The sequence below is a fragment of the Phycicoccus mangrovi genome (assembly GCF_018729305.1).
Lineage (GTDB): Bacteria > Actinomycetota > Actinomycetes > Actinomycetales > Dermatophilaceae > Phycicoccus > Phycicoccus jejuensis.
In genome coordinates, this window is sequence record NZ_JAHHWP010000010.1 from 1 (window position 1) to 54,775 (window position 54,775).

Below are 54,775 nucleotides of genomic sequence, written 5' to 3' on the forward strand. Positions count from 1 at the left end.
CCCCTCCGTCGCGGGTGACCCCACCCCCCCGCGCCACCCCCCGGACCGGTGCGGGGGTGCGCCGCGGTCGTATCGGGTCACCCGATACGCGTGGTGCGGGTGGGAGGAGCGTCAGCCGAGGTGGCCGCGGACGCTCGCGTGCCCCTTGAGGAGGTTGCGGGCGATGGTGCGCCGCTGGATCTCGTCGGTGCCCTCGTAGATCCGCAGCAGCCGCAGCTCGCGGTACCAGCGCTCGAGCGGCAGCTCGCGGGTGTAGCCCATGCCGCCGTGGACCTGGAGCATCCGGTCGACGATCTCGTTGGCGCGCACGCCGCCGAACAGCTTGGCCATCGACTGCGCCTGCCGGCTGTCGCGCCCCGCATCCACCTGCCACGCCGCCGACAGCACGAGCCAGCGCAGCGCCTCGATGTCGACCGCCGAGTCGGCGATCATCCACTGGATGGCCTGCCGCTCGGCGATGGGCTCCCCGAAGGTCACGCGGTTGCGCGCCCACTCCATCCCCATCTCGACCATCCGCTCGCACCCGCCGAGGGCCCGCGCCGGCAGCAGGTACCGGCCCTTGCCGATCCACTGCATCGCGAGCGCGAATCCCTTGCCGACCTCGCCGAGCACCGCCGCGGACGGAACGCGCACCCCGTCGAAGGTCAGCGCCGCCGGGCCCCACTCGCCCATCGTGTCGATGGGGTGCGAGGTCCATCCGCGCTCGCGGTCGACGAGGAAGCAGGTCACCGACTCACCGGTGCGGCCCTCGCGGTGGGCCTCGGCGTCGGTCACCGCGAAGACCATGACGAAGTCCGCCTCGTGCCCGCCCGTGATGAAGGTCTTCTCGCCGGTGATCACCCAGTCGTCGCCGTCGCGCTCGGCCCTGGTCCGGATGGCGCGCGCGTCCGAGCCGGCGCCCGGCTCCGTGATGGCGAAGCAGCTGCGCCGCGTGCCCTCGATCGTCGGGCGCAGGTAGGCCTCCTGCTGCTCGGGCGAGGCGTGGAAGAGGATGTTGTCGGCGTCGCCGGCGAACCGGAAGGGCACGAACGAGCGGCCGAGCTCGACCTCCACGAGGGCGGCCATGACCGCCGACAGGCCCATCCCGCCGTGCTCCTCGGGGGTAAGGACCCCGAAGAAGCCGGACTCCCGTGCCGTGGCCTGGAGCCGGGCGAGCTCCTCGGCCGGCAGGCCGCGCTCGTGGCGCCGCTCGCGGGCGAGGACGTCCTGCTCGAGCGGCATCACCTCCTTCTCGACGAAGGTCCGCACCCACTGCCGGATGTCGCGCTCGTCGTCGGTCAGGTCCAGGTCCATGCGGTGTGCTCCCGTCGCTCGGCGTGCCCCGGGACGTCGGTGGCCCGGGGCACCCCTCGATCATCACCCGGCCGGGCACCCGATCGGGCGCGAGCGCCCGGGCCGTCGACTTCCTGCTCCACCCGGTCCACGGAAAACCCGCACGTGCGGGGTTGTCGCTGTCAGGACGGCTGGCCGACCACGGAAAGCCCGCACGTGCGGGGTTATCGCTGCCAGAACCGCTGCCCGCCCACGAAAAGCCCGCACGTGCGGGGTTGTCGCTGTCAGGACCGCTGCCCGCCCACGAAAAGCCGGCACGTGCGGGGTTATCGCTGTCAGGACCGCTGGCCGACCACGGAAAGCCCGCACGTGCGGGGTGCGCCGACCGATGAGTTCCGCCGCCGGCGCCGGTCGGACCCTCCATGAGCGCTCACCGATCCCGACCGGCCCGCACCCTTGCCGCCCTCCCGCGTCCTCGGGACACTGGTCGGCACCGCCCCACCACCCTCCGGGGCGGGACCCCGGCGGAAGGAGCCGACCGTGCCTGACGCACCCATCCACCTCCTCGTGGGGACGAGCAAGGGCGCCTTCGTCCTCGACGGCGACGCCGACCGCGGCGGCTGGAGCGTCCGCGGGCCCTACTGCGACGGCTGGCCGATCAACCACGTCGTCGGCGACCCGGCGACCGGCACGATGTGGGCCGGGGGCGGTGGCGACTGGTCCGGCGCCGGGGTCTGGCGCTCCGAGGACGCCGGCCACACCTGGGAGCTGACCAAGCTGACGACCGGCCAGATGGACGCCTGGGCCGCGAACGACCCCGGCTTCGCGCAGATGATCGGGTGGACCGAGGAGCCGGCCCCCTTCGGCGACGGCTTCTCGCAGGTCTGGTCGCTCGCCCGCGTCGGGGAGCGCCTCTACGCCGGCACCAAGCCCGCCGTCCTCCTCGCGAGCGACGACGACGGCCGCACCTGGTACGAGGTCAAGGGCCTGAGCGACCACCCCTCGCGTCCCGACTGGAACCCCGGCGGCGCCGGTCTCGTCCTGCACTCGATCGTCGCGGACCCCCGTGACCCGGAGCGGATCTGGGTCGGCATCTCGTCGGCGGGCGTGTTCGCGACGACCGACGGCGGCGTCACGTGGGAGCGGCGCAACGACCTCGCCGACGCCGCGCACGACGAGCCCGCCGACCACCCGGCCGGGCCGTCGGACGGACAGGTCGGCCTCTGCGTCCACCACCTCGAGCACGCGGCCACCGACGGCGTGCTCTACCAGCAGAACCACTACGGCGTGTGGCGCTCCGACGACGACGGCGCGACCTGGCGGGCCGCCACCGAGGGCCTGCCGTCGACCTTCGGCTTCCCGCTCTGGGCGCACCCGCGCGACGCCGACACCGTGTGGACACTGCCGCTCAACGGCGACATGGAGGGCCGCTTCCCGCCCGATGCGGCTGCGGCCGTGTGGCGTTCGCGTGACGGCGGCCGTTCCTGGGAGGCCCGCCGCGACGGCCTGCCGCAGGAGTCGTGCTTCTTCACGGTGCTCCGCCAGGCGATGAGCGGCGACCGGCAGGAGCCCGCCGGCGTGTACTTCGGCACCAACAGCGGCTCGGTCTTCGCCAGCCGCGACGAGGGCGACAGCTGGGACGAGGTGGCCCGTCACCTGCCGACGGTGCTGGCCGTGGAGGTCCTCGAGCCGCGAGGATGAGCGCATGACGACGAGCACCGGCACGACGACGGTCCGCTTCACCGGCACGCCCGAGACGGTCGGCACGACCCGGCTCGTGCGCCTCCCGGATGACGCCAGCCGCGCGCTGCCGTCACGCGGTCAGGTGGCGGTGACGGGGACGCTCGACGGCGAGGCGTTCGAGACGGTGGTCGAGCCCGACGGCCGGCGTGGCCACTGGGTCCGGCTGCCCGACACCGCCGGTGACGCGCCGGTCGAGCTCGAGCTGGCCGTCGCCGAGGCGTGGCCCGAGCCCGAGGTGCCGGCCGACCTCGCCGGCGCGCTCGACGAGGCGCCGCAGCACATCCGCGACGTCTGGGAGGACATCACGCCGATGGCCCGCTGGGAGTGGGTGCGCTGGGTCGGCGCCACGCGCAGCGCCGAGACGCGCGCCAAGCGGGTCGGCGTGAGCATCGACAAGATCGACCACGGCAAGCGCCGGCCGTGCTGCTTCGACCTGTCGTCCTGCACCGACCCGGACGTCGCCCGCAGCGGCAAGCTCCCCGAGCCCTCCTGATGCCCACGCGGGCTCGCGGCGGTCAGGGGCGGAGCATCACCTTGAGGGCGCGCCGCTCGTCCATCGCGGCGTAGCCCTCGGGGCCCTGCTCCAGCGGGAGCACGGTGTCGAAGACACGGCCGGGGTCGACGCTGCCGTCGAGGACACCGGGCAGCAGCTCGTCGATGTACGCGCGGGTCGGCGCGACGCCACCGGTCAGGGTCACGTTGCGGCTGAACAGGACCCGACCGACCGGCCCGTCGGTGTACTGCGGCACACCGACGCGGCTGATGGTGCCGCCGGGCCGGACGACGCCGAGGGCCTGCTCGTAGGCGGGCATCATCCCGACGCACTCGAGGACGACCTCGCTGCCGCCGTCGGTGAGGTCGCGCACCGCCTCGATGCCCTCCTCGCCGCGGGCGGCGACGACGTCGGTGGCGCCGAAGTCGCGCCCGAGGTCGGTGCGGGTCGCGTGCCGGCCCATGAGGACGACGCGCTCAGCGCCCTGCTGGCGGGCCGCGAGGACGGCGAGCAGCCCGACCGCGCCGTCACCGATCACCGTGACCGTGCTGCCCTGCGAGACACCGCCGGTCAGCGCGGCGTGCCATCCGGTGCCGTAGACGTCCGAGAGCGTCAGCAGCGAGGCGAGCATCCGCTCGTCGGTGTCGGCGGTGATGCCGGGCACCGGGACGAGGGTGCCGTCGGCCAGCGGCACGAGGACGGCCTCGCCCTGTCCGCCGGACGAGCCGCTGCCCTCGGTGTCGCCCCACCAGCCGCCGCGGACGCACGAGGTCTGCAGCCCGGCGCGGCAGAACTCGCAGACGCCGCACGAGACGACGAAGGGGGCGATGACGAAGTCGCCGGGGCGCACGGTGGCGACCTCGGCCCCGACCTCCTCGACGACACCGACGAACTCGTGGCCGATGGGGTGACCGGCCTCGTCGCGCTCGGCGTTGTGGAAGGGGTGGAGGTCGCTGCCGCAGATGCAGGAGCGGACGACGCGGACGACCGCGTCGGTGGGGCGGCGCAGGGCGGGGTCGGGTGCGTCGACGACGCGGACGTCGCCGGCCCCGAAGAGGTGGATGGCTCGCATCCCTCCAGTGGACACCCTCGGAGGTCCCGGTGGTGCACCGGGGTGTGCGGCGGGCATCCGCCCGCCGCCTACGATCGGCGCATGAGCGCGGACCTCGTGGCCAAGGGCCTCGCCGGCGGGTACGCGCACCGGACCCTCTTCGAGTCCCTCGACCTCACCGTCGCGCCGGGCGACGTCGTCGGGGTCGTCGGCGCGAACGGGGCCGGCAAGTCGACACTCCTGCGCATCCTCGCGGGCGACCTCGCGCCGCTCGCCGGGTCCCTCAGTACCGCCCCGGCCGACGCGTTCGTCGGCTGGCTGCCGCAGGAGCACGAGCGCGTCCCGGGCGAGACCGTCGCCGGCTACGTGGCCCGCCGGACCGGTGCCGCCGCCGCGACCGCCCGGATGGAGGAGGCGGCCGCGGCGATGGCGGCCGACGACGCCCCCACCTCGGCCGGTGACGAGTTCGCGCACGCCCTCGACCACTGGCAGGCGACCGGTGCCCCGGACCTCGAGGAGCGCCTCGCCCCGGTCCTCGCCGACCTCGGTCTCGACCTGCCGACCGACACCCCGATGACGGCCCTGTCCGGCGGCCAGGCCGCCCGCGCCGCACTGGCCGCCCTCCTGCTCAGCCGGTTCGACGTCGTCCTCCTCGACGAGCCGACGAACGACCTCGACCTCGCGGGCCTGCAGCGGCTCGAGGACTTCGTCGGCGGCCTGCGCGCCGGGGTCGTCCTCGTCTCGCACGACCGCGAGTTCCTCTCCCGGGTCGTGACCCGCGTCGTCGAGCTCGACCTCGCGCAGAACGCCGTGGCGGTGTACGACGGTGGCTACGACGCCTACCTCGAGGAGCGAGCGGTCGCGCGCCGGCACGCCCGCGAGGCCTACGAGGAGTTCGCCGCCACCAAGGCCGACCTCGAGGGACGGGCCCGGACACAGCGTGAGTGGAGCTCGCAGGGCGTCCGCAACGCGATGCGCAAGAGCCCCGACAACGACAAGATCCGCCGCCGGGCGCAGACCGAGTCCTCCGAGAAGCAGGCCCGCAAGGTGCGCCAGATGGAGTCGCGCATCGCCCGGCTCGACGAGGTCGTCGAGCCCCGCAAGGAGTGGCGGCTGCAGTTCAGCATCGCGAGCGCGCCGCGGTCGAGCTCCGTCGTCGCGACCCTCGACGACGCCGCGATCCGGTTGGGGGACTTCGCCTTCGGCCCGGTGTCGGTCCAGGTGGCGGCGCGCGAGCGCATCGGCGTAACGGGGCCGAACGGCGCCGGCAAGACGACGCTGCTCGGCCTGCTCACCGGGCGGCTGGCCCCGGACACCGGCCGGGCGAGCCTCGGCGCCTCGGTGGCGCTCGGGGGCATCGACCAGGCGCGCACCGGGCTCGCGGACGACCGGCCGCTCGCCGACGCCTTCGAGGCGGCCGTCCCCGAGATGACCTCGGCCGAGGTCCGCACGCTGCTCGCGAAGTTCGGGCTGCGCGCCGACCAGGTCGCGAGCCTCGTCGGGCGCCTGTCACCCGGCGAGCGCACCCGGGCCGCGATGGCGCTGCTCCAGGCGCGCGGTGTCAACGTCCTCGTGCTCGACGAGCCGACCAACCACCTCGACCTGCCGGCGATCGAGCAGCTCGAGGAGGCGCTCGAGGCCTACGACGGGGCGCTGCTGCTCGTCACGCACGACCGACGGCTGCTCGACACCGTCCGCCTCGACCAGCGCTGGCACGTCGAGGACGGCCGGGTCACCGTCACGCACGTCGGTTGACGACGTCCCGCCCCCAGGCCGGCGGGGTCAGCGCTGGCAGCCCGGGCAGCGGAAGAGGTTGCGCCCCGCCATCGTCTCCTTGACGATCGTCTCGCCGCAGCGCGGGCACGGCTTCCCGTGGCGTCGGTAGACGGCGTAGTGCGGCCGCACCCGCCCGGTGCCTCCCTTCGCGATGAGCGCCTCGGCCCGCTCGACGTCGCTGTCGGACACGAGGATCCGGCCCGCGCACACCCCGAGCGGCATGAGCCGCACGAGGTCGTCCCAGATGGCCGTCACGACACCGGCCGGCACGTCGCGCGCCGGCGTGTGGGGGTCCAGCTCGTGGCGGTGCAGCAGCTCGGCCCGGTAGACGTTGCCGACGCCGGCGACGAGCGACTGGTCCATGAGGACGGCCCCGATGGCGCGCCGCGTCCGCGCGAGCCGGTCGCGCACGGCGTCGGGCAGCCGGTCGTCGCGCAGCGGGTCGGCCCCGAGACCGGCACGCACCTCGCGCCACTCGGCGGGGGTCACCAGCTCGCAGACGATCGGGCCGCGCAGGTCGCCGACGTGGGTGCGGTTGACCATCCGCATCCGGACCTGGCCCGCCACCGGGAGGTCCGTGGGCGGCTCGCCGCGGTCGACGCGCCGGTGCTGCCGCACCCCGAAGCGCCCGAACAGCCCGAGGTGCACGTGGACGACCTGCTCGTCCTCGACGTGGATGGCCAGGTGCTTGCCGTGGGCCTCGGCGGACTCGACGCAGGCGCCGTCGAGGGCGGCCGCCGACTCCGCGAACCGGCCCTGGGGCGAGGAGAACCGCACCGGCGTGCCGGCGAAGGCGTCCTGCACCCGCCCGGCCAGCGCGTGGATCGTGTGGCCTTCGGGCATCGCCCCATCCTCGCCGCGAGGGGACGACAGCGGGGCCGGCGGTCCCTAGGCTCGACAGCATGGACGAGCACGGCGGCGCGAGCGCGGAGGGCATCCCCCTCGACGCGCTCGACTTCTTCGAGGAGCTCGCGGCCGAGAACACGCGGACGTGGTGGCAGGCGCACCGCGCCCGGTGGGAGGAGTCGGTGCGCGAGCCGATGGAGTGGCTCACCGAGGCGCTGACCGACGAGTTCGGGGCGGCGCACCTCTACCGTCCGCAACGCGACGTGCGCTTCAGCCACGACAAGTCCCCCTACAAGGACCACCAGGGCGCGCTGGCGGCCACCGTGCCGGGCGTCGGCTGGTACGTCCAGGTGTCGGCGGCCGGCCTGATGACGGGCGGCGGCTTCTACCCGACCGGTCCGGACCAGACCGCCCGCTACCGAGCGGCCGTCGACGCCCCGGCGACCGGCCAGGCGCTGGAGGCGGTCGTCGACCGGCTCGTGGGCCGGGGCTGGGAGACCGGCGGCGAGGCGGTCAGGACCCGACCGCGCGGCGTCCCGGCCGACCACCCGCGCCTGGACCTCATGCGCCACAAGCACCTCGTGGTGTCGCGGCAGCACGGCGCCCCGGACTGGCTCGCGACCGACGCGGTGCTCGACCGCGTGCGCGCCGACTGGCGGGCCGTCCGGCCGCTCGTCGAGTGGATGACCGAGCACGTCGGCGCCTCGCAGGCCCCGCGCCGGCGCTGAGGCGTCCGGCCGGCGCCAGCGGTCAGGAGTCCTTGAGCGGGTCGGCGTGCCGGTGGAAGAGCTTCCAGGAGCCGTCCTCGCGCCGGTAGAGCTCGGTGACGCGCAGGTCCATCGGGACGGCCGCGTCCTGCCCGGCCACGGACACGACGGACCGCTGGACGCCGACCCACCAGGCGAGGTCCCCCTCCTCGCCGGAGTGCAGCGTCTCGAGGTCGTTGCGCTCGGCCCCGGCCAGGCGCGCGGCACCGTCGGCGTTGGCCGTGTTCACCGCGTCGGCGCCGGCGACGACGGTGCCGCCCGGGCCGAGGATCGTCGCGGGGTCGCAGTGGGTCGACACCTCGTGCAGCGGGCCGACGTCGCCGGCCACGAAGGCGTCCGAGGCCGTCTTGCGGCGGCCCAGGTACGCGGAGAAGATCTCGTCGGTCATCGGTGCTCCGTTCGTCCCTCGTCACGGTAGCCGCGGGCGCCGACGGTGAGCCGCCTGCGAGGTGGGAGGATCGAGAGCGATGACGCTCACCGACCGCCTCTCCGCCGACGGCCCGCTGGGCGACCTCGGCGCCGACGCCGCGCTCGACGTCTTCGTCGAGTGGGCCGGTGAACGGGGCTTCGCGCTCTACCCCGCGCAGGAGGAGGCGGTCCTCGCCCTCGCCGAGGACGCGCACGTCGTCCTCGCGACGCCGACCGGCTCCGGCAAGTCCCTCGTCGCCGTGGCGGCCCACGCCCTGGCCCTCGCCACCGGCCGCCGCTCCTGGTACACCGCGCCGATCAAGGCCCTGGTCTCCGAGAAGTTCTTCGCCCTCGTCGAGACCTTCGGCGCCGACAACGTCGGGATGCTCACCGGCGACGCGGCGGTCAACCCCGGCGCCCCGATCATCTGCGCGACGGCCGAGGTCCTCGCCAACCACGCCCTGCGCGAGCGCGACGCCTCGGACGTCGGCCTCGTCGTCATGGACGAGTTCCACTTCTACGGCGAGCCGGACCGCGGCTGGGCCTGGCAGGTGCCGCTGCTCCTCCTGCCCGACACCCAGATGCTGCTCATGTCGGCCACGCTCGGCGACACGACCGAGCTCGAGCGCGACCTCCAGCGCCGCACGAAGCGCGAGGTCGTCACCGTCACCGGGGTCCAGCGCCCCGTGCCGCTCGAGTACGAGTGGTCCCTCATGCCCGTCCACGACGCGCTCGCGCTGCTCCTGCGCGACGACAAGGCGCCCGTCTACGTCGTGTCCTTCACCCAGGCCGGCGCGGTCGAGCAGGCGCAGGCCCTCGCCTCGGTCGACGTCGTCTCGTCGGCCCGCAAGGCCGCGATCAAGGAGGCCGTCGGCGGCTTCCGGTTCGGGAAGGGCTTCGGCCAGACGCTGCGCCGGCTCGTCCTCCACGGCATCGGGGTCCACCACGCGGGGATGCTCCCGAAGTACCGGCGCCTCGTCGAGACCCTCGCGCAGGGCGGCCTGCTCGCCGTCATCTGCGGCACCGACACCCTCGGGGTCGGCATCAACGTCCCGATCCGCACGGTGCTGCTCACGTCGTTGACCAAGTACGACGGCCGCAAGCAGCGCCTGCTGCGGGCGCGCGAGTTCCACCAGATCGCCGGACGCGCGGGGCGGGCCGGCTTCGACACCGTCGGGTACGTCGTCGTCCAGGCGCCCGAGCACGTCATCGAGAACAGCAAGGCCCTCGCGAAGGCCGGCGGCGACCCGAAGAAGGAGCGCCGCATCGTCCGCAAGAAGCCGCCGGAGGGCGTGCTGACGTGGACCGAGGCCTCGTTCGACAAGCTCGTGACCGCCGCGCCCGAGCCGCTCCAGCCGAAGATGCGCGTCACGCACGCGATGGTCCTCAACGTCCTCGACCAGTGGGAGGGCCAGCAGGACGCCCTGCACACCCTCGTCCTCGACAACCACGAGAGCGAGGAGCGGCGCGAGCGGCTCGTCGAGCGCGCGGTGCAGGTGCTCGGCTCGCTCGTGCGGGCCGGGGTCGTCGAGCCCGACGACGGCTCGCGTGTCGACGCGTGGCTGCCGCCCGAGCCGGATGTCGCTGCCGCAGAGCCCGACCGGGTTCCTGCCACCACCCCCGAGCCGACCCCGCAGCCGCTCGACGCCGGGGGGATGGGCGCGCTCGGCGAGGCGCTGGCCGCCGCCGGTCTCGCCCCCGCCGCGACGGAGGACGCCACCCCGGCCGCGCCGGAGGAGAGCGAGGACGAGGCGTCGCGCGAGATCACCCCGCTCGAGCGCTTCCTGCGTCGCGAGGGTCGTTGCTACGACGAGGGACCGTTCCAGGTCGCGCTCGACCTGCACGACGGCTTCGCCCTCAACCAGCCCCTGTCGGCGTTCGCGCTCGCCGCGCTCGAGCTCCTCGACCCGGAGGCGCCCGGCTACGCCCTCGACGTCGTCAGCGTCATCGAGGCCACGCTCGACGACCCGCGCCAGTTGCTCCAGGCCCAGCAGTTCGAGGCGCGCGGCGAGGCCGTCGCCGCGATGAAGGCCGACGGCATGGAGTACGAGGAGCGGATGGACGCCCTCGAGGACGTCACCTGGCCCAAGCCGCTCGCCGAGATGCTCGAGCTGTCGCTGCGCACCTACCGCCAGAGCCACCCGTGGGTCGACCCGCGCGACCTCTCGCCGAAGTCGGTCGTCCGCGAGATGTTCGAGCGCGCGATGTCGTTCGGAGAGTTCGTCGCCCACCACAAGCTGGCGCGCGCCGAGGGCATCGTCCTGCGCTACCTCACCGACGCGTACCGGGCGCTGCGCTCGACCGTGCCGCACTCGGCGCGCACCGAGGAGCTCGACGACCTCGTCGAGTGGCTCGGCGAGGTCGTGCGCCACACCGACTCCAGCCTCCTCGACGAGTGGGAGTCGCTCGCGCACCCCGACGGCGACGAGCCGGGCACCGAGGTCCGCCCGTCGACGGAGGGGCGGGCGCTGTCCGACAACCCGCGCGCGCTGCGGGTCATGGTGCGCCAGAGCATGTTCCGGCGGGTCGAGCTGCTGGCCCTGCGTCGCTACGAGGCGCTCGCCGCGCTCGACGGCGGCCTGACCGCCGAGCAGTGGCAGGAGGCCGCGGCCGAGTACCTCGCGGAGTACGGAGAGGTCTCCACCGGCCCGGCCGCCCGCGGTCCCCAGTTGTTCCGGGTCGACGAGGGCGACGGCACCTGGGTCGTCGAGCAGGTGCTCGACGACGAGGACGGCGACCACGACTGGCGCATCGGCGCGGAGCTCGACCTCGCCGCGACCGACGAGGCCGGCGAGCCGGTGCTCGTCGTCGCCCGCTTCGCCCCCCTCACCTGACGACGACCCTGCACCCACCCCCTCTCTCCGCGAACGTGTGTGAAATCGCCGGGGGTCACCGGCGGTTTCACACGCGTTCGCGGAAGGGGCGGGGGTGAGGGGGCGTCAGACGACGGTGCGCAGGCCCCGCCCGGCCACCCCGACCGACACCTCCTGCCCCCACCCGACGAGCAGCCGGTCGGCCTCGAGCCCGTCGGCGAACACGACGAGCGAGTCCGACGACACCCGCAGCCGCAGTGCCTCGTCCGCACCCAGCACCCCGGCGGTCAACGTCGTCCCGGTCGTCGGGGACGGCCAGGCCTCCCGGACGAACCAGGCGAGCCCCCGCTCGTCCGGGGACGGCAGCACCGCGTCGGGCGCGCTCGCCCGGGCGATGGACGCGCACCAGCCGGTGGCGCCGGTCCCGGTCCCGACGATGACGCCGGACGACGACTGCGTCTCGGAGCGACCGCGCCACGCCAGGTCGTAGCGCGCCGACTGGTGGCCGGGCTGGCCGACGTACACCTCGTTGAGGCCGCGCAGCTCCTGCCCGTCGTCGGTGCGGGCCACCACCATCGTCCGCTCGACGATGCGTGCCCGCCCCGCGACGACGGCGGCGAACAGGGCTGCCGCAGAGCCCGGGTCGTGCGGCACGAGGACGCCGGGGTTGGCCCCGGGCAAGGGGTCGAACCCGACGACCGGCTGGTCGCGCAGGTACTTGGCGACGTTGGCGACGAGGCCGTCCTGGCCGACGACCGCGACGACGTCGCCGGGCTCGAAGAGGAAGCGCGGCAGCTCGTCCCGCTCGACCTCGGCCCGCCGCCACTCCGCCGGAATGGCCCCGAGCACCGCCGCGACCGCCGCGCCGGTGCGCTCGTGGCGCTCGCGGACGGGGTCGACCGACTGCCCGCGCGTCCGGAGGAAGAACTCCGCCTGGCCGAGGGTCCCGTGCCGCGCGAGGAGCTCGTCGTACTCGGTGCGCCGGCGGACGACGACCGCCCGGGGTGTGCTCATCGCGCGCCGTCCTCGGCGCCCGCGGTGAGCCGGGCCAGCACGCCGCTCAGGAGGTCGGGGGTGAGCACGAGCTGGTCGACGTGGGGCAGGTTGCCGGCGGCCTCGCGGGCGGCCAGGGCCAGGAGCACGGCGGGGCTCGCCTGCTCGTAGGCCGCGAGCCGGGCGCGCTCGGCCTCCGCCTCGGCGGCCCCGGTGAGCCGCAGCGCCTGCGCCGACGCCTCGGCCAGAGCGGTCGTGCGCTCGGCCTCGGCCCGGACCCCGACCGCCTGCGCGGCCGCCTTCTCCTCGGCCTCGCGCCGGTCGTTGGCGCCCTGCTGGGCGACGAGGCGCTCGCGCCGGGCCTCGAGGTCGATCCGGCTGGCCAGCTCGTTCTGCCCGATGGCGGCCTCGCGCTCGACGGCGACCGCCCGCCGCTCGAACGTCGCCCGGTCGGCCTCCTGCTGGATGACCTCGCGCGCCGGGGTCTGCAGCGCGCGCTCGACGTCGGGCTCGGGCCGCAGCAGCCCGAAGCGCACGCCGACGACCTCGACGCCGACGGCGGTCAGGCGCTCGTCGACCGCGAGCGCCGCGGTGACCCGAGTCGCGAGCTCGGCGGGGGGCGTCGCGAGGGCAGCGCGCAGGTCGAGGCCGGCGAGCGTCGAGGTGACGGCGGCGGCCGCCGCGCCGTGGATCATCCCGCCGACCGTCTCGAGCGGGGTGCGCAGCCAGACGCCCTTCGCGACGTCGACGGCGAAGTCGACGCGGGTCGCGGCGAGCACGGGGTCGGCGAACCGGTAGGTGACGACGCCGGCGGCGCTCAGCTGCTGGAGGTCGGCGCTGCGCACCGGCACGAGGACCGACTGCTCGCGGTCGTCGACCGGCACCTCGCTGATCGCGGCGGACATCGGCCGGAACCAGAACGAGGTACCGGGACCGCTGTGCCGGACCCGGCCCCCGGCCAGGTGATGGACGTGCATCGTCGTCGTGCTGCGCAGGTGGGCGACGAACGGGTATCGGGTGATGGTGGCCATCTCTGCCTCCTCGGCTGGACTTATCGTTGATATGACGATAAGCCCCCGCCGCTCATCTCGTCAAGATGACGACAAGACGGTAGGATCGGGGCATGGAGCACCCGCCCTTCGCCGTCACCGTCGACCTCGTCGTCCTCACGGTGCGCGCCGGCCGGCTGACCGTGCTGCTCGTCGAGCGGGGCGAGGCGCCGTACGCCGGTGAGCTCGCGCTGCCGGGCGGGTTCGTCCGGCTCGACGAGGACCTCCTGGCCGCCGCCCGGCGTGAGCTGCGCGAGGAGACCGGGGTGGGCGACGGCGTCCACCTCGAGCAGCTCGCGACCTACGGTGCGCCCGACCGCGACCCGCGGATGCGCACCGTCTCGGTCGCCTGGCTGGCGCTCGCGCCGGACCTGCCCGAACCCACCGCCGGCACCGACGCCGTAGCCGCACGCTTCGTCGCGGTCGACGACCTCGACCTCGCGGCGCTGGCCTTCGACCACGCGCGGATCCTCGCCGACGGCCTCGAGCGGGCCCGCGCGAAGCTCGAGTACTCGCCGCTCGCCACCGCCTTCTGCGACGAGGAGTTCACCGTCGCCCAGCTGCGCGCGGTCTACGAGGCCGTGTGGGGGCATCCGCTCGACCCGCGCAACTTCCACCGCAAGGTGACGCGCACCCCGGGGTTCCTCGCCGAGACCGAGCGCACCTCGACGGCCGACGGCGGCCGCCCGGCCCGCCTCTACCGCCGCGGCACCCTCGAGGTCCTCAGCCCGCCCCTGACCCGCGGCGACACCTGAACCCCGCTCCACCGCGAACGTGTGTGAAATCGCCGGGGGCCACCGGCGATTTCACACGCGTTCGCGGGAGGGAGGGGGAATCCCTCGCGGCGAGGTCGTGTTGACGCCCCTCGGGTGGGACCACCACCCCCGTGCACGAGCACGTCCGGCGCGCCGCTGCGCCCGTCCCCCTGCAGACCACCCTCGGAAGGAACCCCGTGGCTTCCTCGACCGCCACCGACGCCCGCCACCCGGACGACGCCCCACCGACCCGCGCGCACCGCCGCCCCCGGTTCCCGTTCTGGGCGCAGATCATCGCCGGCCTCGTCGTCGGCGCGCTGCTCGGCTGGGTCGCGCGCACCTGGTCGGTCGACGGGCTGGCGACGACGCTCGACGTCATCGGCAGCAGCTTCGTCAGCCTGCTGCGCACCATCGTCGTCCCGCTCGTCTTCCTCGCCATCGTCGTCAGCGTCGCCCGGCTGCGCGAGGTGACGAACGCCGCCCGCCTCGCCGGCCAGACGCTGCTCTGGTTCGCGATCACCGCCGCGGTCGCCGTCGTCATCGGCATCACGATCGGGCTGCTCACCGACCCCGGCCTGCGCACGAGCGTCGACCGCTCGGCCGCCGCGGCCCCCGGCACCACCGGCTCGTGGACCGACTTCCTCCAGGGCATCGTCCCCTCGAACATCCTCGGTCTCGAGGGCAGCACGGGTGACGACGGCTCGGTCAGCCTCGGCTTCAACGTCCTGCAGATCGTCGTCGTCGCGCTGCTCATCGGCGTCGCCGTCCTCAAGACCGGCAAGAAGGCGGAGCCCTTCGTCGCGTTCTCCGAGAGCTTCCTCGCCGTCGTCCAGACGGTGCTGTGGTGGATCATCCGCCTCTCGCCGCTCGGCACGCTCGGCCTCATCGGCAACGCCGTCGCCTCCTACGGCTGGGACCTCCTCGCGCCGCTCGCGGTCTTCACCATCGACGTCTACGTCGGCTGCGCCATCGTCCTGCTCGTCGTCTACCCGGTGGTCCTGCGCCTGCACGGCCTCTCGCCGCGCAAGTTCTTCTCCGGCGCCTGGCCGGCCCTCCAGCTGGCCTTCGTCTCGCGCTCCTCCGTCGGCACCATGCCCGTCACGCAGTACGTGACCACCCGCAACCTCGGGGTGCCGCGCGAGTACGCCTCCTTCGCCGTGCCGCTCGGCGCGACGACGAAGATGGACGGCTGCGCCGCGATCTACCCGGCCCTCGCCGCGATCTTCGTCGCGCAGTTCTTCGGGGTCGACCTGTCCGTCACCGACTACCTGCTCATCGCGTTCGTGTCCGTCGTCGGCTCGGCGGCCACCGCCGGCCTCACCGGCGCCGTCGTCATGCTGACCCTCACCCTGTCGACGCTCGGGCTGCCGCTGGAGGGCGTCGGCCTGCTGCTGGCCATCGACCCCGTGCTCGACATGATGCGGACGATGACCAACGTCGCCGGGCAGGCGCTCGTGCCGACGATCGTCGCCAGGCGCGAGGGCATCCTCGACGAGAGCGTCTACGACGGCGACCGCGCGAGCGACCCCGTCGGCGACCCGGCGCTCGTCGCCGCCTGACCGACGCGCACTGCACCGCACCGTTCCTCGGTCGCCCGCACTCCCCTCGGGGCGTGCGGGCGACCCGCGGCGTCCGGCCCTGTGAGACTGGACCCGACCCCCACGGAAAGGCCGCCCCGATGATCGAGATCCTCGACGACCGACAGGTCGAGCGCGCCCGGGCCACCGGCGCGCTCGTCGGCGCCATCCTGGCGACGATGCGGGAGCGTGCGACCGTCGGCACCAACCTCCTCGAGATCGACGCCTGGACCCGGGCGATGATCGAGGACGCCGGGGCGACCTCCTGCTACGTCGACTACGAGCCGTCCTTCGGCCGCGGCCCGTTCGGTCACTACATCTGCACGTCGGTCAACGACGCCGTCCTCCACGGCCTGCCCCACGACCGCGCCCTCGCCGACGGCGACCTCGTGACCCTCGACCTCGCCGTCGTGCTCGGGGGCGTCGCGGCCGACTCCGCCGTGAGCTTCGTCGTCGGCACGCCCTCCCCCGAGGACGAGGCGCTCATCGCCGTCACGGAGCGCGCGCTCGCCTCGGCGATCTCCGTCGCCGCGCCGGGGGCGAGGTTGGGCGACGTCTCGCACGCCATCGGCGCGGTGCTCGAGGGCGCCGGCTACTCCGTCAACACCCAGTTCGGCGGGCACGGCATCGGCTCGACGATGCACCAGGACCCGCACGTCGCGAACACCGGTCGGCCGGGCCGCGGCTACACCCTGCGCCCGGGCCTGATGCTCGCCATCGAGCCGTGGGTCATGGCCGACACCCACCGCCTCGTCACCGACCCCGACGGCTGGACCCTGCGCAGCGAGACCGGCTGCCGCACCGCGCACAGCGAGCACACCGTGGTCGTCACGGAGGACGGTGTCGACGTCCTCACCCTCCCGCCGGCGGCCTGAGCGCCGGCTCCCCGCGAAGGACCACTCGATGACAGCCGTCACCACCGGCGCCTGACGCGCAGCACTGACCGGCGCGCGCGGTCCGGAGCAGGATGGCCCCGGGGGCGGCGCGCGGGCGCTGTCGGGACCGTCGGGGAGGACGCACCGTGAGCACGTCGACCACACGCACCGCACCACCGCACGGCGGCCCGCGGGTCCGGCCCGAGCTGCCCCTCGCCCGCGTCGTCACGCTCGAGGTGCACGACCTGAGCGTCGACCCGGGCCCCGACGGCTCGCGCCTGCACGGGCTCGACCTCGAGCTGCGGGCGGGCACCCTCACCGTCGCGACACCCGCCGCGCCGGCGCGGACCCTCGCCCGCGTGCTCGTCGGCGACCTGCCCGGCCGCGACGGCGACCTCGTCACCGGGCAGGGCCGCACGCGCCGACCCCTCGCGAAGACCTCGTGGACGGCGCTCGCCGCCCGCACGCCACCGACGACCGGGCGCCCCACCGTCGAGGTGCTGGACCAGGGCGGCCTCGCGGCCATCCGGCTCGGGGTCCACCTCGGCCTCGGTCCGCTGCTCGACCTCCCGCTCGCCGTCCTCGACGCCGCCGACCGGACCCTCGTCGGGCTGGCGCTCGCCCTCGCCGCGGCTCCCGACCTCGTCGTCCTCGACCTGCCCGCCGCCGGCCTCGACCCCGAGGGCCGCCGTCGTGTCCTCGAGACCCTGCGCGACCTCGTCGACGTGGAAGGACGGACCGTGCTCGTCGTCGCGGCGGCCGACCACCTGGACCCCGACGTCGTGGTGCTCCTCGACGACGTCGTCCGGCTGGACCCCTGCGCCGCGGAGCGCCCTGGCTGAGCCCGCTGTTACAGTCGCGGCGTCGTCCCACGGGAGGACGCACGGACCGACGGGGGCACGGTGAGGGACACGAGCGCGGGTGACGCCCGGATCGCCGTCGTCGCCTCGTGGGCGGTCGTCCTCGTCATCCTCGTCCAGGGCACCCTCTCGATGCTCACCCAGGTGTCGGACGAGCTGGGGCCCGCGCAGCGCGCGGCCGGCGTGGCGTCCGGGCTCGCAGGCGCCGCCCTCTTCCTCGTCGTCCAGCGGCGGACCCTGCGCGACCGCCCCGTCCCGCCCCTGCTCGCCGCGGCCACCGTGGTCTGCGCCACCGGCGCGTTCCTCGCCGCCGCGTGGCTCAACGCCGCGCTCGTCCTCGCGCTCGTCGGCCTGCGGCTCACGGGTCGTCGTCTCGTGCTGGCCGGCGGGGCCTACGCGCTCGGCATCACGGCCTTCATGCTCCAGCAGGGCGTCAACCCCTACCTCGCCTTCTTCCTCCTCGTCGTCCTCGTGGCGGTGGGCCTGCTGCTCTACGTGATGACGCGCCTGGCGGTCACGGTGGGTGAGCTCGCCCGGGCCCGCGAGACGGTGGCCCGGCTGCGCGTCGACGAGGAGCGGCACCGCATCTCCCGGGACCTGCACGACATCCTCGGCCGCAGCCTCGTCGCGGTCGGGCTGCGCGTGCAGACGGCGATCCGGCTGCTCGACCGCGACCCGCAGCGGTGCGGCGAGCAGCTCGACGAGGTCGCGCGGATGGTCACCGACGGCCAGTCCCGCCTGCGCGCCCTGACCCGCGGGCAGACGGTCACCGGCTTCGACGACGAGCTCGCGGCGGCCCTCGACCTCTTCGAGCGCCTCGGCGTCCGCGCCACGACCGACGTCGACGCGGCCGCCGCCTCCCGGGAGGGCACCGACCGGCTGGGGCCGCGCGTCCTGCGCGAGGCGGTGACGAACCTGCTCAAGCACGCGCGTCCCTCGTGGGTCGAGATCGGGCTGCGCCGCGAGGCGACGGCCGACGTCCTCGTCGTCGTCAACGACGGTGCGGGGGAGTCGGACCGGCCGCGCGGTACGGGCCTGGCCGACCTCGCGGCCCGGGCGGAGGCCGTCGGTGGCTCGCTCGAGGCGGGTCACGTCCCGGGGGGCCGGTTCCGGGTCATCTGCCGCATGCCGACGCTCCTCGGCGACGGGTCCGACGACGCCGACCTGGTGCGGTCTCTCCCGTGAGCTCGCCGGAGGGGCAGGGGACGCTGCGCATCCTCATCGCCGAGGACGTCGACCTCGTCGCGGAGGCGTTCGAGGCGCTGCTGTCGACCGAGCCCGGGTTCGAGGTGGTCGGCCGGGTCGGCAGAGGCGACGAGGTGGCGGCCGCCGTCGAGCGGCTCGCGCCGGACGTCGCCGTGCTCGACGTCGACATGCCGGGGATGAGCGGCATCGAGGCCGCCGAGGGCCTCACCGGGTGCGCGGTGCTCCTGCTCACGGCCCTCGAGGGTCCCGGGCACCTCCACCGCGCGCTGGCCGCCGGCGCCAACGGCTACCTCCTCAAGTCCGCCACGGGCCGCCGGCTCGTCGAGGCCATCCGCACCGTGGCCGCCGGGGGCACCGCCATCGACCCCGACCTCGCCGCCGAGGCCCTGCGGCGCGGGACCTCGCCGCTCACGGCGCGCGAGGTCGACATCCTGCGCCTCGTGGGCGAGGGACGCAGCACGGACGACATCGCGAGCGCCCTCTTCCTCTCCCGCGGGACCGTGCGCAACTACCTGAGCCACGCGATGGACAAGCTCGACGCCCGCTCGCGCACCGAGGCCTTCGCGCTCGCCGAGCGCCGCGGCTGGCTCTGACGCACGGCCTGCTGCGACCCCACGCCGACCTTCGACAGCGGTGACGCGGATCACGCACGCGTGCTCGCGGCTGCGACGACGGGGGCTAGCGTCGCCCGGGTCCGTGGTCGAGAAGCGTGCCGCAGGCGATCCCGCCCGCACCACTCCCCGGAGTCCGCATGCCCCTGACCCGTCGCCAGCTCCTCGCCGCCGCCGGTGCCGCCTCGGCACCCCTCGCGCTCAGCGCGTGTGGTGGCTTCTCCACCTCCGGCCGGGACAGCGGCGCATCCGCCTCCTCCGGCACCGTCACGTTCACGACGTGGGGCACCGACGCCGAGCTCGCCGGCCTCCGCGCCGCCATCTCCTCCTTCGAGCAGGCCAACAGCGGCGTCAAGGTCACGCTCAACTCGGTCCCGTACGAGCAGATGTTCACGACGATCGACGCCCAGCTGCAGGCCGGCAACCCGCCGGACGTCTTCCGCGTCCCGTACTACACGTTCGGCAGCTACGCCGGGCGCGGGCAGCTGCTCGACCTGAGCAGCCACCTCGACAGCGGCTTCTCCGACCGGTTCACCCCCCAGGCGTGGGCCGCGGTCCAGAACGGCGGCAAGCCCTACGGCGTCCCGCACCACACCGACACCTCGGTCATCCTCTACAACAAGGCGTTGATGGAGTCGGCCGGCGTGACCGACGTCCCGACGCGCATCGAGGACGCGTGGACCTGGCAGGAGTTCGAGGACGTCGCGAAGCGCCTGCGGCAGAAGCTCCCCGACGACAAGTGGCCCTTCGCGTACAACTGGCAGGGCAACGGCGTGACGCGCTGGCTCAGCTGGCTCTTCGAGGCCGACGGCCGCTTCCTCACGGAGGACCTGACGGCGGCGGCCATCGACTCCAACGCCGGCCGGGCCGCGGTCGAGTTCACGCAGGGCTTCTTCCGGCAGAACTTGGTGCCGCAGAACAGCTCCGTGAAGTCCTCGACCTACGCCGCGGACCTCTGGTACTCGGGCACGACGGCGATGAACTTCGGCGGCGCCTTCCTCGTGCCGGACGCCACGACCACCGCCGGCTTCGAGTGGGGCGTCACGTTCCCGCCGAAGGACGTCCGCTCCGCCGGCGACTTCGGCGGCAACGCCCTCGTCGCGACGAAGGCCGCCAAGGACCCCGCGCTCGTCGCGACGTTCCTCGACCACGTGACGCAGAAGCAGCCGATGGCCGACTTCTGCGCCGGTGCGTCGCTGCTGCCCACGCGCGCCGACCTGGTGCAGGAGGGCATTCAGTTCAAGGTCCGCCCCGAGCTCTCGCCCGTCTTCGTCGCCCAGGCCGGCGCCGTGCTGCCGCGTGACTCCGGGCAGGTCGCCTCGCCGTCGATGTCGGCGATCATCACCGTCCTCAAGGACCAGCTCGAGGAGGCGTTCGTCGGCGACCAGGACGCCGCGACGACCGTGCGCAACCTCGCCGACGGCATCGGCGCCGCCGTCGCGCGGTGAGCACCGTCCCCGCCGCGACCGCGGCCACCGCGCCGCCCGGCGTCGAGGCACCGGACCCACCGCGCCGGGGCCGGCGGGGGCCCCGGCGCGGCGCCGTCAAGGAAGCGCTCGCCGCCTACGGCTTCCTGGCCCCCGGGCTCGTGCTCCTCGGCACCTTCGTCTTCGTCCCGCTGGCCGGCGCGGCCGCCCTCAGCCTGCAGCGCACCAACGGGTTCGGCGACGGGGTGTGGGTCGGCCTCGACAACTACGCGCGGCTGTTCACCGACCCGGTCTTCTGGCGGGCGACGCTCAACACCGTCATGTTCACCCTCGTCGTGACGCCGGGGTCGATGGCCCTCGGGCTGGGGGCGGCCGTGCTCCTCAACTCGGTGCTCCCGGCCCGCGGCCTCTTCCGGTCGGTCCTCATCCTCCCGATGGCGGTCAGCGGTGTCGCGACGGCGCTCGTCGGCGTCCTCGTCTTCGACCAGAACAGCGGGTTCGCCAACGCCGTCCTGCGCGCCCTCGGCCTCCCCGGCGTCGACTGGCAGTCGGGCGGCACGGCGGCGTTCGTCACCGTCGTGCTCGTGACCCTGTGGTGGAGAGCCGGGTTCAACATGCTCATCTACCTGGCCGGCCTCCAGGGCATCGGCCGCGAGATGCTCGAGGCGGCGACGCTCGACGGCGCCGGGCCATGGCAGCGCTTCCGGTACGTCGTCGTCCCGATGCTCGGGCCGTCGTCGTTCTTCCTCGTCGTCATGAACGTCATCTACTCGTTCCAGGTGTTCGACATCGTCTTCGTCCTCACCGGCGGCGGCCCGCGCAACGCGACGACGGTGCTCGTCACCTACGCGTACGACAACGGCTTCGTCACGCGCGACCAGGGGTACGCCGCGACGATCGGCGTCTTCCTCCTCGTCGTCAGCCTCGCGTTCACCTGGCTGCGCTGGCGCACGAGCCGCACCAAGGACCTCGTCGGATGAGCACCGCCGCCCCCGTCCGCGCCCCACGCCGTCGACGCCGCGACCGGTGGATGCCCGCCCGCCTCGCCGCGGCGGTCGTCGTCTCGCTCGTCACGCTCTTCCCGTTGTACTGGATGGTCGTCGTCGCGCTGACCTCCCGCTCGGAGCTGCTCGGCGGCACGCTGCGCCTCGTCCCGCGCGAGCTGACGCTCGACAACTTCCGGCGGGTCCTCGACGCCTTCCCCGTCGCCGCGTGGGTCGGCAACTCCGTCGCGATCTCGCTCACCGTGGCGCTGCTCTCGGTGACGGTGAGCATGCTCGCGGGGTACGCGTTCGCGCAGCTGCGCTTCCCCGGGTCGACCGCGCTCTTCCTGCTCACGGTGGCGACGGTGATGATCCCGCTGCAGGTGATCATGGTGCCGCTGTTCCGGATCGTCACCTCCATGGGCCTGTTCGGCAGCTACTGGGCGGTCATCCTGCCGACGGCGGCCAGCGGCTTCGGCGCCTTCCTCGCGCGGCAGTTCGTCCTCGCCATCCCGCGCGAGCTGATCGACGCCGCCCGGGTCGACGGCGCCGGCCACCTGCGGATCTTCCGCTCGATCGTGCTGCCGCTCAGCCGGCCGCTGCTCGCGGTGCTGTTCTTCATGACGCTGCTGTCGTCGTGGAACGACCTCGCGTGGCCGCTGGTCGCGTTGCAGGACAACGCCCTCTACACGCTGCCCATCGGGCTGCTCTACCTCCAGGGGCAGCTCGGGTCCGACTACGGCGGCACGATGGCCTTCGCGATCATCACGGTGGCCCCGATGGTCGCGCTCTTCCTCGTCGCCCAGCGCTACTTCGTCGAAGGGTTCGCGCGCACCGGCATCCGGTGACCGTCCGGGCGGCGCGCCCCCTCCGACGCGCCACCCGGACGCTCAGGTCGGCCGGCCCACCGGCTCCGGGCGCAGTGCGTCGAGCGCCATGAGGAGCAGCATGACGACGCCGGTGACCACGGCCGCGGCGGCCACGGGCACCGCCCCCGCGACGACGCCGAGCAGCAGCCCGGCGACCCCGATCGCGGCGAGGGTCCAGCCGAGCGTGCCGAACACCGGTGCCCCGAACGCGCGGGCGAACGGCACGAAGTGCAGGCCGACGGCCACGACGACGACCGCGGGCATCAGCTCCGGCCGGTCGACCGCGTCGAGGACGCGGCGGCCGACGGCGAAGGCGGCGAGCATCCCCGCGACCGACGCGGTGTAGACGACCCCGGCGCCCGGCCGCGGGGGTCCGACGTCGCGCAGCCGCCGCGGTCGCAGCAGCACGGACCAGGCACAGACGAGCAGGGCCGCCGCCCACGCGAGCAGGGCCACCGTCGGCCACGCCCCGGGCAGGAGGCCACGGTTGACGTGCACGAACGCGCTGGCGCCGGCGCCGCCGATGAGGACGCCGAGCACCTGCGGGTGGAGGAGGTGCCGGATGCCGCGGTGGGGCCGGCCGGCGGTCACCGCAGCGGCCGGGCGCTGCCGCGTCGTCGTCATCGGGCGGTCCTCTCTCGCGGGTCCTCCCAGCCTGGCCGTGGGCGAGCGACCCGGACAGTGCCACCGGCCACCGACCCGGCATGACACCTGTCATCCGGGTGGACGGCAGCCGTCGTCGCGATGACTGGTGCGCACGTGGGGTGTCCCCTGTCGGCGGGCTGGGTAAGGATGGACGTCACGCCCGACCGGCCCCGACCGAGAGGAGCGCCACCATGTCCACCTCGACGTGGGACGCCAGCACCCTGACCACCCGCTACGACGAGGTCCGCTCGCACACCGAGACCCTCGCCTCCCCGCTGTCGCCCGAGGACCAGACGGTCCAGTCGATGCCGGACGTGTCACCCACGAAGTGGCACCGCGCCCACGTGACGTGGTTCTTCGAGACCTTCGTGCTCAGCGAGCACGAGCAGGACTTCGCGCCCTTCCAGGACCGCTACTGGTTCCTCTTCAACAGCTACTACGAGGGCATCGGGCCGCGGTACTCGCGCGCCGACCGCGGGTTCATCACCCGCCCGGGCGCCGCGGACGTGGGGGTCTACCGCGGCAACGTCGACGGACGCATGCGTGACCTCGTCGAGCGCCTCGACGAGGGCTCCCTCGAGAAGCTCGCGCCGACCATCGAGCTCGGCTTCCACCACGAGCAGCAGCACCAGGAGCTGCTGCTCATGGACATCAAGCACGTCCTCTCGCGCAACCCGCTCGAGCCCGTCTACGGCGGCACCCGGCCGGCGCCCAGCGAGCCGGACGCGCTCGGCTGGGTCGACGTCGAGGGCGGTCTCGTCGAGATCGGCCACGAGGGCGGCGGCTTCTCCTTCGACAACGAGCTGCCCCGCCACCGGCAGTGGCTCGAGCCCTACCGGCTCGCCGACCGCCTCGTGACCAACGGCGAGTGGCTCGAGTTCATGGCCGACGGCGGCTACCAGCGCCCCGAGCTCTGGCTCTCCGACGGCCTCGCGCGGGTCCGGGCCGAAGGATGGCGCGCGCCCCTGTACTGGACCGAGCACGACGGCGTCTGGCTCGAGCACACCCTCCACGGCACCTGGCCGGTCAACCCCGGCCTGCCGGTCAGCCACGTCAGCTTCTACGAGGCCGACGCGTACGCGGCGTGGGCCGGCAAGCGGCTGCCGAGCGAGGCGGAGTGGGAGCACGCGGTCGTCGTCGACGGCCAGGCCGACGCCGCGCACTCCGGCGGCAACCTCGCCGACCTGCGGCACTACCACCCGGCCGCGGCGCCGGAGCGGGGCGGCGAGCACCGGCTGCGCCAGGTCTACGGCGACTGCTGGGAGTGGACCTCGTCCGCGTACCACCCCTACCCCGGCTTCCACCCCCCGGCAGGAGCCATCGGCGAGTACAACGGGAAGTTCATGTCGAACCAGATGGTCCTGCGCGGCGGCTGCGCCCTCACCCCGCCGGCGCACGCCCGGCTCACCTACCGCAACTTCTTCCCGCACGGCTCGCGCTGGGCCCTGTCCGGGGTGCGGCTGGCCGACGGCGGTGCGCCCCAGGCCCGACCGGCCGACGCGGCGACGGGGGCCGACGCGTGAGCGGCGTCGTCGAGCCCCGGGTCCAGGTGCTCCTCGACCCCGACTGGGCCTCCGGCTCGCTCGTCGACGACGTGCGCCGCGGGCTCGGCGGCCGGCCGCGGCGGCTCCCCCCGAAGTGGCTGTACGACCCGGTGGGCGCCGACCTCTTCGACGAGATCACCCGGCTGCCGGAGTACTACCCGACCGAGGCCGAGCGGGCCATCCTCACCGCGCACGCGGCCGAGATCGCGCAGGTGTGCGACGCCTCGACCCTCGTCGAGCTCGGCAGCGGCACGAGCGACAAGACCCGCACGCTCCTCGACGCCTTCCGCTCGGAGGACCGCTCACACGGTCCCCTGGCGCGCTTCGTGCCGGTCGACGTCTCCGACGGCACGCTGCGCGAGGCCGCGTCGATGCTCAGCGTCCGCTACCCGGGGATGGCCGTCGAGGCCGTCGTCGGCGACTTCACCCTCCACCTCGGCCAGCTGCCCCGCGGCGACCGCCGGATGGTCGCCTTCCTCGGCAGCACGATCGGCAACTTCTACCTCGAGGAGCGGGCCGCCTTCCTCGGCGCGCTCGCCGACTCCCTCGACACCGGCGAGTGGCTGCTCCTCGGCACCGACCTCGTCAAGGACGCCGACCGCCTCGTCGCGGCCTACGACGACTCCGCCGGCGTCACCGAGCGGTTCATCCGCAACTGCCTGCTCGTCGTCAACCGCGAGCTCGGGGCCGACTTCGACCCCGGCGCCTTCAGCTACGTCCCCTTCTGGGACCCGCGGATGGAGCGGATCGACATGCGGCTGCGCGCCGAGGAGCCGCAGGTCGTCACCGTGCCCGGCGCGGACCTCGTCGTCGAGCTCGCGACCGGCGAGGAGATCTGTGTCGAGATCTCGACGAAGTTCCGGCGCGAGGGCATCGCCGCCGAGCTCGGTGACGCCGGGTTCACCGTCGAGCGGACGTGGACCGACGACGCCGGGGACTTCGCGCTCACGCTGGCGCGGCGCGACTGACCCGCGGCCGGGGGCCGGGCACGTTCCACACCGACCACCACCGGGCGGGCGCCGCGCCGGTGACCCCCTCGACGTCACGGAGACTGGGCAGATGCGACTCCACGGGGCCCACGTCCTCCTGACCGGGGCCACCGGGACGATCGGCACCCGCCTGGCCGACGGCCTCGCCACTCGCGGCGCCCGGGTCACCGTCACCGCCCGCAGCCGCGACGCGCTGGGCGCGCTCGCGGCCCGCACCGGCGCCCACCCCGTGCCCGTCGACCTCGCGACCCCCGGCGGACCCGCCGAGCTCCTCGCCGCCGCCCACTCGGCCCACGGCCCGCCCGACGTGCTCGTCCACAACGCCGCGGTCGAGCTCGTCGGCCGCCTCGACGACCTCGACGCCGCGTCCCTCGCGAGCGTCCTCGACCTCAACCTGCGCGCGCCGCTCGAGCTGACCCGCCTCGCCCTCCCCGGGATGCGCGCCCGCCGCCGCGGGCACCTCCTCTGGGTCTCCTCGCTCGCCGGGGTCGCGACCTTCCCCGGCCTCGGCCCCTACGGCGCGACGAAGGCCGGCCTCACCCGGGCGGCCGCCGGCCTGCGCCTGGAGCTGCGCGGCTCGGGCATCGGCAGCACCGTCGCCGAGCTCGGGCCGGTCGACTCCTCGATGATGGACCGGGCCCGGCAGCACGCCCCGGCCGAGGCGGCATTCGCCCGGGCCCGGCGGCTGCGGCTCCTGCGCGACCTCGACCCCGCCGAGACCGCCGAGGCGCTGCTCGACGCGGTCGAGGCCGGACGGCCGCACGTCCGGCTGCCCCGGCGCGCAGCGCCCTTCGCCGCGCTCGCCGCCGCTCCGGGCCTCGCGGTCCGGCTCGCGCTCACCGGGATCCGCGGATGAGCCACCGCTCGGTCCGCCGCAAGATCGCCGTCGCCACGTGGCGCCCGCCGGTCGAGGGACGCATCCAGGCCCGCGTCGAGGTCGACGTGAGCGCCGCGCTGGCCCACCTCTCGCGCCTGCGCGCGAGCACCGGCGTGCGGGTCACCCTGACCCACCTCGTCGGCGCCGCGCTGGCGCGGGGACTGCGGGCCGTCCCGGAAGCCCGGGCGCGCGTCGTGCTCGGGCGGCTGCACCCCATCGAGGACTGCACGATCGCCTTCGCCGTCGACATCGAGGAGGGCGTCGACCTCGCTCCGGTGCGCGTCGAGCAGGCGGACCGGCTGACCCCCGTCGAGATCGCGACCCGCGTGCACGACGCCGTGGGCGCGGTCCGGGGACGGCAGGACCGCCACCACCGCCGCACCAACGGCCTCGTGCGCGTCGCCCCGTGGTTCGTCATGCGGCCGGTCATGGCGACGGCCAGCCTGCTCGTCGGCGGTCTCGGGCTGCCCGCGTTCGGCCAGCCCGGTCGTCCGCTCGGCACCGGGTTCGTGTCCAACGTCGGGCCGCTCGGGCTCGACGAGGCCTACCTCGCGCCGGCCCCGTTCGCCCGCACGCCGGTCTACCTGTCCATCGGGGCCGTGCGCCAGCGCCCGGTCGCGGTCGAGGGGCGGGTCGAGGTGCGGCCGGTCGCGGTGCTCGTCGCGACGGCCGACCACCGGGTCGTCGACGGAGCGCACGCCGGCCGTCTGCAGTCGATCGTCGTCGCGCTGCTCACCCATCCCGACCGGATGGACACCCCCGCCTGAACCCCGACTTCTTGCGAGTTGAGCCGCTCGACACGCCGGTCCGACGCGCGTCGACCGCCGGAACTCGCAAGAAGTGGGAGGACGAGCGACGGGCTGGGGTCACTCGGGCGTCGGCCCGGTGCCCGCCTCCATGTGCTGGGCGAGGTACTGCTGGATGCTGATGCGCTCGATCGCCTCGAGCTGCGACTCGAAGAAGTCGGCGTGCCGCTCCTCGTCGCGCACCATCTCCTCGAAGATCGAGGCCGAGCCGTGGTCGCCGAAGGCGTGGCACTCCTTGGCCGCTGCGTTGAACTGCGCGATGGCCTCGAGCTCGGAGGCGTGCGCGAGGCGCAGCATCTCCTCGGCGGTCTCGCCGACCCGGATGGCCCCGAGCTTCTGGACGTTGGGGTGGCCCTCGAAGAAGAGGATCCGGTTGATGAGGGCGTCGGCGTCCTTCATCTCGTCGATGGACAGGTCGTAGAAGACCTTGCCGAGCTTCGTGAACCCCCAGTTGTCGAGCATCCGCGCGTGGAGGAAGTAGGTGTTCGTGACGGTGAGCTCGAAGGTCAGCGCCTCGTTGAAGAGGTCGACGACCCGGCGGTCAACTGGCTGCACGGAGGTCCTCCTGGTCGGGGGTCGTGGCCCGGCCGACGGTCAGGTGCTGCAGGTCGTCCATCGTGCGGGCCGTGAGCACGTCATGCTCGCAGACGAGGGCCTTGACCGTGAAGACGCAGCCGCCGCAGTCGGTGCCCGCGCCGGTCGTGCGGCAGACCTCGGCGAGGGTCGTGGCGCCCGCCTCGACCGCGGCGTGCACGGCGGTGTCGCTGACGACGCGGCACTGGCAGATGATCACCGCTGCTCCTCGCGCTCCGGACCCACGGACCTCCCGTGGTGAGGTACACCTAACCACATGAAGGTGAGGCTCACCTAAGAGTCCGCCGTCCGAGCCCCATCGCACCCCGCTCCGTCGCGCGCTACACCGCAGTAAGTGCTGCTCCAGCGGCACGTACTGCGGTGTAGCCCGCGCTGGGGACGAGTCGGGGGTCCGGTCGGGGGGCGCGGGCGACCTACCGTGGAGCCGTGCCGCCGCCGACCCCGACCGCCGCCCCGCGGATGCGTCGCGCCACCCCGGAGGACGCCGCCGACCTGCGCCGCGTCTGCCTGCGCACCGGCGCGGCCGGCCGCGACGCCACCGCCCTGCACGCCGACCCCGACGTGCTCGGCGAGGTGTGGGCGCAGCCCTACCTCCACGGTCCGGGATGCCTCGCGCTTCTCGTCGAGGACGACCTCGGGGTCGCCGGGTACTGCGTCGCGACCGCCGACACCGCCGCCTTCGAGGACTGGCTCGAGAACCGGTGGTGGCCGGCCCTGCGCGAGCGCCACCCCCGCGGCAGCGGCGCGACCCCGGCCGACGCCGCAGTCGTCGAGCGGATCCACGCCGGCCCGCGCACCGACCCCGCGCTGCTCGCGACGCACCCGGCCCACCTGCACGTCGACCTGCTGCCCCGGCTCCAGGGCGGCGGATGGGGACGCCGGCTCGTCGAGGCGGTGCTCGACGAGCTCGCCGCCGACGGGGTCGCCGGGCTGCACCTCGGCGTCGACCCCCGCAACCCCGGGGCCATCGCGTTCTACCGCCGCCTGGGGCTGCAGCCGCTCGGGGGCGACGAGGGCGTCACCCAGCTCGGCACGCTCCTGCCCCGGCCGACGAGGTCGACGAGGTCGACGAGGTCGACGACCTAGCCCACCGGCCCGTCGACGTCGGCGCGCAGCCCCTCCTCGACGACATCGAGCCAGCGGCCGACGTGCTCGCGCGCCTCCGGCGTGTCCGGGTAGCGGCAGCGCAGGTGCAGGCCGGAGCCGTTGACGACGAACCAGACCATCACGCCGTCGGTGCGGATCCGCGCCGAGACGTACTGCAGCTCCAGGGCCGGGTCGAGCTCCACCGGCAGCCGGCGGGTGTCGAGCCACGAGACCGCGAACATCCCCGGCGCCTGTGGCATCCCGCCCCACGGCGCGAGGATGGGGGCGAGCGGCCAGGACCCGAGCGAGAGGGCCTCGCGCACCGCCGTGGCGCACGCGGCCGGCTCGGGGTCGAAGGACTCGAGCACCGCGTTGGTGATGAACCAGCCGCACGCGTCGTGCCAGCGTGGCTCGTAGCGGCTGTGGACGGGGAAGACCGCCCGCAGCGGGCGACCGGCGAGGGCCCGCGAGGCACGCGTGAGGGCCGACGTGGCCATCGCGACCAGGCGCACCCCGTCGGCCCGGGCCCGGACGGTCAGCCGCTCGACCTCCTCGGCGTCCAGCACGTCGCGCACCTCGACGACCTCCGGACGCGGGGTCGTGACGTCGCCGAGGGGGAGGGGGAAGAGGGGCATCACCCCGCCCTCGGCCTCGAGCACGTCCGCCCACCGGCGGCGCACCTCGCCGGGCGCCGGCGGCCGGGCCGCGAGCGCCGCGGTGTGCTCGGCGAAGGACGGCACCCGGGGCAGCGTCGCGCCCACCGCACGGCCGGCGACCACGTCGTCGAGGCAGGCCAGCAGGTCGCGGACGAGCACGACGAGGCTCCACATGTCGACGTGCGCGTGCTCGGCCGCGACGACGAGCGACGGGCGCGAGCCGTCCGAGGGCTCCACGAGGCAGATGCGGTGCGCCGGAGCCGAGTACGAGCGGCACGTCGCGTCGAGGACCTCCCGCAGCACCTCACGCGCCGGTCGCCCGTCCAGCGCGTGCTCGACCCACGACCCCGGCGCGACATCGACCTCGTGCAGCTCGACCTCTCCAGAAGCGCTCTGCGAGAACACGGTCCGCAGCGTGCCGTGCCGCCGGACGACGGCGCACCAGGCCTCCGCGAGGGCGTCCGGGTCCACGGCCGAGGGCAGCCGGACGGCCACGGCCATCCACGACCCGGGCCGGTCACCCTCGCCGACGTGCCGCCCCTGGTCGAACGAGACCGGCAGCGCCCGTCCGCGCGAGGGCGGCACGACCACGCCGAGGCTGCGGACGCGCCCGTCGGGGAGGGCCATCTGCGCGACGTTGGTCAGGCGCATGCCGCCGTACTCTAGGCGCATCCCCGACGACGGACGGCCCTGGAGGCGCTGTGCCCACGTTCGAGCTCGACGGCGCGACGCTCGACCACGACGTCGCCGGTGACGACGGCCCGCTCGTCGTGCAGCTGCACGGCCTCACCTCCTGCCGCGAGCGGGACGAGCGGATGGGCCTCGACCTCGCCCGCGCCCTGCGCCACCACCGTGTGCTGCGCTACGACGCCCGGGGACACGGCCGCTCGACGGGCGACCGGCACCCCGCGTCCTACGCCTGGCACCACCTCGCCGAGGACCTGCTCGCGCTGCTGGACCACGTCGCCCCCGGCGAGACGGTGCACGGCCTCGGCCCGTCGATGGGCGCGGCGACGCTGCTGCACGCCGCGCTGCGCGACCCGGGCCGCTTCGCGAGCCTCACCCTGGCCGTGCCCCCGACGGCCTGGACGACCCGACGCGCGCAGGCGGCCGCCTACCTCGCGAGCGCCGAGCTCGTCGAGCGCGAGGGCCTCGCCGCGTTCGTCGCCCGGGCGGCCACGACCGGACCGCCGCCCGCCCTCGCCGACGCGCCCCTCACCGAGCCGGCCGTGCCCGAGCACCTGCTGCCGAGCGTCCTGCGCGGCGCGGCCTCCACCGACCTGCCGCCCGCCGAGGCCCTGACCGGCATCGACGTGCCCACCCTGGTCCTCGCGTGGAGCGACGACCCGGGGCATCCGCTGAGCACGGCGGCCCTCCTCCATGAGCTCGTCGACGACAGCCGGCTCGTCGTCGCGCGCACCCCCTACGGGATCATGGCGTGGCCCGGGCTCGTCGCCGATCACGTGGCCTCGCACGCGGAGAGGGCCCGTCACCCCCTGCGGTGACGGGCCCTCTCGCGTGGTGCGGCGAGGATCAGGACAGGGTGTCCTTGATGTTCTCGCCGGTCTTCCTGGCCTTGGCCTCGGCCTGGTCGGCCTTGCCCTCGGCCTCGAGACGCTCGTTGTTCGTCGCGTCGCCGATGACCTCCTTGGCCTTGCCGGTGAGGTCCTGAGCGGCGTTCTTGGCCTTGTCAGCGATACCCATGGTGGTGTTCCTCTCTGTGGTGGTGGATGGGTCGGACGGGTGGTTCGGGGTGACCCGGAGGGGTCAGGTGGTGGCCGCGGTGCGCGGCGGCCGGTGCACCTTGACGCGGTAGCGGACCGGGACGGCGCCACCGGTGGCGGTGGCCACCTCGGCGTCGACGGCCGCGAGGTCGCGGCGCAGCTCGGTCAGCGAGGCGTCGTGGCGGGCCGTGACGGTGATCTCGACGACCCCGGCGTCGGTGCCGGAGCCCACGGAGCCGGAGGCCGACTCGGTGGCCAGCCGCGACTCCGCCGAGGCGGCGACGACGTCGGCGAGGGCACCGAGGCGCAGGCGAAGTCGCCCGTCCTCACCGCTCCCGGGCAGCGAGATGGCCCGGATGCCGACGCGCTTGAGGTGCGCCGAGAGCCACGACAGGCCGGCGACGACGAGCAGGACACCGACGACGGCGACGAGCCAGGTCCACCATGAGGCGGCGGCCCATGAGCCGGCGGCGGGGACGGCCAGGGTGTCGGCCGCGCCGAGCACACCGACCCACCAGAGGCCGAGGGCGACGCCACCGGCGAGGAGGAGCAGCCCGACGACGAGGGTCAGGGTGCGGTCGAGCCGCATCGCGGAGCGGGTCATCGCTTGCCTCCCAGGGTCGAGACCTTGACGGACACGCGCGGCGAGGGGTCGAGCCCCTCGAGGGCGTCACGGACGGCGTCCTGGACGGCACCCTTCGCACCGTCGCGGGCGGTGTCGACGACGGTGACCCGCAGCTTGACGGACCGCTTGGCGGCGCGGGAGCGGACGGTGACGACGCCGTCGACGTCGGAGGCCGCGATGTCGGCGACCCGGGCGACGTCGCGCGGCTCGAGCCACGCGTTCGTGCCGTCACCGAGCGACACCGCACTGCGGGGCCGACGACCGACGGCCCGCAGGACGAGCCAGAGGCCGACGAGCGCCACGAGCACGGCGACGACGAGCACCCAGACGTCCTTGCCGACGCCGTCGGCGAGCCAGCTCGCGGCGGGCTCGAGCCACGACGTGCCGGGCACCCAGCCGAGCGCGACGAGCGCGTCACGGACGGCGACGACGCCGAGCGCCACGAGGACGAGGGCGATGACGACACCGGTCGCGGTGGCCGGGGGCGCCCCGGCCGGGGCGTCGACGGCGGGCGTGGTGACCTGCGCGTCGCGGGAGGTCCGGGCCGGCTCCGTCCGGGAGACCGGCAGGGTCTCGGTGGTGCTCATCGGTGCCTCCTGTCCTGGGGCTCGAGGTGAGTGACGGTGACGTCGACCGCGTCGACGGTGGACCCGGTCACGCGGGCGAGGGTGTCGGCGACGGTGGTGCGCACCGCCGCGGTCGCGGCGTCGAGCGGCGTGGGCCACGCGAGCGCGACCTCCAGCCGGACGCGGACGTGGTCGTCGCTGCGACGGACCTCCACGCGGGGGAGGGAGCGCCCGACGAGCGCGCCGGCGCCGCGGTGCTCGACCACGTCGGGCGCGGCGAGGGTCGCGGCCCGGGCCGTCCGCTCGTAGACCCGGTCGTCGATGACGGTGCGTCCACGCGTGGCGGCCGGGGCGAGCCCGTCAGCCACGGTTCCGGTTCGGGACGAGGGCCCCGAGGTCGACCGAGCCGTCGCGCTGCGCGCCGAGCAGGAAGCCGGCGCCGCCGAGGACGATCGCGAGGAGGAAGCCGCCGAAGCCTCCGGTGGTCGCCGCGAGGGCGAGGAGGAGACCGGCGATGAGGCCGATGACGGGAGTGTTCATCAGGAGCTCCGTTCGGGGAGGGGGTCGGGGGTGTTCTCGGGGGCCGGGGCGGTGGGCGGGTCGTCGGGGGCGTCCTCGACGACGTCCTCGACGACGACGGTGACCGGGCCCGGTCGGACCGCGGCGACGGCCCTGCGGACGTCGTCGGCGACCGTGCGGACCGCCGAGCCGTGCTCGACGGCGAGGTGGACCTCGACGTGGTCGTCCGCGATGCGCAGCCCGGCGACCCGGCGCCCCGGCAGGAGCGTCACGGCCTCGCCGAGCGCGCCGGCGTGGAGGTCGACGACGCCGGGGACGGCGCGCACCGCGGTGGCGATGCCGTCGACGAGCTCGTCGCGCTCGGTCACTGCACGCGCTCGCTGGTCTCGTCGGCGTCGTCGTCGAGCGCCACGTCGTGGACGGTGATGTTGACCTCGGTGACCTCGAGCCCGGTCATCCGCTCGACCGCCGAGATGACGTTGCTGCGGATGGCCTCGGCGAGGTCGGAGATGGCGACGCCGTACTCGGCGACGATGTCGATGTCGACGGCGGCCTGCGTCTCGCCGACCTCCGCGGTGACGCCCTGCGTGTTGTCGACGCCGACGCCGGAGATGCGCTCGCGGATGGCCCCGACGGCGCGGGCGGCGCCGCGGCCGAGGTCGGCGACGCCGGAGACCTCACGGGTCGCGATGCCGGCGATCTTGAGCACGACGGTGTCGGCGATGACGGTGCGGCCGTGCGAGGTCTCGAGCTCCGAGCCGGCGCCCCGGGCCGTGTCCTTCGCCGTGGTCGCGACGTCCTTGGGCGTCCCCTTCGCGTCCTGCGCGAGGTCCTTGGTGGAGAAGCTCCCGGAGGCGGTGCTGCCGGACTGCGGGGTGGCGGTGGTGTCGGTCATGACGTCAGCTCCTTGTGGGTGGTCCGTTGTCGTTCACCCCGTCAGTCGCGGTGGGGACACGAAACCGCACGCGAGATCCTGTGTGACCCGCGTCACATCTTCTCCGCCCGGGTAACGCCCTCGTCGTGGAGCAGCGTTGTCGCAGGTGAGACGGCCGATGGGGCCGCCCGAGACGGAGGTGCCGAGCCGCGTGAGCGCGACCCTGCAGGGTGCGGTGACCTCGTCGTCACCCTCCGCCTCCCGGGACGAGGACCTCGCACTCGCCCGCGCCGCCGCGCTCGGCGACCGGCGCGCCTTCGAGACGATCGTGGCCCGGCACGGCCCCGCGCTCACCCGGTACGCCCTGCGCGCCACCCCGGACCGCGGCGAGGCCGAGGACCTCGTCCAGGACGCCCTCGTCGCGGCGTGGCAGTCGCTCGACCGGTTCGACGGCCGCTCGGCCCTGCGGACCTGGCTCTTCGGCATCCTCGTCCACAAGGTGCAGAGCTCGCGCCGGCGTCGCAGGGCCGTGCCGGTCACCGACGAGGTCCTCGACCGCCCGGACGACGCCGACCCCGTGCAGGCCGCGTCGGAGCTCGAGCTGCGCGAGGCCCTCGAGGCCGCGCTGCGCGACCTCCCGGAGAAGCAGCGCTCGGTGTGGGTCCTCGTCGAGGTCGAGGGTCTGAGCCAGGCCGAGGTCGCCGAGGTGCTGCACACGACCCCGGACAGCGTGCGGGGTCAGCTGTTCCGCGCACGACGCGCGCTCGCGGAGGGGATGAAAGAGTGGCGGGCATGACGGGACCGGACCCGGCGGCGGAGCGGCCGCTGACCACCGACGAGGAGGCCCTCCTCGCCCGGTCCGCGCGGCTGCTGGCCTCCGAGGACCCCGAGGCGTTCATCGACGTCTCGGCGCGCGTCCGCTCGACGGTGCGCGCCACGACCCGGCGCTCGCGCCCGGTGCACGCCACCTTCCCCTCGCCCGCCCCGGACGACGACGTCCTCGTCGTGCGCGAGTGGGTGCTCGTCGGTGTCCTGCGCGAGGCGGTGTCCGCGCTCGTCGGCGTGACCCCCACCCAGATCCGCGTCGGCCTCGAGGAGGATCGCTGCACCTCGGTGGCCGTCCACGTCACCGCCACCTACGGGGCGGTCCTCGCCGATGCCGCGAGCGCCGTGCGGTCGACGGTCGCGCGCGCGGTCGTCGACACGCTCGGCGCGGACGCGCTGCCGCCGGAGGGCGTGCCCGTCGAGGTGACCATCGACGACGTCATCGTCTGACGCCGTTGGAGTGCCGGTCTGCCGCGGACACAAATCGACGCTTTCGACGATTGATGCACACCCGAGCAGAGTCCGGCGTACAGAAATCGACACATTCGGCGATTGCTGCACGCCCCACAACCGCCGGCGTACATCAATCGACACATTCGACGATTGCTGCACGCCCCCCACGACCGCCAGCGTGCAGCAATCGACACATTCGGCGATTGCTGTACGGCTGTGCGCGCCACGGGTCAGGAGCTCGCGGCCTCGTCGGACTCGTCCTCGGGCTGCCAGACCGGTGGGTCGGCCGGCGTGAGGTCGGGGTCGTCCTCGGGCTGCCAGACCGGCGGGTCGGCCGGCGTGAGGTCGGGGTCGTCCTCGGCGAAGGTGCGGATGCGGCCGACCTCGGTGTTCGGACCCTCGAAGCGGACGGTCACCCGCCCGACCCCGCTGCCCTGCACCCAGCCCCGCCCGTGCTCGGCGTGCTCGACGTCCTGGCCGGGGCGCCACGGCGAGCGCGGCGCCGGCTGGTCCGCGGCCGGCGCCTCGTCCCCCGGGTCCGCCGGTTGCTCGACCGGCAGCGCACCCCCGCCGGCATCCGGCCGGACGAACTCGTCGTCGTCCTCGACCGTGCTCGTGCGCACCGGGCCCGGCCGGTCGTCGAGGAGTCCGTCGAGCAGGTCCGGCTGCGTGTAGAGCGAGAGGCCCGAGACGCCGACGCCGAGCAGCCGCAGGCCGTCCGCGACGTCGAGGCCGTCGAGCAGGCGCAGCGCCTGCCGCAGGACCACCGCGTCGGCGTCGGTCGGCTGGTCGAGGGTCGTCGAGCGGGTCAGCGTGCTGAAGTCGTGGCGTCTCGCCTTGAGGACGACGGTCCGTCCCGAGAGCCCGTCGGCGCGCAACCGCTCGCCGACCCGGTCGGTCAGCCGGCGCACGTGCTCGGCCAGCCGGACCCGGTCGGTCACGTCGGTCTCGAACGTCGACTCGGCCGACACCGACTTCGCCGCGCGCTCGGTGACGACCTCGCGGTCGTCCTCGCCCCGCGCGAACGCGTGCAGCTGCGTGCCGTGCGCCTTGCCGAGCAGCGCGACGACCTCGTCGAGGTCGAGCGCGGCGAGCCGCCCCACCGTCGCGATGCCGTGCGCCGTCAGCCGCGCCGCCGTCGCCGGGCCGACCCCGGGGATGGCGCGCACGGCCATCGGGGCCAGGCGCTCGGCCTCCTCACCGGGCGGCACGACGATCTGGCCGTCGGGCTTGGCGAGGTCGGAGTGGATCTTCGCGACGAGCTTGCTCGTGCCGGCGCCCACGGACGCGGTGAGCCCGGTCCGCGCGTGGATGCGGCCGCGCAGCCCCTCGACGAGCTCGGTGACGAGCTCGACGTCGGCCTGCGGGTGCTCCGGGGTGAGGTCGAGGTAGGCCTCGTCGATGGAGACCTGCTCGACGAGCGGCGTCAGCTCGCGGACGAGGTCCATCACGGCGTGCGAGGCGTCGCGGTAGGCCTCGAAGCGGGGGCTGAGGAAGGCCGCGTTCGGGCAGCGGCGGCGGGCCTCGGCGGTCGGCATCGCCGAGCGGATGCCGAAGACGCGCGCCTCGTACGACGCGGTCGACACGACGCCGCGGCCACGGACCCCGCCGACGACGACCGGCTTGCCGCGCAGCGACGGCTTGTGGAGCTGCTCGACGGCCGTGAAGAACGCGTCGAGGTCCAGGTGGAGGATCACCGGACGCGCGCGCACGCCCCCAGTCTGCCTCCGCCCACCGACCCCGCCCGGACGGCCCGTGGCGGCTGCGGCCTCAGCCCCGGGCGAGGCGCTTCTGGCGGCGCGAGTCGCCGGCGTGGAGCGCCCACGCCATGAGCGCCGGCTGGAACGCGAGCCGGGCCAGACGCTTCTCGTCGGTGTCGAGGCCGAAGCCGTCCTTGCGCTCGAGCCACTGCGCGACGTTGCCCGGGAAGACCCCGAGGAAGAACAGCGCGCCGACCCGCCCCATCCGCGCCCGCGACGGCTGGCGCCACGTGAGGAGCGTCGCCGCCCCGAGGGCGATCTCGGCGTAGCCCGACCACACGACGACGTCGTCCGGGTCGAAGGGCATCCACTCGGGCACCTGGGCCTGGAACTCCTCGCGCTTGCTCGTGAGGTGTGCGGTGCCGGCCCCGACGAGCGCGGCGCCGAGGGCCACCTTGCTGAGCGCGCGCAGGGCGCGCCCGGTCTTCTCGCGCCGGGTCGGGGTCTCGTCGTGGTGCGTCATCCCCCCAGTGTGTTGGGTCGGCGGCCCGCACGGGGGCGTCGGTGACGGCGGCATCACCCTCCACACGATCTCCCCACGTCCTGCGCCCGCCGCACCCACGGGTGCCCCGACCCGGCGGCGAGGATGGGCGCATGGTTCCGGGGGAGGACGAGGTGGGGGCACCGCCGCGTGACACGACCGTCGTGGGGTGGCTGGTGCTCGTCGGCGGCCTGCTGTGGATGCTTTCCGTGGGCTGGCGGGCCGACGTCTACTGGGGGTTCTTCCTCGCCGAGCCGTCGTGCCTCGCGGCGGGCACCTGCACCAGGGAGGACCTCGGGCAGCACCAGCAGGAGGCCTGGGCCGCTTTGGGTCCGCCGACCCTGCTCGCGGTCGTCGGTGCCGCCCTCGTCCTCGGAGGTCTCGTGGGGTCGGGCGGGCGGCTCGTCGACCGCGATCGCGGGGCCTGGTGGCTGCTGCACCGCGCCGTGTTCGTCACCGTCGGGGTCGGCGTCGTCGCGGTCATCCCCCTGGCGGGCGCGGCCGTGGTCTCCCCGCCGCTGGGCGCCGCCGGGCTGGCCGTCGTCCTCGTCCTGCTCGGGGTCGCCCTGCACGCCGCCCTGCGGCCCCGACGTCCTCGGCCGGACCCGGGGGTCAGCGAGGGGCGGCCCACGCGCTGAGGGACGCGGCGAGCATCCGGGCCGTGCGCTCGAGGTCGGCCGCGGTGCTCGCGAGCGCGCGCTCGAGCGGCCGGGGCCCGTCGCCGACCGGCCAGACCGCCACGAGGTCGTCGAGCACCCGCTCGTGCCCCGGGCCGAGCGCGCCGACGAGCGCGACCGCCGGCACACCGACGCGGGCGGCCACCCGGGCGACGCCGACCGGCACCTTGCCCGAGGCCGTCTGCCCGTCCAACCGCCCTTCGCCGGTGATGACGAGCCGCGCTCCGGCACAGGCGGACTCGAGGCCCACGGCGTCCGCCACCAGCTCGACCCCCGAGGTGAGCCTGCCGCCGAGCACCGCCTGCACCGCGTAGCCGATGCCCCCGGCCGCGCCGGAGCCCGGGTGGTCCGGGTCACCGCCGACGACCGTGGCGAACCGCGCGAGCACGGCGTCCAGCGCCTCGACGTCGGCCGGGCGGGCCCCCTTCTGCGGACCGAACACCGCTGCGGCACCGGCCGGCCCGGTGAGCGGGCTGGTCACGTCGCACGCGACGTCGAGGCGCACCTCGGGCAGCCGCGGGTGGAGGCCGGTGAGGTCGACGGACGCCAGGTCGCGCAGGCCGAGCGGGGTCGCCGGCACGTGGGCGCCGGCTGCGTCCAGGAACACGACGCCGAGCTCGGCGAGCATCCCGGCCCCGCCGTCGGTCGTGGCACTGCCGCCGAGGCCGAGCACGACCTCGTCGGCGCCCGTGTCGAGCGCGTGGCGCAGGAGCACACCGGTGCCCGCACTGGACGCGCGCCAGGGGTCGAGCTCGCGCCGGGTCAGCCGCTCCAGCCCGGAGGCCGTCGCGACGTCGACGGCGACCCGCGCCCGTCCGGAGGCGTCGGGGCCCAGCACCCCGTAGCCGGCGGCCACCGGTCGCCCGAGCGGGTCCGGCGCCTCGACCTCGACCCAGCGGCCGCCCGTGGCCGCGACCATCGTCCGCGCCGTGCCCTCGCCCCCGTCGGCCATCGGCACCTCGCGGACCTCGCTGTCCGGCAGCGCGGTCCGCCATCCCCGGGCGACGGCCGCGGCGACCTCCGCCGCGCCGAGCGCCCCCTTGAACGAGTCCGGCGCGACGACGACCACCGGGGTGCCGGCGTCGGTCGCGGTGCTCACGCCCTCCACCCTGCCGCAGCCCGGACCGTCCGACCAGCCGTCCGCGCCGACCGGACGATGCGGTCTCCACGATATCTCCACACCGTCCGCCGGATCGCGTCACACCCTCGTCGCGGACGTCCTGCACGATGAGGTCATGACCGGGGGGCGAAGGGTGTGGGTCGCGGGTGTCGTCGCCGCGCTGCTGACGACCTCCGGGTGCTCGGCAGCGGTGTCACGGACGATCGACGGGCTCGCGCTCGACACCCTGACGCAGGGGCTCGACGATGCGCTCGCCGGGCTCGAGGTCCGCAGCAGCGCGCAGGTCGAGGCGCTCGTCCGAGATGCGCGGACCGTCGTCGTCGACCCGGAGCGCACGGACAGCGGTGTGGGACAGGTCGAGTACGCGACCTACGGCGAGCGCGAGGGCGGACGGGCCGCCGATGCGGCGATACCGGTCGTCGTGTGGCACCGCACCGTGGGCGGCGGGCCGTTCGTCGACGACGGGGGCGTGTGGCACGTCGTCTGCGCCCGCCTGTCGGTCGACCGTTCCCGCACGGCCTTCGCCGCGGAGCCGGTCGGGTGCCCCGACGACGTCACCCTCGAGCCCGTCCAGCCCGCCGGCGACGACCCGGCCCCCCACCTGGACCTCGACCCTCCGGACGCGGGAGAGCTCGTGACCGGCTCGCCACCACGGCGGGGGAGTTCGAGCGTGGCGCTGCGCCCCATGTCCCGGGGCCGAGCCGACCCCTGCGCCGCCGACGACCTCGACCTCGCCCTCGGTCCGCCTCAGCGCCTCACGGGCTACGACGCCGTGCCCCTCCTCGTGGTCAACACCGGCCCCCTCGCGTGCCGCCTCGCCGCAGCGACCGGGCTGGTGCTCGTCCGCGACGGCGAGGACGTGCCCGTCCGGACCACCCCGTGGCGCGGCGAGGTCGTCCTCGCGCCCCGGGAGTCGGCCTCCGCCCTCGTCACGTGGCGACCGGTCCAGGGCATCGACGGGGCCGCCGCCCAGCGGCTCTCGGTGCTCGGGTCGGCCGGGCCCGATCTCCTGCCGGTCCGGCTCGCGTCCTCCGCGGGGACCGGCGTCCCGACCGTCGGCCCCGGCGCCGAGGTCACGTTCTCGCGGTGGGAGCGCCGAGGCTACGGAGCAGGCGGCGGGGAGGACCCGGTGCGTCCGGACGTCGCGCCCCGGTGCCGGCCCGAGGAGCTCGCCGTGACGAGCGAGCACCCGGACGCGGGCTCCGGACGGCCGCTCCCTCCCTCGGTGCGGGTCCACCTGACCGCCGTCACACCCTGCCTGCTCGTCCCCGGCGTCTCCGCCCTCCCCGACGGCGTGCCGGACGCCGTCGAGGGCCCGCCCGTGCTGCTCGCGCCGGGGGAGGCTGTCGACGTCATCACGGTGACCGCCGGGCCGGACCGTCCGGGCGAGGTCCTCGTGGCCGATCGGTGGGTGGCGGTCGAGAACGCGCCCCGAGCGTGGTGAAGCCCTCGTCCGCTCCTCCTGACAACCGGGTTACCCGTGGGTACGGTGACGGGGTGAAGCGGCCCGACCTCACCGTCCTCGCCATCCCCGCCTTCGTCGGCGCGATGGCCGCCGAGTACTGGTGGCAGAAGCGCCACCCCGCCCCGGCCGGGACGACGCGTGCCGGCGACTACGAGCTCGCCGACACCGTCGCGAGCCTGACGATGGGCGTCGGCAGCCTCCTCGCCCCGTTCGTCGCGAAGCGCCTCCTCGACCCCGTGACGCCGGGGAAGGGGCGCGGCGCCCGCTGGCTGATGGGCACCGCCGTCGCCGCGAGCGCCGCCACCACCGTCCTCGACGTCGTGCGTCGCCGGCGGGCCGAGGGCGGCCTGCCGGCGGCGGGGAGCATCCCGGAGGAGGCCCGGCAGGTCCGTCGCAGCACCACCCCTGCGGACACCGACCCCGACGCCGTCCCCGCCCTGCGCCGCGTCACCGGCGGGATGGCCGTGGCCGCGGTCGCGTCGACGGCCCTCACCGTGGCGACGACCTGGTCCGCGCAGACGAGCGGTGAGAAGCTGTTCGCCCGTACCGGCCGCGACCTCGGCACCGGCCTGCTCGCCAACACGGTCGCGCTGCTCGGCTGGGACGCCATCTACTACTGGAACCACCGCTTCAACCACGAGAGCCGCTGGCTCTGGGCGATGCACGTCGTGCACCACAGCAGCGAGCGGTACAACCTGTCGACGGCGCTGCGGCAGCCCGTCGCCGAGGGCGTGACGATGAGCGTCCCCTACGGCCTGCTCGCGCTCGCCGGGGTGCGGCCGAGCGTCATCGAGAACGCCCGCGCCCTCAACCTCATCTACCAGTTCTGGATCCACACCGAGGCGGTCCGCTCCATCGGGTGGCTCGAGAAGGTCCTCAACACCCCGTCACACCACCGGGTCCACCACGGGTCCAACTCGCGCTACCTCGACCGCAACCACGGCAGCATCCTCATCGTGTGGGACAAGCTGTTCGGCACGTTCGAGGAGGAGGACGAGCCGGTCGTCTACGGGCTGACGAAGAACATCGACACCCACAACCCGGCGGTCATCGCGACCCACGAGTGGCGCGACATCGGCCGCGACGTCGCGGGGTCGCAGACCTGGCGCGACCGCTGGTCCTTCCTCCTGCGCGGCCCGGGGTGGGCGTACGACCGCCACCGGGCCCTCGCCGCGGCGGGCGACCCGGCGATGGAGCCCGCGCCGCCCGCACCGGTGGCCGCCTGAGCGACCACCCCGGGCGGGCGGGCGCCGGGCTCAGAACGCGTAGGACCCGAACCGGCCCCACGCGACGAACGCCGCGAGGAGCAGCAGCACGACGTTGACGGCGATCATCGGCGTCTCGCCGCGACGGGCGTGGACGACGGCCGCGCCGACCATCGTCAGCGCGAGCCCCGTCGCCGCCAGCGGCACGAGGACCGGCGCGATGCCGGTGACGGCGGGCAGGACGAGGCCGAGGGCGCCGAGCACCTCGACCGTGCCGATGCCCTTGACGGCGCCGGCCGAGAAGTCCTCGACCCAGCCGAGGCCCGACTCGGCGAGCGCCGCCTTCGGGCGGGAGAGCTTCATGGCTCCGGCGGCGAGGAAGGCGAGGGCGAGCACGACGGCGACGACCCAGAGTGCGATGTTCACGGGGACCTCCAGTGGGGTGGTTTCAGTTCATGCGTGAACTCACCACCAGCATCCGGCATTCCCGCCGCGGACGTCAATCACTTGAGGCGTGAAGTAATGTGCCCGCATGGCCGACGACGCGCCCCGCTGGCTGGACGCCGACGAGCAGCGCGCCTGGATCCTCGTGTCGCAGCTGACGATGCGCCTGCCGAGCGCCCTCGAGAGCCGGATGCAGGCCGTCGCCGGCCTGGGCTACTTCGAGTACCTCGTCCTGTCGGGGCTGTCGATGGCGCCCGGGCGGCGGCTGCACCTCAAGGACGTCGCGCGCTTCACCGGGAGCTCGCTGTCCCGGCTGTCGAACACCGTCCGCCGCTTCGAGGAGCGCGGCTGGGCTCGCCGTGAAAGCGACCCCGAGGACGGCCGCTCGACCTACGGGGTGCTGACCGACGCCGGGCTCGAGGTCGTCCGGCGCGCGGCGCCGTTGCACGTCGAGGAGGTCCGCCGGCTCGTCCTCGACCCCCTGACCGCCCGGCAGCTGGCCACGCTCGGCGAGGCGTCGCGCCGCATCGTCACCGCTCTCGACCCCGACGGTCCGATGGAGGCGTTCGTCGACCCGGAGTGACCTGCGTCACTCCCTCGCGAGCGTGCGGTTCGGGACACTCCGCGCGACTCACGGGGTGAACAGGGACCGCCCCGGTCCCACCCCGACCACGAGGAGGCCCTCATGGCCAGCACCAAGAAGTCCGCGTACACCGCCCTCGGCTGGGTCGCCTGGCAGGCGCTCGCCAAGGTGGGCGTGCCGCTCGCCAAGCGCAAGGTCGCGAACCGCCGCCGCCCGCGCTGACCACCCCCCACCGCGAACGCGTGTGTACTCGCCGGGCAGCCCCGGCGAGTACACACGCGTTCGCGGCAGGTGAGGGGGCCTGAGCGATTTCATCCCTTCCCTCACGTGAGGGTAGGGTTGCCCGGTCCCGCCCCCCGACCGGAAGCCCGCGCATGCCTGCCCCCGAGACCGCCACCGACCTCCAGATCGGCGACGTCGCGGAGCGGACCGGCCTCAGCCTGAAGACGATCCGGCACTACGAGGAGGTCGGGCTGCTGCCCGAGTCGCGGCGCAGCCCCGGCGGCTTCCGCCTCTACGGCGAGCCGGCCGTGCGCCGCCTCCTGCTCATCATGCAGATGAAGCCGCTCGGCTTCTCGCTCGAGGAGATGGCCGACATCATCGCGCTGCGCGAGCGGCTCGCCTCACCGCGGCTCTCCGAGCGCACCCGTGCCGGCGTCGTCGAGCAGCTGGCCGCGTACCAGGCCCTGGCCGACGAGAAGCTCGCCGACCTGCGCCGCCGCGTCGACAGCGCGGAGCGTTTCGCGCGCGAGCTCCAGCAGCCCCTCGCCTGACCCGACCCGCCCAGCGGGACCGCCCCACACCAGACCACCCCGGTCGACGACGCCCGGGAGCCCTGCCCGCCGACCCGCGGGCCGACCCCCGGAGCTCACTCACCGTGTCCGACACCGCCATCGCCCCACCGCGCCCCGAGGCCGACGACGTCACCTCGGTGCGCGCCGCCCTCCGCTCGCCCCGCCGCCTGCGCACCGAGGTGCTCGCCGGTCTCGTCGTCGCCCTCGCCCTCATCCCCGAGGCCATCGCCTTCTCGATCATCGCCGGCGTCGACCCCCGCGTCGGCCTCTTCGCCTCGTTCACGATGGCCGTCTCGATCGCCTTCCTCGGCGGCCGCCCGGCGATGATCTCGGCGGCCACCGGCGCGGTCGCGCTCGTCATCGCCCCCGTCGTGCGCGAGCACGGGATGGAGTACCTGCTCGCGACCGTCGTCCTCGGCGGCGTGATCCAGGTCGTCCTCGGGCTGCTCGGCGTCGCCCGGCTCATGCGCTTCGTCCCGCGCTCGGTGATGGTCGGCTTCGTCAACGCGCTGGCCGTCCTCATCTTCATGTCGCAGGTGCCGCACCTGCTCGGGGTGCCGTGGGCGGTCTACCCGCTCGTGGCGGCCGGGCTCGTCGTCATGGTCCTGTTGCCGCGGCTGACCACGGTCGTCCCCGCGCCCCTCGTCGCCATCGTCGGCCTCACCGTCGTCACGGTCGGGTTCGCCGTCGCGGTCCCCACCGTCGGCGACGAGGGCCGGCTGCCCGACAGCCTGCCCTCGTTCGTCCTGCCGGACGTGCCGCTCACGCTCGAGACGCTGCGCATCGTCGGGCCGTACGCGCTGGGCATGGCGCTCGTCGGCCTCATGGAGTCGCTGATGACCGCGACGCTCGTCGACGACGTCACCGACACCCGCTCGGACAAGACCCGCGAGTCGTGGGGCCAGGGCGTCGCCAACGTCGTCACCGGCTTCTTCGGGGGCATGGGGGGCTGCGCGATGATCGGCCAGACGATGATCAACGTCAAGGCGTCCGGCGCCCGCACGCGCATCTCGACCTTCCTCGCCGGCGCCTTCCTCCTCGTCCTCGTCGTCGGGCTCGGCGACCTCGTCGGCATCATCCCGATGGCCGCGCTCGTCGCCGTCATGGTCATGGTGTCCGTCGGCACGCTGGACTGGCACAGCATCAAGCCCTCGACCCTGCGGCGCATGCCGCGCAGCGAGACCGCGGTCATGGTCGTCACCGTCGCGGTCGTCGTCGCGACGCACAACCTCGCGATCGGCGTCGTCGTCGGTGTGCTCGTGGCGATGGCGCTCTTCGCCCGCCGGGTCGCGCACCTCGTGCGGGTCGTCGACGTCGAGCACCCCGACCCCGACACCCGTGTCTACGCCGTCGAGGGCGAGCTGTTCTTCGCCTCGAGCAACGACCTCGTCGGCCAGTTCGACTACGCCGGCGACCCGCAGCACGTCGTCGTCGACCTCAGCCGCGCGCACGTCTGGGACGCCTCGACCGTCGCGACCCTCGACGCCGTCGAGACCAAGTACGCCGCCCGCGGCAAGAGCGTGACCTTCCGCGGTCTCGATGCCGTCAGCGCCGCCCGTCACGAGCGCCTGAGCGGGCGGCTGACCGCCGGCCACTGACGCCGACCCGAGCCCTCCCTCTTCCACGAACGCGTGTGAAATCGCCGGTGACACACGGCACGTTCACACGCGTTCGCGGGTGGCCGGCGCCGGCCGGCCCTCCGACTCGGGGAGCCCGGCCGAGCCCACCTCCCGGTGTCGCGGCGCCATGACGGCCACGACCAGCGCCGTCACGGCCACGACGACGGCGGCCACCGTCAGCGCCTGCGACATCCCGGCGACGAACGCCTCCTCGGCGGCGGTGACCAGCCGCGGCCACACGGCCTCTGTCCCCGGGGGCGGCGACATCCGGGTGAACGCGAGCCCGCTCTCGACGGCACGCGACAGCTGCGCGGGCAGCGCGCCGGTCGCCGCCGCGACCTCGTCCCGGTAGACCGTCGTGAGGGCGGCCCCCAGCACCGCGATGCCGATGGCGCTGCCGACCTCGCGCGAGACGTCGTTGACGGCCGAGGCGACACCCTGCTTGTCGTCGGGCATGGCCGAGGTGATCGCCGTCGTGGCGGGCGTGGCGGCGAAGGCCATCCCCAGCCCGTAGACGCACAGGGCGCCCCAGAACCGCCACACGTCGAACTCCGCGTCCTGGCGCGCGAGGAGGAACAGCCCGGAGGCGAGGAGCACGAGGCCGATGGTGCCGAGCAGCTTCTGCGAGTGACGCCGGCTCAGGCTGCCGGCCAGGCGAGAGGCCGGGATGACGACGACGGCCATCGGCAGCAGGCGCAGGGCGGCCTCGAGGGGCGAGAACCCGGCGACGTACTGCAGGTACTGGATGCCGACGTAGATGAACCCGAACTGGGCGAAGAACTGGACGGTGATGGACAGCGACCCGGCCGTCAGGCCGCGGTCCCGGAAGACGCGCGGGTCCAGCAGGGGCTGGTCGGTGCGCAGCTCGCGCAGGACGAAGGCGACGAGGGCCACCCCGCCGACGACGAAGCCGCCCACGCTGACCGGGTCGTCCCAGCCGCGGGCCGCACCCTCGATGATCCCGAGCACCAGCGCGCCGACGCCGACGAGGCTCAGCAGACCACCGGCCCAGTCGAGCCGCTGGGCGGGCTCACGCGACTCCGGCACCCAGCGCAGGACGCCGCCCAGGGCGACGAGGGCGAGGACGAGGTTGAGCGCGAAGAACGAGCTCCAGTCGAAGAACTCGAGCAGCAGGGCGGTGGCCAGCAGGCCGAGCACCGCGCCGCCACCGGCGACCCCGACCCACACACCGACCGCCTTGCCGCGCTCCGCGGGCGGGAAGGACGTCGTGATGACCGAGAGCGTCGAGGGCATGATCGCCGCCGCCCCGATCCCGCTGAGCGCGCGGATGACGATGAGCGCCGTCGGGGTGTCGACGAGGAGCCCGGCGGCGCTCGTCACGGCGAACACGACCAGGCCCGCGGCGAGCAGGAGCCGGCGGCCGTACCGGTCGCCGACCGCGCCCGCGAGGAGGAGCAGCCCGGCGAAGACGACCGTGTAGCTGTCGAGGATCCACGTCAGCTCGGTCTGGTCGGCGCCGGTCGCGACCGCGATCTCGGGTAGCGCCGTGTTGAGGCCGCTGACCGCCGAGACGACGGTCATCAGCGCGAGCGAGACGACGAGGAGCACCGCGCGGGTGCGGACCGGGCTGCTCATGGGTCCTCCTATTTAGACGAGCGTCTAATAAAGGTAGCGCTCGGTAGGCTCGCTGTCCATGGGATCGACGACGCGCAGCGCCGGCCGCCCGCCCGCGGGTGGCCCGGACCGTCGGGCCGCCATCGTCGACGCCGCCCGCGGCGAGTTCCGCGACCACGGCTTCGACCGCGCGACCATCCGCGCGATCGCCACCCGCGCCGAGGTCCACCCCGCCCTCGTCGGCCACTACTTCGGCACGAAGGCCGAGCTGTTCGCCCACGTCATGGAGCTGCCGGGCCCGGTCGCCGATGCCTCGCTCGCCCTGGGCCGCGTCCCGCCGCAGGAGTGGGCGGACGTGCTCGCGCGCACCCTGCTCGCCGGGGACCCCGAGGTGCGGGCGACCCTGACCGGCGTCGTGCGGGCGGCCTCGAGCGACCCGGCCGCCGCCGCCCGCATCCGGGAGTTCTACGAGGCGCACTTCCACACGCTGCTCGGGGACCTCGGCGTCAGCCATCCGGGCGCGCGGGCCGTGCTCCTCAGCTCGCTGGCCGTCGGGCTCGTCGTGACCGGTGACGTCGTCGGGCTGTCCGGCTTCTCGGGCGCCGACCCCGCGGTGCGCCGCGCCCTCGTGACGGCGGCCGTCGACGCCGTCCTGCGCACCGAGCTCTGACGTCCGGAAGGGCACTCACCCCCGTCCGCTCGAGAGCCCGGGCCCGGTCCGAGACCTCGTCGACACCCACCTCGCCGACCGGCTCCCGGCGCCGCAGCACCACGAGGCCGGCGGCCGTCGCGAGCACGACGAGCACCCCGAGCGCGACGAGCACCCACCCGGGGAGGGCGGGCCGCCATCCGCCCGCGGCCCGACCGGCGAGGTAACCGGCCGTGACCTCCGCGCCGGCCCAGAGCGACCCGGCGACCACGCTGGCCGCGGCCACCCGGGCCCGGGACACCCCGGCCGCCCCGGCCAGGTGCGGCACGAGTGTCCGGGCCACCGGCACGAAGCGGGCGACGAGCACGGCGAGCGCCCCGTGCCGGGCGAGCACCGCCTCCGCGCGGTCCCAGACCGCGGGTCCGGCCCGCCGGCCGAGACGGGAGGCGGTGTGTCCGAGGGCGATGTCGTGGACGTCGGCCGGCAGGAGACGAAACCAGTCGGACTCCCGCCACCCGTCATGCGGCGAGCGGGTGAGGTTGCTGATGAGGATGTGCTCGTCCAGCTCGTGCACGTCCACGAGGGTGCTCAGCAGGCGCCGCACCGTCAGACCTCCGCCGTGTCGAGCAGCCAGAGGTCGCCGCCGCGAAGGCGTTCGGGCACCCGGCCGCCGACGAGCTCGGACCGCAGCTCCGGGTGGGTGCGGTAGAGCTCGACGAGGTCGGCGACGACGTCCGGGTCGGAGCGCAGCAGGGTGCCGGGAAAGGGCGTGCCGGCCGCGCGGAGCGTCCTGTCCAGACGCGGGGCGCTGACGGCGTCCACGGGCGGCAGGTCGTCCCAGCGGAGAGTGGTCTCGGTGCAGTTGACGTGGACGACCACGCCGGTGGGGGTGCGGGCGAGGCTGGTCGGGGTCCAGCCTCGCAGCCAGAACAGCCCGGAAGCACTCAGGGGCGGCGCCGCCCAGAGGAAGGCTCGCACCACGCCGGACGACTCACTGCCGACCCGGCCCAGATCCCACATCGCGACGAACGGAAGGAGGATCAGGCCGAGGGACATCAGGAGGTAGCACCAACGGTCGACGCCGGTGGCGGGGAAGGTCAGGCGGCCCGGCGTCCGCACGAACCGGACGAGACCGCGTCGCCTCCTGACCGCTGCCCAGCGGAAAGGACCGCCGAACAACACCAGCGGCTGGACCAGGACGAGGACGAAGAACAGCGGCGCTTCCAGGCCGACGCCGACGGCCAGGGCCACCCAGACGGCCAGGGGCAGTCCGACGAACGCGCCGACGACCCAGGGCACGAGGCCACGGGGACGTCGCGCGGTGCCCGGCACCTGCAGGACCTGGACGCCCCCCACGGGTCCGCTCACGATCTCCCCCTTTCCCCCGGAACGTGTGTGAAGAACGTCGGTCTCCACCCGCGAGCCTCACACACGTTCGCCGCAGGAGCGATGGACCCCCGAAACAGGGGACGACCCCGACCAGAACCCGGTCGGGGTCGTCCCTGTGCTGTGCGCAAGGGGGGATTTGAACCCCCACGCCCGTAAGGACACTGCCACCTGAAGACAGCGCGTCTGCCGTTCCGCCACTTGCGCGTGGTGCTCGGATGAGCCGTCCCAGTGTGCCCGATGGATGCCCGATCGACCAAAGCGGGGTCGGTTCAGCGACCCTCCGCACGCCTCAGACGGTCCCTCAGTTCACGGGAGGCGACGTCCAGGTCGGCCCGCGCGGCGTCGACATCCACCTCGGCCCGGCGCCGGATGAGCAGCAGCCGCAGCCACCAGGCGGCACCGGCGAGGACGAGCACACCGACCGCGGCGACCGCGAGCGCCGCGCCCCCCGAGGCGCCCTGCGCCCAGCCGACGACGGCCATGACGATCGCGGCGGCGCCGAGCACGAACCCGCCCACGACGATCACCCACATCCCGACGACGATCCCCCGGGACAGCCCTGGAGGAGCCGTGCCGATGGCCGGGAGTGCGTCCTCCCGCCACGGCGAACCCTTCCCGCCACCGGAGCCGTGCCCGGACGACCGACCGGTCATGACATCGGCTCGGCCTCGGTCTCGGTCTCGGGACGGGCGGGCCGGTCGCGGTTGCCCCGCGAGCGCAGCCGCACGCCGGGAAGGCCGGGCGCGGGGATGCGCGCCACATCCCCCTCGTAGCCCTCGACCCGGCCGAAGCGACCCGACGACGACCCGTCGGCGCCGGACTCCCACGCCTCGCGGGCGGCGGCGACCTCGTCGTGCGAGCGCCCGACGAAGTTCCACCACATGACGACCTCCTCGCCGAAGGGCTCGCCGGCGAGGACGAGGACGCGGGCACCCTCGGCCCTCGCCGTCAGCACGAGCGAGCGCCCGTCACGGACCCCGCCACCACCACCCGAGGCCGCCTCGACGACCCCCAGCTCGGTCGCCGCCACCCGCGCACCGGCGAAGTCCACCGAGCCACGGTCGACGAGCACCCCGACCTCGAACTCGTCCGGCACCGGCAGGGCCACCGAGGCCCCCGCCCCGAGGACGACCTCGACCCCGAGCAGCGCGGTCTCGACCCGCACGGGCGAGCGGGAGCCCCAGAGCGACCCGACGAACACCCGCGCCTCGACGCCGGAAGCGGGATGCACCGCCTCCGGGACGTGGTGCTCGAACCGCGGCTCGACCTCGGCCGACGCCGACGGCAGCACGACCCACAGCTGCGCACCGTGGAGCACCCGCGTCCCCGCCGTCGACACCTCCGAGTGCGAGATGCCCCGGCCGGCCGTCATGAGGTTGACCTCGCCCGGACGCACGACGGCGACGGTGCCGAGGGAGTCGCGGTGCTCGACCTCGCCCGAGAACAGCCACGAGACGGTGGCCAGCCCGCAGTGGGGGTGCGGCGCGACGTCCATCCCGCCGCTGACCGAGACGTCGTCGGGCCCGTAGTGGTCGGCGAAGCACCACGCCCCGACGAACGAGCGCTCCCTGGCCGGCAGGGTGCGCCGCACGGTCATCGCGCGCGGCCCCCCGAGCGGCACCTCGCGCGGACCGAGCACCTGCACCGGGGGCGTCATGCCCCCACGGTAGGCGAGGAACGACACGCCCGAAATGCCTCCTCGGGGTCGGTGCGTCCTACGCTGGTCAACGGCCACGGGGGCGTCGAGCCGCCTCCCAGCCGTGGCCGCCACCCTGCCTCCGGGTCGGCACCGTCCCGTCCGACCGTCCACCACCGCGCCAGCCGTCCACCCGAGGAGCACCCCTTTGCCGCAGGTCCTGCACGCCGTCGCGCTCGTCGCGTCGCTGCTCGGCCTCCTCCTCTGGACCCGCCGGCGCACCACCCTCGACCCCGCCACCGTGCCCGTCGTCGTCCTCTCGGGCGCCGGCCTCGTCGTCTTCCTCGGCGGGCTCCTGGACCGGCTCGAGCCCGCGGTCTGGATGGTCGTCGGCCTCGGCCTGCTCGCCCTCGTCCACGAGCTGGTCCGCCACCTCGGGGCGTCGTGGCGCACGGCCGTGCACCCGGTGACCCTCGCGCTCGCGGCCCTCGTCGCGGGGCTGGTCGCCTACCTCCACGGCCTCGAGTTCGCTCACTACGACAACTTCAGCCACTGGGCCCTCGTGGTCCGCCTCATGCTCGAGCAGAACGCCTTCCCCACACCCGCGCAGCCGATCATCGAGTTCACGACCTACCCGCTGGGCAGCGCGAGCGTCGCCTACGCCGCGACCCGGGTCCTCGGCGGCCAGGAGTGGCAGTCGATGCTCGGGCAGGCGACCCTGCTCGTCGCCGCGCTGATGACGGTGGCGGCGTTCGCCCGCCGGCACCGCTGGCTCGGTCTGCTGCCCGTCCCCGTCCTCTACCTGGCCGTGGTGTCGACGACCAACCAGGCCACGACCCTGCTCGTCGACGGTCTCGTCGCCGCCCTCGGTGCCGCGGCGGTCCTGCTCGCGGTGCGGCACCGGCGCCGGATGCGGGTCGCCCTCGTGCCACTGGCCGTCGTGCTCGCCCTCCTCGGGGTCGTCAAGGCGAGCGGGCTGTTCTTCGTCGTCGCCGTGCAGCTGCTGGCCGTGGTGCTCACCGTCGCCCACGCACCCCGGCCCCGCCGCCGTCCGCACCTGCCCCTCCTCTGGCGGATGCTCGTGATGCTCGGCCTGCCCTGGCTCGTCTACGGCGCCTGGACCCGGCACGTCGCGGTCACCTTCCCCGACGGCGCCGACGCGCCGCACAGCCTCGACGCCTCCCGGCTCGAGGAGGTCGGCGCGGAGAAGACGCCCGCGGTCCGCGAGCAGATCACGCACCTGGTCCTGGACGCGATGCGGGCCGACACCGCGCTCAAGGTCGCTCTCGGAGCCGGGCTCGTCGTCCTCCTGCTCCTGTGGCGTCGGCGGCTCGTCGGCGGCCGCGGAGCGCTCGCGGCGCTCCTCGCCGTGGCGCTCGGCACCGCCGCCTACCTCGCGGGCGTCCTCGCCACCTACCTTCTGTCGATGAAGACGAGCGAGGCCCTGCACCTGGCGGGCTTCCGCCGCTACACGGGCACGGGGACCCTCGTGCTGCTGACCCTGGCCGTGGCCGGCCTGCTGGCGCTCGTCGACGGGATGCGTCACGTCCTCCTCCGCCTCCTCGGCACCGTCGCCGCGCTCGGCGTGCTCGCCGTGTTCGTCGGGCCCCTCGGCCAGCCCCTGACCCTGCCGCGCCAGAACCTCGTGAGCGCGCTGCGCGACAACGCGGACCGTGCGGTCGAGGGGGCCCAGGTCCCGGCACAGGGTGAGGTGTGCATCGTCCTCGACGAGCGCGACGCGAGCTACCGGCGCTTCCTCCTGCGCTACCTGCTCATGACCCCCGACGTCAGCGAGCGCCTCATCACCCCCGAGACCTCGAAGAACCTGCTCACCACCTGCCGCCACGTCGTGCTCCTCAAGGAGAACGCCCGCGCCGCCGAGATGCTCGCCGAGCTCGGCTCGCCCCTCCCGCACCCGCCTCCCGTGATGGTGACCCGATGACGCTGCCCGCCACCCCGCACGACGCCGACGCCGACCCCTCCGGCACGCCGTCGCTCCCGCCCAACCCGCTGACCGGCATTGTCGTCGGCATCCCCTCGTACCACCCGAGCGAAGCGCTGCTCGAGACGGTCCGTGCGGTGCAGGCCGCCGGGCTGCACGAGGTCGTCGTCGTCGACGACGGGTCCGGCGACGGGTACACGTCGTTCTTCGACGAGGTCGCGCTGCTCCCCGGCGTCGAGGTCCTGCGCCACCCGGAGAACCTCGGCAAGGGGGCGGCCCTCAAGACGCTGTTCGCGCACTGCCGCGAGCGCGACGACGTCCGGGGCGTCGTCACGGCCGACGCCGACGGGCAGCACCTCGCCACGGACGTCCTCAAGGTCGCCGTCTCCCTCGCCGGCCACCTCGTGGAGCGCGACAGCGACGTCGCGGTGCTCGGGGTCCGCGACTTCACCCTGCCGGACCTGCCGACCCGCAGCCGGGTCGGCAACCGCCTGACGACCGGGGTCGTCCGCCTCCTCTACGGTCAGGACATCCCCGACACCCAGACCGGCCTGCGGGGCTTCTCGCGCGGCCTGCTCGACACGATGCTCGAGGTGCGCGGGGCCCGGTTCGAGTACGAGATGAACGCCCTGAGCCACCTGCTGACCTATCACGTGCGGCTCTACCAGGTGCCGATCGAGACGGTCTACCACGACCACGAGAACAGCCAGTCGCACTTCCGGCCGGTCCGCGACTCGGTGATGATCTACCGCGGCGTCATCCGGCAGTTCGTCAAGTTCGTCGGGGCCTCGCTCCTCGGCGCGCTCGTCGACGTCGGCGTCTTCACGCTCGTCATCGACGCCTTCTACGACGGCCGCTCCGCCCTCGGGGCCGTCGGTGGAGCGGCGCTCGTCGCCCGCCTGGTCTCCTCGCTCGTCAACTACGGCGTCAACCGGCAGGCGGTGTTCGACGTCCGGCGCCCGGTGACGCAGTCGCTGCCGCGCTACGTCGCGCTCGCCGTCGGGATCTTCCTCCTCTCCACCCTCCTGACGAGCGGCCTCGGCACGCTGTGGAACGGCCACGTGGTGCGCGCGAAGATCGTCGTCGACACCCTGCTGTTCTTCCTCAGCTACCTCCTGCAGAAGCGCTGGGTCTTCACGCCGCGCCGGACCGCCGACGCCGGCTGAGCACGCCCACGCGGCACGCGGCGGGCCTGCGACCGGCCGCACGCGTTCAGGGCTCGTCCAGCCCCGGCGGATAGGCTGGGCCGACGTCTGCCGGCCCGTGACCGACGAGGAGGTGCGCCGTGGGACTGCTCGACCGCCTCGAGGCGGGCATCGAACGTGCCGTCCAGGGCACCTTCGCCAAGCACCTGCGCTCGGCCGTGCACCCCGTCGAGATCGCGAGCAACATGCGCCGCGCGATGGACGACCGCGCCGTCACCTCGTCGGGCCGCGCCATCGTCCCCAACGTCTTCGTCATCGAGCTGAGCCCCGGCGACTTCGACCGGCTGCAGCCGGACCTCAAGGCCGTGGAGGAGGACCTCGTCGCGGCCGCCGAGGAGCACTGCGACGGGCAGCACTACCAGCCCGCGGGGCCGTTCGACATCGTCTTCGAGGAGCACGACGACCTCGAGACCGGGGTCTTCCGGCTGCGCCCGAGCAAGGCCTCGCGCCCCCGCGCCACCGGGCACACGGGGCAGCAGCCCCGGCCGGCGGCGCCCCGGCCCTCGCCCGGCCCGGCGCAGGCGGCCGCGGCGGCGGCCGCCGCCCACGAGGCCTCCGACGACGAGCTCCCGACCCGTCCGAACCAGCAGCAGGCGCCGCCCGCGCGCCCGCGCCGGGTCAACCCCGCCGACCGCCCCTGGCTCGACGTCGACGGCGAGCGCTACCCCCTCATGGGCGCCATGACGATCCTCGGCCGCGACGACAGCGCCGACATCATCCTCGACGACCCCGGCATCTCGCGCCGGCACAGCGAGCTGCGCGTCACCACCGACGGCCCGCACTTCGTGACGACGATCCGCGACCTGGGCTCGACCAACGGCACGTTCGTCAACGGCGAGCGCATCACGAGCGCGCACCTGTCCGACGGCGACCGCGTCACGGTCGGCCGCACCTCCGTCACCTTCCGCGCCGGGCGGCGGTGACCCCACGATGCTGAGCGAGCTGACCCTCACCGTGCTCCGGCTCGGGCTGCTGGTCGCCCTGTGGGCGTTCGTGTTCGCCGTCGTCGGCGTCCTGCGGGGCGACCTCTACGGCACCCGCGTTCGCAAGCGCGCGGGCACGACGCCGGCCAAG

General features: G+C 74.6%; 58 protein-coding genes, 1 tRNA gene and 1 pseudogene (1 of these 60 cut by a window edge). 33 read left to right on the forward strand and 27 right to left on the reverse strand.

The window, feature by feature from the left end:
• Positions 1 to 111: 111 nt before the first annotated feature.
• Positions 112 to 1,293: an acyl-CoA dehydrogenase family protein gene (locus KMZ30_RS08370; protein WP_215513554.1), complete on the reverse strand. Its 1,182-nt coding sequence runs from the start codon at positions 1,291 to 1,293 to the stop codon at positions 112 to 114.
• Between the two features lie 519 nt (positions 1,294 to 1,812).
• On the opposite strand from KMZ30_RS08370, the gene KMZ30_RS08375 reads away from it, so the two are divergent.
• The gene (locus tag KMZ30_RS08375) at positions 1,813 to 2,973 is read left to right on the forward strand and encodes a WD40/YVTN/BNR-like repeat-containing protein (protein ID WP_226902856.1); all 1,161 of its coding nucleotides are present in this window, start codon (positions 1,813 to 1,815) and stop codon (positions 2,971 to 2,973) included.
• Between the two features lie 4 nt (positions 2,974 to 2,977).
• Entirely contained in the window at positions 2,978 to 3,508 is a 531-nt protein-coding gene (locus tag KMZ30_RS08380) for a YdeI/OmpD-associated family protein (RefSeq protein WP_215513555.1), read from the forward strand.
• Positions 3,509 to 3,530: 22 nt separating this feature from the next.
• On the opposite strand, the gene KMZ30_RS08385 is transcribed toward KMZ30_RS08380, so the two are convergent.
• On the reverse strand, positions 3,531 to 4,580 hold the full coding sequence (locus KMZ30_RS08385; RefSeq protein ID WP_215513556.1) for a zinc-binding dehydrogenase: 1,050 nt from the start codon (positions 4,578 to 4,580) through the stop codon (positions 3,531 to 3,533).
• 81 nt (positions 4,581 to 4,661) lie between these two features.
• On the opposite strand from KMZ30_RS08385, the gene KMZ30_RS08390 reads away from it, so the two are divergent.
• The gene (locus KMZ30_RS08390) at positions 4,662 to 6,314 is read left to right on the forward strand and encodes an ABC-F family ATP-binding cassette domain-containing protein (protein WP_215513557.1); all 1,653 of its coding nucleotides are present in this window, start codon (positions 4,662 to 4,664) and stop codon (positions 6,312 to 6,314) included.
• 27 nt (positions 6,315 to 6,341) lie between these two features.
• On the opposite strand, the gene KMZ30_RS08395 is transcribed toward KMZ30_RS08390, so the two are convergent.
• Complete coding sequence (locus KMZ30_RS08395) at positions 6,342 to 7,178, reverse strand: Fpg/Nei family DNA glycosylase (protein ID WP_215513558.1); 837 nt, start codon at positions 7,176 to 7,178, stop codon at positions 6,342 to 6,344.
• Between the two features lie 59 nt (positions 7,179 to 7,237).
• On the opposite strand from KMZ30_RS08395, the gene KMZ30_RS08400 reads away from it, so the two are divergent.
• Entirely contained in the window at positions 7,238 to 7,909 is a 672-nt protein-coding gene (locus KMZ30_RS08400; protein WP_215513559.1) for a DUF2461 domain-containing protein, read from the forward strand.
• 22 nt (positions 7,910 to 7,931) lie between these two features.
• On the opposite strand, the gene KMZ30_RS08405 is transcribed toward KMZ30_RS08400, so the two are convergent.
• Entirely contained in the window at positions 7,932 to 8,336 is a 405-nt protein-coding gene (locus KMZ30_RS08405) for a YybH family protein (RefSeq protein ID WP_215513560.1), read from the reverse strand.
• Between the two features lie 79 nt (positions 8,337 to 8,415).
• Between KMZ30_RS08405 and KMZ30_RS08410 the strand changes: the two genes are divergently transcribed.
• Positions 8,416 to 11,190 (forward strand): DEAD/DEAH box helicase, encoded by a 2,775-nt coding sequence (locus KMZ30_RS08410; RefSeq protein ID WP_215513561.1) that lies wholly within the window; start codon positions 8,416 to 8,418, stop codon positions 11,188 to 11,190.
• Positions 11,191 to 11,295: 105 nt separating this feature from the next.
• Here KMZ30_RS08410 and KMZ30_RS08415 read toward each other — a convergent pair whose 3' ends face one another.
• Both KMZ30_RS08415 and KMZ30_RS08420 read right to left on the reverse strand, forming a co-directional pair.
• Positions 11,296 to 12,183 carry a hypothetical protein gene (locus KMZ30_RS08415; protein ID WP_215519998.1) on the reverse strand — a complete coding sequence of 296 codons (888 nt, stop codon included), beginning with the start codon at positions 12,181 to 12,183 and terminating at the stop codon, positions 11,296 to 11,298.
• On the reverse strand, positions 12,180 to 13,193 hold the full coding sequence (locus KMZ30_RS08420) for an SPFH domain-containing protein (protein WP_215513563.1): 1,014 nt from the start codon (positions 13,191 to 13,193) through the stop codon (positions 12,180 to 12,182). The genes KMZ30_RS08415 and KMZ30_RS08420 overlap by 4 nt, the downstream gene beginning before the upstream one ends.
• Before the next feature lie 92 nt (positions 13,194 to 13,285).
• Here KMZ30_RS08420 and KMZ30_RS08425 point away from each other — a divergent pair, with 92 nt between their 5' ends.
• From KMZ30_RS08425 to KMZ30_RS08465, 9 genes are all read left to right on the forward strand, one after another.
• Positions 13,286 to 13,966: an NUDIX hydrolase gene (locus KMZ30_RS08425; protein ID WP_215513564.1), complete on the forward strand. Its 681-nt coding sequence runs from the start codon at positions 13,286 to 13,288 to the stop codon at positions 13,964 to 13,966.
• A 197-nt stretch (positions 13,967 to 14,163) separates the two neighbouring features.
• A complete protein-coding gene (locus KMZ30_RS08430) occupies positions 14,164 to 15,525 on the forward strand; it encodes a dicarboxylate/amino acid:cation symporter (RefSeq protein ID WP_215513565.1) in 1,362 nt (453 codons plus the stop codon).
• 119 nt (positions 15,526 to 15,644) lie between these two features.
• Positions 15,645 to 16,418, forward strand: coding sequence for a type I methionyl aminopeptidase (gene map, locus KMZ30_RS08435; RefSeq protein WP_215513566.1), 774 nt, complete (start codon positions 15,645 to 15,647; stop codon positions 16,416 to 16,418).
• A gap of 146 nt (positions 16,419 to 16,564) precedes the next feature.
• On the forward strand, positions 16,565 to 17,260 hold the full coding sequence (locus KMZ30_RS08440; RefSeq protein ID WP_215513567.1) for a P-loop NTPase family protein: 696 nt from the start codon (positions 16,565 to 16,567) through the stop codon (positions 17,258 to 17,260).
• A gap of 60 nt (positions 17,261 to 17,320) precedes the next feature.
• Complete coding sequence (locus KMZ30_RS22305) at positions 17,321 to 18,463, forward strand: sensor histidine kinase (protein WP_215513568.1); 1,143 nt, start codon at positions 17,321 to 17,323, stop codon at positions 18,461 to 18,463.
• On the forward strand, positions 18,460 to 19,077 hold the full coding sequence (locus KMZ30_RS08450; RefSeq protein WP_215513569.1) for a response regulator: 618 nt from the start codon (positions 18,460 to 18,462) through the stop codon (positions 19,075 to 19,077). The genes KMZ30_RS22305 and KMZ30_RS08450 overlap by 4 nt, the downstream gene beginning before the upstream one ends.
• A gap of 158 nt (positions 19,078 to 19,235) precedes the next feature.
• A complete protein-coding gene (locus KMZ30_RS08455) occupies positions 19,236 to 20,543 on the forward strand; it encodes an ABC transporter substrate-binding protein (RefSeq protein WP_215513570.1) in 1,308 nt (435 codons plus the stop codon).
• Positions 20,540 to 21,502 (forward strand): carbohydrate ABC transporter permease, encoded by a 963-nt coding sequence (locus tag KMZ30_RS08460; protein WP_215513571.1) that lies wholly within the window; start codon positions 20,540 to 20,542, stop codon positions 21,500 to 21,502. Before KMZ30_RS08455 ends, KMZ30_RS08460 begins: the two co-directional genes overlap by 4 nt.
• On the forward strand, positions 21,499 to 22,353 hold the full coding sequence (locus KMZ30_RS08465; RefSeq protein ID WP_226902858.1) for a carbohydrate ABC transporter permease: 855 nt from the start codon (positions 21,499 to 21,501) through the stop codon (positions 22,351 to 22,353). Before KMZ30_RS08460 ends, KMZ30_RS08465 begins: the two co-directional genes overlap by 4 nt.
• A gap of 42 nt (positions 22,354 to 22,395) precedes the next feature.
• Here the strand turns inward: KMZ30_RS08465 and KMZ30_RS08470 are convergent, their stop codons facing one another.
• The gene (locus tag KMZ30_RS08470) at positions 22,396 to 22,998 is read right to left on the reverse strand and encodes a hypothetical protein (RefSeq protein ID WP_215513572.1); all 603 of its coding nucleotides are present in this window, start codon (positions 22,996 to 22,998) and stop codon (positions 22,396 to 22,398) included.
• 212 nt (positions 22,999 to 23,210) lie between these two features.
• On the opposite strand from KMZ30_RS08470, the gene egtB reads away from it, so the two are divergent.
• The 4 genes from egtB (at position 23,211) to KMZ30_RS08490 (ending at position 27,196) form a co-directional block, all read left to right on the forward strand.
• Positions 23,211 to 24,542: an ergothioneine biosynthesis protein EgtB gene (gene egtB / locus KMZ30_RS08475; RefSeq protein WP_215513573.1), complete on the forward strand. Its 1,332-nt coding sequence runs from the start codon at positions 23,211 to 23,213 to the stop codon at positions 24,540 to 24,542.
• Positions 24,539 to 25,531, forward strand: coding sequence for an L-histidine N(alpha)-methyltransferase (gene egtD / locus KMZ30_RS08480; protein WP_215513574.1), 993 nt, complete (start codon positions 24,539 to 24,541; stop codon positions 25,529 to 25,531). The genes egtB and egtD overlap by 4 nt, the downstream gene beginning before the upstream one ends.
• A 91-nt stretch (positions 25,532 to 25,622) precedes the next feature.
• A complete protein-coding gene (locus KMZ30_RS08485) occupies positions 25,623 to 26,408 on the forward strand; it encodes an SDR family NAD(P)-dependent oxidoreductase (RefSeq protein ID WP_215513575.1) in 786 nt (261 codons plus the stop codon).
• A complete protein-coding gene (locus tag KMZ30_RS08490; RefSeq protein ID WP_215513576.1) occupies positions 26,405 to 27,196 on the forward strand; it encodes a 2-oxo acid dehydrogenase subunit E2 in 792 nt (263 codons plus the stop codon). Before KMZ30_RS08485 ends, KMZ30_RS08490 begins: the two co-directional genes overlap by 4 nt.
• A gap of 99 nt (positions 27,197 to 27,295) precedes the next feature.
• Here KMZ30_RS08490 and bfr read toward each other — a convergent pair whose 3' ends face one another.
• Positions 27,296 to 27,790 (reverse strand): bacterioferritin, encoded by a 495-nt coding sequence (gene bfr, locus KMZ30_RS08495; protein WP_215513577.1) that lies wholly within the window; start codon positions 27,788 to 27,790, stop codon positions 27,296 to 27,298.
• Positions 27,777 to 28,028 carry a (2Fe-2S)-binding protein gene (locus KMZ30_RS08500; RefSeq protein ID WP_051750264.1) on the reverse strand — a complete coding sequence of 84 codons (252 nt, stop codon included), beginning with the start codon at positions 28,026 to 28,028 and terminating at the stop codon, positions 27,777 to 27,779. The genes bfr and KMZ30_RS08500 overlap by 14 nt, the downstream gene beginning before the upstream one ends.
• Positions 28,029 to 28,255: 227 nt before the next feature.
• Between KMZ30_RS08500 and KMZ30_RS08505 the strand changes: the two genes are divergently transcribed.
• On the forward strand, positions 28,256 to 28,915 hold the full coding sequence (locus KMZ30_RS08505; RefSeq protein ID WP_308279810.1) for a GNAT family N-acetyltransferase: 660 nt from the start codon (positions 28,256 to 28,258) through the stop codon (positions 28,913 to 28,915).
• Here the strand turns inward: KMZ30_RS08505 and KMZ30_RS08510 are convergent.
• On the reverse strand, positions 28,912 to 30,222 hold the full coding sequence (locus tag KMZ30_RS08510) for a condensation domain-containing protein (protein ID WP_215513578.1): 1,311 nt from the start codon (positions 30,220 to 30,222) through the stop codon (positions 28,912 to 28,914). The genes KMZ30_RS08505 and KMZ30_RS08510 overlap by 4 nt on opposite strands.
• 50 nt (positions 30,223 to 30,272) lie before the next feature.
• Between KMZ30_RS08510 and KMZ30_RS08515 the strand changes: the two genes are divergently transcribed.
• Positions 30,273 to 31,076 carry an alpha/beta fold hydrolase gene (locus tag KMZ30_RS08515; protein ID WP_215513579.1) on the forward strand — a complete coding sequence of 268 codons (804 nt, stop codon included), beginning with the start codon at positions 30,273 to 30,275 and terminating at the stop codon, positions 31,074 to 31,076.
• A gap of 28 nt (positions 31,077 to 31,104) precedes the next feature.
• Here KMZ30_RS08515 and KMZ30_RS08520 read toward each other — a convergent pair whose 3' ends face one another.
• From KMZ30_RS08520 to KMZ30_RS08550, 7 genes are all read right to left on the reverse strand, one after another.
• Complete coding sequence (locus KMZ30_RS08520; protein ID WP_215513580.1) at positions 31,105 to 31,275, reverse strand: CsbD family protein; 171 nt, start codon at positions 31,273 to 31,275, stop codon at positions 31,105 to 31,107.
• Between the two features lie 63 nt (positions 31,276 to 31,338).
• Positions 31,339 to 31,899: a hypothetical protein gene (locus KMZ30_RS08525; protein ID WP_215513581.1), complete on the reverse strand. Its 561-nt coding sequence runs from the start codon at positions 31,897 to 31,899 to the stop codon at positions 31,339 to 31,341.
• Complete coding sequence (locus KMZ30_RS08530; protein WP_215513582.1) at positions 31,896 to 32,507, reverse strand: DUF6286 domain-containing protein; 612 nt, start codon at positions 32,505 to 32,507, stop codon at positions 31,896 to 31,898. Before KMZ30_RS08530 ends, KMZ30_RS08525 begins: the two co-directional genes overlap by 4 nt.
• The gene (locus tag KMZ30_RS08535; protein ID WP_215513583.1) at positions 32,504 to 32,854 is read right to left on the reverse strand and encodes an Asp23/Gls24 family envelope stress response protein; all 351 of its coding nucleotides are present in this window, start codon (positions 32,852 to 32,854) and stop codon (positions 32,504 to 32,506) included. The genes KMZ30_RS08530 and KMZ30_RS08535 overlap by 4 nt, the downstream gene beginning before the upstream one ends.
• A complete protein-coding gene (locus KMZ30_RS08540) occupies positions 32,847 to 33,026 on the reverse strand; it encodes a DUF2273 domain-containing protein (RefSeq protein ID WP_173027130.1) in 180 nt (59 codons plus the stop codon). The genes KMZ30_RS08535 and KMZ30_RS08540 overlap by 8 nt, the downstream gene beginning before the upstream one ends.
• Entirely contained in the window at positions 33,026 to 33,373 is a 348-nt protein-coding gene (locus tag KMZ30_RS08545) for a hypothetical protein (RefSeq protein ID WP_215513584.1), read from the reverse strand. The genes KMZ30_RS08540 and KMZ30_RS08545 overlap by 1 nt, the downstream gene beginning before the upstream one ends.
• Positions 33,370 to 33,900, reverse strand: a complete 531-nt coding sequence (locus KMZ30_RS08550; RefSeq protein WP_215513585.1) for an Asp23/Gls24 family envelope stress response protein — start codon at positions 33,898 to 33,900, stop codon at positions 33,370 to 33,372. The genes KMZ30_RS08545 and KMZ30_RS08550 overlap by 4 nt, the downstream gene beginning before the upstream one ends.
• A gap of 190 nt (positions 33,901 to 34,090) precedes the next feature.
• Here KMZ30_RS08550 and KMZ30_RS08555 point away from each other — a divergent pair, with 190 nt between their 5' ends.
• Both KMZ30_RS08555 and KMZ30_RS08560 read left to right on the forward strand, forming a co-directional pair.
• Positions 34,091 to 34,675 (forward strand): RNA polymerase sigma factor, encoded by a 585-nt coding sequence (locus tag KMZ30_RS08555; protein WP_215513586.1) that lies wholly within the window; start codon positions 34,091 to 34,093, stop codon positions 34,673 to 34,675.
• Entirely contained in the window at positions 34,672 to 35,154 is a 483-nt protein-coding gene (locus KMZ30_RS08560) for a hypothetical protein (protein WP_215513587.1), read from the forward strand. Before KMZ30_RS08555 ends, KMZ30_RS08560 begins: the two co-directional genes overlap by 4 nt.
• Positions 35,155 to 35,387: 233 nt before the next feature.
• Here the strand turns inward: KMZ30_RS08560 and KMZ30_RS08565 are convergent, their stop codons facing one another.
• Together KMZ30_RS08565 and KMZ30_RS08570 are read right to left on the reverse strand one after the other, a co-directional pair.
• Positions 35,388 to 36,869, reverse strand: coding sequence for a DNA polymerase IV (locus KMZ30_RS08565; protein ID WP_215513588.1), 1,482 nt, complete (start codon positions 36,867 to 36,869; stop codon positions 35,388 to 35,390).
• 58 nt (positions 36,870 to 36,927) lie between these two features.
• Entirely contained in the window at positions 36,928 to 37,380 is a 453-nt protein-coding gene (locus tag KMZ30_RS08570) for a DoxX family protein (protein ID WP_215513589.1), read from the reverse strand.
• A gap of 131 nt (positions 37,381 to 37,511) precedes the next feature.
• On the opposite strand from KMZ30_RS08570, the gene KMZ30_RS08575 reads away from it, so the two are divergent.
• Positions 37,512 to 38,036 carry a hypothetical protein gene (locus KMZ30_RS08575; protein WP_215513590.1) on the forward strand — a complete coding sequence of 175 codons (525 nt, stop codon included), beginning with the start codon at positions 37,512 to 37,514 and terminating at the stop codon, positions 38,034 to 38,036.
• Here the strand turns inward: KMZ30_RS08575 and KMZ30_RS08580 are convergent.
• Positions 38,011 to 39,174 carry a glycerate kinase gene (locus KMZ30_RS08580; RefSeq protein WP_215513591.1) on the reverse strand — a complete coding sequence of 388 codons (1,164 nt, stop codon included), beginning with the start codon at positions 39,172 to 39,174 and terminating at the stop codon, positions 38,011 to 38,013. The genes KMZ30_RS08575 and KMZ30_RS08580 overlap by 26 nt on opposite strands.
• Before the next feature lie 136 nt (positions 39,175 to 39,310).
• Here KMZ30_RS08580 and KMZ30_RS08585 point away from each other — a divergent pair, with 136 nt between their 5' ends.
• Both KMZ30_RS08585 and KMZ30_RS08590 read left to right on the forward strand, forming a co-directional pair.
• Positions 39,311 to 40,639, forward strand: a complete 1,329-nt coding sequence (locus KMZ30_RS08585; RefSeq protein ID WP_215513592.1) for a DUF4232 domain-containing protein — start codon at positions 39,311 to 39,313, stop codon at positions 40,637 to 40,639.
• Between the two features lie 53 nt (positions 40,640 to 40,692).
• Entirely contained in the window at positions 40,693 to 41,886 is a 1,194-nt protein-coding gene (locus KMZ30_RS08590; RefSeq protein WP_215513593.1) for a sterol desaturase family protein, read from the forward strand.
• 30 nt (positions 41,887 to 41,916) lie between these two features.
• Here the strand turns inward: KMZ30_RS08590 and KMZ30_RS08595 are convergent, their stop codons facing one another.
• Positions 41,917 to 42,291: a DoxX family protein gene (locus KMZ30_RS08595; protein WP_215513594.1), complete on the reverse strand. Its 375-nt coding sequence runs from the start codon at positions 42,289 to 42,291 to the stop codon at positions 41,917 to 41,919.
• A gap of 106 nt (positions 42,292 to 42,397) precedes the next feature.
• Between KMZ30_RS08595 and KMZ30_RS08600 the strand changes: the two genes are divergently transcribed.
• From KMZ30_RS08600 to KMZ30_RS08610, 3 genes are all read left to right on the forward strand, one after another.
• A complete protein-coding gene (locus KMZ30_RS08600; protein WP_215513595.1) occupies positions 42,398 to 42,892 on the forward strand; it encodes a MarR family winged helix-turn-helix transcriptional regulator in 495 nt (164 codons plus the stop codon).
• Between the two features lie 374 nt (positions 42,893 to 43,266).
• A complete protein-coding gene (locus tag KMZ30_RS08605) occupies positions 43,267 to 43,665 on the forward strand; it encodes a MerR family transcriptional regulator (protein ID WP_215513596.1) in 399 nt (132 codons plus the stop codon).
• A 104-nt stretch (positions 43,666 to 43,769) separates the two neighbouring features.
• On the forward strand, positions 43,770 to 45,284 hold the full coding sequence (locus KMZ30_RS08610) for a SulP family inorganic anion transporter (protein WP_215513597.1): 1,515 nt from the start codon (positions 43,770 to 43,772) through the stop codon (positions 45,282 to 45,284).
• A 63-nt stretch (positions 45,285 to 45,347) separates the two neighbouring features.
• Here the strand turns inward: KMZ30_RS08610 and KMZ30_RS08615 are convergent, their stop codons facing one another.
• Positions 45,348 to 46,901, reverse strand: coding sequence for an MFS transporter (locus tag KMZ30_RS08615; protein ID WP_215513598.1), 1,554 nt, complete (start codon positions 46,899 to 46,901; stop codon positions 45,348 to 45,350).
• 58 nt (positions 46,902 to 46,959) lie between these two features.
• Here KMZ30_RS08615 and KMZ30_RS08620 point away from each other — a divergent pair, with 58 nt between their 5' ends.
• A complete protein-coding gene (locus KMZ30_RS08620) occupies positions 46,960 to 47,550 on the forward strand; it encodes a TetR/AcrR family transcriptional regulator (protein ID WP_215513599.1) in 591 nt (196 codons plus the stop codon).
• A gap of 214 nt (positions 47,551 to 47,764) precedes the next feature.
• Here the strand turns inward: KMZ30_RS08620 and KMZ30_RS22635 are convergent.
• From KMZ30_RS22635 to KMZ30_RS08640, 5 genes and pseudogenes are all read right to left on the reverse strand, one after another.
• A pseudogene (locus tag KMZ30_RS22635) lies at positions 47,765 to 48,133 on the reverse strand (DedA family protein); the annotation flags it as partial.
• A 2-nt stretch (positions 48,134 to 48,135) separates the two neighbouring features.
• Positions 48,136 to 48,897: a hypothetical protein gene (locus tag KMZ30_RS08625; protein WP_215513600.1), complete on the reverse strand. Its 762-nt coding sequence runs from the start codon at positions 48,895 to 48,897 to the stop codon at positions 48,136 to 48,138.
• A gap of 142 nt (positions 48,898 to 49,039) precedes the next feature.
• Positions 49,040 to 49,122, reverse strand: a tRNA-Leu gene (locus tag KMZ30_RS08630).
• Positions 49,123 to 49,187: 65 nt separating this feature from the next.
• On the reverse strand, positions 49,188 to 49,451 hold the full coding sequence (locus KMZ30_RS08635) for a hypothetical protein (protein WP_215513601.1): 264 nt from the start codon (positions 49,449 to 49,451) through the stop codon (positions 49,188 to 49,190).
• Between the two features lie 116 nt (positions 49,452 to 49,567).
• A complete protein-coding gene (locus tag KMZ30_RS08640) occupies positions 49,568 to 50,575 on the reverse strand; it encodes a pirin family protein (protein ID WP_215513602.1) in 1,008 nt (335 codons plus the stop codon).
• Positions 50,576 to 50,762: 187 nt separating this feature from the next.
• Between KMZ30_RS08640 and KMZ30_RS08645 the strand changes: the two genes are divergently transcribed.
• From KMZ30_RS08645 to KMZ30_RS08660, 4 genes are all read left to right on the forward strand, one after another.
• Positions 50,763 to 52,496, forward strand: coding sequence for a hypothetical protein (locus KMZ30_RS08645; protein WP_215513603.1), 1,734 nt, complete (start codon positions 50,763 to 50,765; stop codon positions 52,494 to 52,496).
• On the forward strand, positions 52,493 to 53,662 hold the full coding sequence (locus KMZ30_RS08650) for a bifunctional glycosyltransferase family 2/GtrA family protein (RefSeq protein ID WP_215513604.1): 1,170 nt from the start codon (positions 52,493 to 52,495) through the stop codon (positions 53,660 to 53,662). Before KMZ30_RS08645 ends, KMZ30_RS08650 begins: the two co-directional genes overlap by 4 nt.
• 119 nt (positions 53,663 to 53,781) lie before the next feature.
• Positions 53,782 to 54,624 (forward strand): FHA domain-containing protein, encoded by an 843-nt coding sequence (locus KMZ30_RS08655; RefSeq protein ID WP_215513605.1) that lies wholly within the window; start codon positions 53,782 to 53,784, stop codon positions 54,622 to 54,624.
• 10 nt (positions 54,625 to 54,634) lie between these two features.
• Positions 54,635 to 54,775: the beginning of an FHA domain-containing protein FhaB/FipA gene (locus KMZ30_RS08660; protein ID WP_215513622.1), read on the forward strand. It continues 357 nt past the right edge of the window; only the first 141 of its 498 coding nucleotides appear in the window; the start codon lies at positions 54,635 to 54,637; the stop codon falls past the right edge of the window.

Coding starts and splice junctions, on each gene's coding strand:
- KMZ30_RS08370 (WP_215513554.1), bottom strand. CDS start 1,293: ATGGACCTGGACCTGACCGACGACGAGCGCGACATCCGGCAGTGGGTG.
- KMZ30_RS08380 (WP_215513555.1), top strand. CDS start 2,978: ATGACGACGAGCACCGGCACGACGACGGTCCGCTTCACCGGCACGCCC.
- KMZ30_RS08385 (WP_215513556.1), bottom strand. CDS start 4,580: ATGCGAGCCATCCACCTCTTCGGGGCCGGCGACGTCCGCGTCGTCGAC.
- KMZ30_RS08390 (WP_215513557.1), top strand. CDS start 4,662: ATGAGCGCGGACCTCGTGGCCAAGGGCCTCGCCGGCGGGTACGCGCAC.
- KMZ30_RS08395 (WP_215513558.1), bottom strand. CDS start 7,178: ATGCCCGAAGGCCACACGATCCACGCGCTGGCCGGGCGGGTGCAGGAC.
- KMZ30_RS08400 (WP_215513559.1), top strand. CDS start 7,238: ATGGACGAGCACGGCGGCGCGAGCGCGGAGGGCATCCCCCTCGACGCG.
- KMZ30_RS08405 (WP_215513560.1), bottom strand. CDS start 8,336: ATGACCGACGAGATCTTCTCCGCGTACCTGGGCCGCCGCAAGACGGCC.
- KMZ30_RS08410 (WP_215513561.1), top strand. CDS start 8,416: ATGACGCTCACCGACCGCCTCTCCGCCGACGGCCCGCTGGGCGACCTC.
- KMZ30_RS08415 (WP_215519998.1), bottom strand. CDS start 12,183: ATGAGCACACCCCGGGCGGTCGTCGTCCGCCGGCGCACCGAGTACGAC.
- KMZ30_RS08420 (WP_215513563.1), bottom strand. CDS start 13,193: ATGGCCACCATCACCCGATACCCGTTCGTCGCCCACCTGCGCAGCACG.
- KMZ30_RS08425 (WP_215513564.1), top strand. CDS start 13,286: ATGGAGCACCCGCCCTTCGCCGTCACCGTCGACCTCGTCGTCCTCACG.
- map (WP_215513566.1), top strand. CDS start 15,645: ATGATCGAGATCCTCGACGACCGACAGGTCGAGCGCGCCCGGGCCACC.
- KMZ30_RS08455 (WP_215513570.1), top strand. CDS start 19,236: ATGCCCCTGACCCGTCGCCAGCTCCTCGCCGCCGCCGGTGCCGCCTCG.
- KMZ30_RS08465 (WP_226902858.1), top strand. CDS start 21,499: ATGAGCACCGCCGCCCCCGTCCGCGCCCCACGCCGTCGACGCCGCGAC.
- KMZ30_RS08470 (WP_215513572.1), bottom strand. CDS start 22,998: ATGACGACGACGCGGCAGCGCCCGGCCGCTGCGGTGACCGCCGGCCGG.
- egtB (WP_215513573.1), top strand. CDS start 23,211: ATGTCCACCTCGACGTGGGACGCCAGCACCCTGACCACCCGCTACGAC.
- KMZ30_RS08485 (WP_215513575.1), top strand. CDS start 25,623: ATGCGACTCCACGGGGCCCACGTCCTCCTGACCGGGGCCACCGGGACG.
- KMZ30_RS08490 (WP_215513576.1), top strand. CDS start 26,405: ATGAGCCACCGCTCGGTCCGCCGCAAGATCGCCGTCGCCACGTGGCGC.
- KMZ30_RS08510 (WP_215513578.1), bottom strand. CDS start 30,222: ATGCGCCTGACCAACGTCGCGCAGATGGCCCTCCCCGACGGGCGCGTC.
- KMZ30_RS08520 (WP_215513580.1), bottom strand. CDS start 31,275: ATGGGTATCGCTGACAAGGCCAAGAACGCCGCTCAGGACCTCACCGGC.
- KMZ30_RS08525 (WP_215513581.1), bottom strand. CDS start 31,899: ATGACCCGCTCCGCGATGCGGCTCGACCGCACCCTGACCCTCGTCGTC.
- KMZ30_RS08530 (WP_215513582.1), bottom strand. CDS start 32,507: ATGAGCACCACCGAGACCCTGCCGGTCTCCCGGACGGAGCCGGCCCGG.
- KMZ30_RS08540 (WP_173027130.1), bottom strand. CDS start 33,026: ATGAACACTCCCGTCATCGGCCTCATCGCCGGTCTCCTCCTCGCCCTC.
- KMZ30_RS08550 (WP_215513585.1), bottom strand. CDS start 33,900: ATGACCGACACCACCGCCACCCCGCAGTCCGGCAGCACCGCCTCCGGG.
- KMZ30_RS08560 (WP_215513587.1), top strand. CDS start 34,672: ATGACGGGACCGGACCCGGCGGCGGAGCGGCCGCTGACCACCGACGAG.
- KMZ30_RS08570 (WP_215513589.1), bottom strand. CDS start 37,380: ATGACGCACCACGACGAGACCCCGACCCGGCGCGAGAAGACCGGGCGC.
- KMZ30_RS08575 (WP_215513590.1), top strand. CDS start 37,512: ATGGTTCCGGGGGAGGACGAGGTGGGGGCACCGCCGCGTGACACGACC.
- KMZ30_RS08585 (WP_215513592.1), top strand. CDS start 39,311: ATGACCGGGGGGCGAAGGGTGTGGGTCGCGGGTGTCGTCGCCGCGCTG.
- KMZ30_RS08600 (WP_215513595.1), top strand. CDS start 42,398: ATGGCCGACGACGCGCCCCGCTGGCTGGACGCCGACGAGCAGCGCGCC.
- KMZ30_RS08605 (WP_215513596.1), top strand. CDS start 43,267: ATGCCTGCCCCCGAGACCGCCACCGACCTCCAGATCGGCGACGTCGCG.
- KMZ30_RS08615 (WP_215513598.1), bottom strand. CDS start 46,901: ATGAGCAGCCCGGTCCGCACCCGCGCGGTGCTCCTCGTCGTCTCGCTC.
- KMZ30_RS08620 (WP_215513599.1), top strand. CDS start 46,960: ATGGGATCGACGACGCGCAGCGCCGGCCGCCCGCCCGCGGGTGGCCCG.
- KMZ30_RS08635 (WP_215513601.1), bottom strand. CDS start 49,451: ATGTGGGTGATCGTCGTGGGCGGGTTCGTGCTCGGCGCCGCCGCGATC.
- KMZ30_RS08640 (WP_215513602.1), bottom strand. CDS start 50,575: ATGACGCCCCCGGTGCAGGTGCTCGGTCCGCGCGAGGTGCCGCTCGGG.
- KMZ30_RS08650 (WP_215513604.1), top strand. CDS start 52,493: ATGACGCTGCCCGCCACCCCGCACGACGCCGACGCCGACCCCTCCGGC.